We start from the raw sequence: 50,952 nt of genomic DNA, 5'->3' as shown, positions 1-50,952 counted from the left end.
CAGCACCCGGTGGGCCAGGTTGCCCACCGCGACCCGGAGGTGGGAGTGGCCGAAGTCCACGCCCACCACGATCCCGGCGTCGGCGCTGAGCGAGACGCTGCGGGCCCGCCGTCCCCCGGAGGAGGTCGGCGTCACCACGACCGTGCCGACCTCTTTGAGCTCGCGGACGATATTGGACACCGTCGCGGCGGAGAGGCCGGTGGTCCTGGCGATCTCCGCCTGGGTGAGTGACCCTGCCATCCGGACCGCTCTGAGCACGCGCTCCAGATTGGCCCTGTGCAGAGAGGACTGCGATCCTGGCGTGTCCACCGACATGTTCTACCCTCCCGAGCCCTGGCGACCCGACCGTCCACCAGGACTCCGCCGCGTCATTGCGGCCGAGCTCACTACAACTTGTGAAGCCTAAGCTCAGCCAACCGGGTGTTCTCCCGTCAAGACTGAAGACAGATTGTTGCGAAACCTATGCCGCGAACGCGGACGAATCGGATGCTTCGCAGGCGGTCAAAGCCCTGGTCAGCGGACCTGCTCGCCAACGCCGTCCGGAATCCGGCAGAGTGTGCCCCATGCAAACCGCCGTACGCCGCCGTCCGGTCCAGCGCCGCAGCGTCGAACGCTTCGAGCGGATCCTCGACTCCTGCGCGGAGCTCCTGGACGACGTCGGCTACAGCGGGCTCACCACCAAGGAGGTGGCGCGGCGGGCGCGGGTGCCGATCGGCACCCTGTACCAGTTCTTCCCCGGGATGGACGGGCTGCTGCGGGCGCTGGCCCAGCGCAACCTGGACCACTTCACCGGCCGGCTAGCGCTCCGGGTCGAGGCCGAGCCGCCGCAGGACGTCGGGGCGCTGGTCGACCTGGCGGTCGAGGAGTACGTCGCGATGCACCGGAGCACCCCGGGCTTCGGTGTGGTCGACTTCGGCGGCGCGATGGCCGCGGGCGCGGAGCCGGACCGCGGAGCCGGACCGCGGGGCCGGCACCGGCGTCGGCGCACCGGGCCGCGCCGACGCCGCGGCGCTGGACGCCGTGCTGGGCGGCCGCTCGGCCGAGGGCGACCGGCTCTGGAGCGTCGCCACCGGCCTGCTCGCCGCCTCCCCGCGCCCGCACCCCCGGATCGCCCTGCGGATCGCCCTGGAGTGCGCCGGAGCCGTCCTCCGGCTGGCCTTCCAGCACGACCCCGAGGGGGACCCGGCCCTGATCGCCGAGTGCAGGCTGCTGATCCGCGGCTACCTCGCCTGACGGATCTCCGCCTCGGGCAGCCGTCCCGGTTCGAACACCGCCGCCGCGACCCGCAGCCGGGCGTCCAGGCGGTCCCAGAGCTGGTCGAGCAGCTCGCCGGGGCCGGCCGCCGCAGTGCGGAACTCGGCGTAGGGCTCCCCGGTGGCCACCTCGACGCCGTCCGAACGGTACGTGGTCATCAGCACCCCCTCCCCCGCCCGCAGGCCCTCGACCCGAAGCGTCATCCGGTCGGTCGCGGCACGTCCCGCGGCGCTGCGCCGGGCCGCGCCGAACCAGACCGCGCCGTCCCCGACCGCGCCGTTCTCGACCACGGCGGTGAGCCGGGGCGTGAAGATCGGCGGGTCCGGCTCGTAGTCCAGGCCGTCCAGTGCCTCGGCTGGCCGCAGGCCCGCCGCCAGCCGCGCGGCGACGGCGCCGACCTGCTCGCCGTTGCCGAACACCAGGCAGTCGGCGCTCTCCCGCACCGCGGTGTAGTGCCGCAGGCTGTCGTGACCGGTCGGTGCGGTTGGAGCGGTCGGACTGGTCGGAGCGGTCGGAGCCACCGTCAGTTCCCCTGCGGGGCCCCGGCGCAGTTCCCTGGCCCGGGAGGCGCCGCTGCGCCCGGTGAGGAAGTAGCCGCCGCTCAGGACGCCGTCCGCGGTCCGGCAGCAGAGCACGCCGCGCCCGGGGTAGGGGTTTCCGGTCAGCAGTTCGGTCAACTCCGGGATCATGCCGCCATCATGGCGGACGCCCGCCGCGGGGGGCACGGCGGGCGTCGGGAAGGGGTGATGCCGGGTCAGTAGCCGGTGTTCAGGCCCTTGTCCAGGGCGGCGACCTCGTCGCCGGTGCTGGTGTCGTTGTCCAGGGACCAGGCCATCACGCCGCCCAGGCCGAGGTCGCGGACGTAGGCGCCCTTGTCCCTGAGCACCTGGGGGGTGTCGTAGCTGTAGAAGGACTGGCTGGCCGCGTCGTACTTGGTGGTGGCGCCGGTGGTCCGGTTGAAGGTGACCGTGCCGGGGGTGTTCACCAGGACGTTGTACGGGATGCTGCCGAGGGTGCCGGTGGCGGGCTGGTAGAGGCCGTTGTTCTTCGGGCCGACCCCGCTCCAGCCGTAGCCGTAGAGCGGCGTGCCGAGGACGATCTTCTTCGCCGGGACGCCGTGCTTCAGGTAGTCGACCAGGACGCTGTCGATGTTGTAGTTCAGGTCCGCGGCCTTGGCCGGGTCCTTGGGGTCGCCGTGCAGGTTCGCGGCGTTGTTGGTCGGGCCGGTCGGCTCCCAGCTGCCGTGGAAGTCGTAGGCCATCAGGTTGAACCAGTCCACCGACTTCGCGGCCTTGGACAGTTCGAGCTGGGCGACCTTCGGCCGGCCGGCCGAGGTGTCGGCGGTGAGCAGGTAGTGCTTGTGGGTCTGCTTGCCCAGCGCGTCCAGCTGCTTGCGGAACTCCTGGAGCAGCAGCGTGAAGTTGTGGCCGTCCTGCGGGCTGGCCTGGTTGCCGTCGGCGCCGCCGCCGCCCGGGTACTCCCAGTCGATGTCGATGCCGTCGAAGATCCCGGCCGCCGCGCCCTGGCCGCCGTTGACGCCGTCCAGCACCGGCAGGTCGCCCTTGATGAACTGGTCGATGCAGGAGGAGACCAGCTTCGCCCGGGAGGCCGGGGTGGCCGCCGCGCTGGAGAAGTAGGTGGACCAGGACCAGCCGCCCAGGGTGATCATCGGGTGCAGCTGCGGGTACTTCGCCTTGAGCTCGCGGAGCTGGTTGAAGTTGCCCTTCAGCGGCTGGTCAGCGGTGTCGGCAACGCCGTTGACGGCCTCGTCCGCGCCGACCGGGCGCTGGTAGTCGGCCCAGGCGTCGCCCTGGCCGGCCTCGTTGGCCTCGAAGCAGGTGCCGTCCGCGCCGACGTTGCCGAACGCGTAGTTGAGTGTGGTGAGCTTGGCGGCCTGGCCGCTGGTGTCGACCTTCTTGGCGGAGAAGCCGCTGTAGATCGACCACTGGGTGAAGAAGCCGACCCGCTGGCCGACAAGGTGCTTGGCTGAGTGGCTGGGAAAGCCGGGGAAGCCGTGGGCGGAGGCGCTCGGGCCGGCGGCGAGAACCGTGCCGGTGGCGAGCGCGAGGACGGAGATCAGCCCGGTGGCCTTGCGGCCGGAAACGGACGAACGCATGAGCGACCCTCTCAGGGGGTGAGCAGCGCAAAATTGGTCTGGACCAAGTGAAGAACAGGTATAGGCCAATCACGCACTCAGCACAAGAGGCGAACGGGAAACGGCTGTGCCCCCGCTCGTCGCGAGCGGGGGCACAGCCGTCTGACTTTCCGTCAAGCCGCTTGACTACTTGGCGATCAGCGACCGCAGCACGTACTGCAGGATGCCGCCGTTGCGGTAGTAGTCGGCCTCACCGGGGGTGTCGATCCGCACCTTGGCGTCGAACTCGACGTCGCCCGCCTTGACCTTGACGGTCTCCGGGATGCCGCCGTCGTTCAGCGCGGTGACGCCGGTGACCGAGAAGGTCTCCTCGCCGGTCAGGCCCAGCGAGTCGGCCGTGGCGCCCTCCGGGAACTGCAGCGGGAGGACACCCATGCCAATCAGGTTCGAGCGGTGGATCCGCTCGTACGACTCGGCCACGACGGCCTTGACGCCCAGCAGCGCGGTGCCCTTGGCGGCCCAGTCGCGGGAGGAGCCGGAGCCGTACTCCTTGCCCGCCAGGATCACCAGCGGGGTGCCCGCGGCCTGGTAGTTCTGCGCGGCGTCGTAGATGAACGACACCGGCGCGTCGGCCTGGGTGAAGTCGCGGGTGTAGCCGCCCTCGGTGCCCGGCGCGATCTGGTTGCGCAGCCGGATGTTGGCGAAGGTCCCGCGGATCATCACCTCGTGGTTGCCGCGGCGCGAGCCGTACGAGTTGAAGTCGCGCTTCTCCACGCCGTGCTCGGTGAGGTACTGCGCGGCCGGGGTGCCCGGCTTGATGTTGCCGGCCGGGGAGATGTGGTCGGTGGTGACCGAGTCGCCCAGCTTGGCCAGCACCCGGGCGCCGGCGATGTCGGTGACCGGGCTCGGCTCGTGCGCCATGCCCTCGAAGTACGGGGGCTTCCGGACGTAGGTGGACTCGCCGTCCCACTCGAAGGTGTCGCCGGTGGGGATCGGCAGCGACTGCCAGCGCTGGTCGCCCGCGAAGACGTCCGCGTAGTCCTTGCTGAACATGTCCTGGTCGATCGAGGAGGCCACGACGTCGGCGATCTCCTGCTCGGTCGGCCAGATGTCGGCCAGGTAGACCGGCTTGCCCTCGGCGTCGGTGCCCAGCGCGTCCCGGGTGATGTCGACGTTCATGTTGCCCGCGATGGCGTAGGCGACCACCAGCGGCGGCGAGGCCAGGTAGTTCATCTTGACGTCGGGGTTGATCCGGCCCTCGAAGTTGCGGTTGCCGGAGAGCACCGAGACCGCGGCCAGGTCGTGCTCGTTGATCGCGGCCGAGACCTCCTCGATCAGCGGGCCGGAGTTGCCGATGCAGGTGACGCAGCCGTAACCGACCAGGTCGAAGCCCAGCTTCTCCATGTAGGGGACCAGGCCGGCCTTCTCGTAGTAGTCCATGACCACCTTGGACCCGGGGGCCAGCGTGGTCTTGACCCACGGCTTGGCGTGCAGCCCGCGCTCCACCGCCTTCTTGGCGAGCAGGGCCGCGCCCAGCATCACCGAGGGGTTGGAGGTATTGGTGCAGGAGGTGATCGAGGCGATCACCACCGCGCCGTTGTCGATCTCGTAGGTCGAGCCGTCGGCGGCGGTGACCACGGTCGGCTGGTGGAAGCCGTTGGTGACGGCCGGGGAGTCGGAGGCCGGGAAGGACTCCTTGCCGGACTCGTCGTCCACCGCGATGTAGTCGCGCACCGCGTGCCGGAAGCGCTCGGCGGCCTCGGCCAGCACCACCCGGTCCTGCGGGCGCTTCGGCCCGGCGATGGAGGGGACGACGGTGGCCAGGTCCAGCTCGATGTACTCGGAGTAGACCGGCTCGACCGACGGGTCGTGCCACAGGCCCTGGGCCTTGGCGTACGCCTCGACCAGGGCGAGCTGCTGCTCGCTGCGGCCGGTCAGCTTCAGGTAGGAGATGGTCTCCGCGTCGATCGGGAAGATCGCGCAGGTGGAGCCGAACTCCGGCGACATGTTGCCGATGGTGGCGCGGTTGGCGAGCGGGATCGAGCTGACGCCCTCGCCGTAGAACTCCACGAACTTGCCGACCACGCCGTGCTTGCGCAGCATCTCGGTGATGGTCAGCACCAGGTCGGTGGCGGTGGCCCCGGCCGGCAGCGCGCCGTTCAGCTTGAAGCCGACCACCCGCGGGATCAGCATGGAGACCGGCTGGCCCAGCATCGCGGCCTCGGCCTCGATGCCGCCGACGCCCCAGCCCAGCACGCCCAGGCCGTTGACCATGGTGGTGTGCGAGTCGGTGCCGACGCAGGTGTCGGGGTAGGCCTGGCCACCCCGGACCATGACCGTGCGGGCCAGGTGCTCGATGTTGACCTGGTGCACGATGCCGGTGCCCGGCGGGACCACCTTGAACTCGTCGAACGCGGTCTGGCCCCAGCGCAGGAACTGGTAGCGCTCCTTGTTGCGGCCGTACTCGATCTCGACGTTCTGCGAGAAGGAGTCCTTGGTGCCGAACTTGTCGGCGATGACCGAGTGGTCGATGACCAGCTCGGCCGGGGCCAGCGGGTTGATCTTGGCCGGGTCGCCGCCCAGCTCCTTCACGGCCTCGCGCATGGTCGCCAGGTCGACGACGCAGGGGACGCCGGTGAAGTCCTGCATGATCACCCGGGCGGGCGTGAACTGGATCTCCTGGTTGGGCTGGGCGGTGGCGTCCCAGCCGCCGAGCGCGCGGATGTGGTCGGCGGTGATGTTCGCGCCGTCCTCCGTCCGGAGCAGGTTCTCCAGGAGCACCTTCAGGCTGTAGGGAAGGCGCGCGGCGCCCTCGACCTTGTCCAGCTTGAAGATCTCGTACGACTCGTCGCCCACCTGCAGCGAGCTGCGGGCGTCGAAGCTGTTGGCGGACACGACTGTCTCCCTGAGTGTCTTACCGAGGATATCTTGATGTCGAGATAACCATAGTGCATCGTGCCGGGGCATGCGACGCGCCACCCCCCTGGGGACGCGCCCGTCACCGCGTCGACTCCAGGATGCGGTCGAGTGTCCGGCGTCCCGTTCCGCTCATCGTCGGATTGCTCTCGACGTAGTACCAGACCAGGCCCATCGCCTGTTCGAAGGCCCAGGCCTTGCCGCGCTCCCACTCCAGGTCGTCGCAGGCCAGGGCCCGCCGGAGGACGTCCCTCGGGCCCGGCCGCAACAGGTGCCAGGCGCCGACCAGATCCAGCGCGGGGTCGGCCGGGCCGAAGCCCCCGGTGTCAAGTACGCCGCTGAGCCGGTCCCCGCTGACCAGTACGTTGCCGGGGATCAGGTCACCGTGGCTCATCACGTCGGCGGCCGTGCGCGGCAACTCCCGGAGGCGGAGCCAGAGCCGGCGCAGCCGGGGCACGTCGAGCAGCCCCCTGCTCTCCGCGAAGCACTTCGCCATCCAGTCGTCGTGGTCGGCGAGAACGCCGCCGCGGTTCCCGCCGCTGAAACGCCGCCCCCGGGTATCGGCGTTTCGCAGGGCTGCGATGAAGGCCGCGAGGTCCTCGGCGAAGGCGTCCGACCCGCTCGGGTCGGCATCCGCGGCGACCGTGCCCGGCAGCCAGGTCTGGACCGACCAGGGCATGGGGTAACCCGGTCCGGGCCTTCCCAGGGCCACGGGCTCCGGAACCGGGAACCGGGACACCTGCGCCAGCTCCGCGCTCGCTCGGGCCTCCCGTTCCAGAACCGCCAGCGCCTGCGCGGCATCGGTCAGGCGCAGCGGGAAACGCGCGGAGAGGTCGTCCCCGATCCGGAAGACGGCATGGACCGTCCCGGCGGTCGACAGCGGTCGGACCGCCTTGCCGCTCCACTGCGGGAACTGCCCCCGGATCAAGGCCGCGACGATGTCGGCGGTCACGTCCACCTGGTCACTGTGCATGGTCAATCTCGCAGGTCCTTCCCCTGGTGGTCGTCGGCGCGTCGGGTGCCGGCGGCGGCGGAGCGGGGTCACGCTGGGCACATGGATTCTGCCCGGCCCGGGAACCCCGGGCACCGGCTGCACGGACCGTGGCTGTGGCTGGCGGTGCTCGGCGGCTTCGCGGTGATGGTGGCCGGCTACTACACCCTGCCGGTGGAGACGTTCGGCCCCGAGCGGCCGGTGCTCAGCTGGCTGAGCCTGCTCTGCGCACTGGCCCTGCTCGGCGGGCTGCTGGTGCGGCAGATCCAGCTGGTGCTGCTGGACTCCGACCGCGGCCGTCCCGGGGTGGTCATCATCATGCTGATCTTCCTGTCGCTGGTGGTCTTCGCCTCCGCGTACCTGGGGCTCTCCCGGCAGCGCGGACAGTTCAGCGGGCTGAGCACGCACACCGACGCGCTCTACTTCACCGTGGTCACCCTGGCCACGATCGGCTACGGCGACATCCACCCCACCGGGCAGGACGCCCGGCTGGTGGTGATGGTGCAGGTCGGCTACAACCTGGTGTTCCTGGCCACCGGGGCCTCCGCGCTCACCCTCAGGGCGCGCGGCCGGGCCACGACCCGGATCCGGTCCCACACGGCGCCGCCGCACGGGGAGGAGTCGGACCCGCCTGCTACCTTCCCGGCATGATGCGCACCGTGCCGCTCACCGCGGATGAGAAGGAAACCCTGTACGTCGCTCTCGACCGGCATCGCGACGTGGTGCTGTGGAAGCTGGACGGGCTGGACGACGAGCAGCTGCGGCGGCCGATGACCCCCTCCGGCACCACCGCACTGGGCATGCTGAAGCACCTTGCCGCGTGCGAGTACGGCTGGTTCTGCCAGACCTTCGGCCGACCCACCGAGGCCGCGGTCGAGGCGCTGGACGAGTCGGCCGAGACCGACCCGGACGCCGACTGGCGGATCGAGCCGGACGAGAGCACCGCCGACGTCCTGGCCTTCTACGCCCGCTCCCGCGCCGCCGCCGACCTGGCCATCCAGGAGATCGACCTGGAGGCCACCGGTACCTCCTGGAGCGGCCGGACGGTGTCGATGCGCTGGGTGCTGGTGCACATGCTGGAGGAGGTCGCCCGGCACGCCGGCCAGCTCGACATCATCCGCGAGCTGCTCGACGGCGCGACCGGCGACCACCAGCGGACCTGAACGGCCGTCAGCGACCCGAGCCGTCAGCGGGACCTGAACGGCCGTCAGCTGCCGGTGGCGGTCGCGCTGAGCGTGCCCTCGCCGAGGGCATGCGCCGCCAGCCCGTCCACGTCGTAGACCGGCACCGCGCCGAGCTTCGTCGGGGCGTAGCCCTTGGGCAGCGCGTAGACGGTGAACTCGTAGGTGTCGGTGGTGTGCGTGGGCGGGCACGGGGCCTTCCAACCGACGACCGTCCTGCCCTGCGGGGCGCCGCCCTCGGCGACGCCCTTGACCGCGGGCGGGATCTGGACCACGTACCAGTGGTGGTACGTCCCGCCGGGGGCCGAGGGGTCGTCCACGACCAGGGCCAGCCAGCCCGTGTCCGCGGGCACCCCGGACCAGGCCAGGGCGGGGACGGTGCCGTCGCCCGCGCAGGTGAACCGCACCGGGATGACGCCGTCCTGCTGGAAGTCGGCGCTGGTGACCGTGATCGCCGCCGGCGCCGTCGGGTGCACGGCAGCACCGCCCCCTCCCCCGCAGCCGGTGACCGCGCCCAGCATGCACAGCGCGCCCAGCCCCAGCGCCCCGACCCGTACCACCCGACGCACGCTCAGATCCGGCATACCGGCCCCCGATTAGGTCTAGACCAACTCTCCCGGGGGACCCTACCTCAGTCGCCGAGCGTGGCGACCATGATCGCCTTGATGGTGTGCAGCCGGTTCTCGGCCTGGTCGAAGACCACCGAGTGCGCGGACTCGAACAGCTCGTCGGTGACCTCCAGCTCACTCAGCCCGGTGGTCGCGTGCAGTTGCCGGGCCACCTCGGTGCCGAGGTCATGGAAGGCCGGCAGGCAGTGCAGGAACTTCACCGCCGGGTTTCCGGTCGCGCGGACCGTGTCCATCGAGACCTGATACGGCGTCAGCAGCTCGATCCGCTCGGCCCACACCTCCTTGGGCTCGCCCATGGACACCCAGACGTCGGTGTAGAGGAAGTCCGCGCCGACCACGCCCGCCGCGACGTCCTCGGTGACGGTGATCCTGGCGCCGCTGCGCGCGGCCAGCTCCCGGGCCTGCGCCTGGACCTCCTCGGCGGGCCACAGCTTCCTCGGGGCGACGATGCGGATGTCCATCCCCAGCAGCGCGCCGGTGACCAGCAGCGAGTTGCCCATGTTGTTGCGGGCGTCGCCGAGGTAGGCGAGGGCCACCTCGGCCAGCGGCTTGGTGCTGTGCTCCTGGACGGTGAGGACGTCCGCGAGCATCTGGGTCGGGTGCCACTCGTCGGTCAGGCCGTTCCAGACCGGGACGCCCGCGTGCGCGGCCAGTTCCTCGACGATCTCCTGGCCGTGGCCCCGGTACTGGATGCCGTCGAACATCCGCCCGAGCACCCGGGCGGTGTCCTTCACCGACTCCTTGGCCCCCAGGTGCGAGCCGCTGGGGTCGAGGTAGGTGGTGCGCGCGCCCTGGTCGGCGGCGGCCACCTCGAAGGCGCAGCGGGTGCGGGTGGACCCCTTCTCGAAGACCAGCGCGACGTTCTTGCCGCGCAGCCGCGGCTGCTCGGTGCCCGCGTACTTGGCGGCCTTCAGCCGGGCCGACAGGTCGAGCAGGAAGCGGAACTCCTGGGGGGTGAAGTCGACCTCCTTGAGGAAGTGCCGGTGCCGCAGGTTGAAGGCCATGTCGGACTCCTGGATTGACGGTCGTGAGCGCGGATGCGGCAACTATATACGAGCGGAGGCATTATTATGCAGTCAGTCGAGGATCCGTTCCATCTCCAGCTCGTTCGCGGTCGGATCGAGCGGATAGGGGACGGTGTTGCCGGTCCGGGTGAACCCGTGCCGCTCGTAGAAGGCGATGGCACGGGCGTTGGCCTCGTGCACCTCCAGCAGCAGGCGGCCCACCTTCGCCTCGTCCCTGGCCCACCGCAGGACCGCGTCCAGCAGGGCGTCGGTCGCCCCGGCCTTCGCGCCCCGGTGGCCGGGGTGCACCCAGACCCCGACCAGCCAGGCGAGGTCGCCGGCGGCTGCAGGGTCACCGGGGTCCCCGGGGACGTAGGCGTTCATCGCGCCGACCCAGTCGCCGGTGGCCTCGTCCACGGCGACGTACCCGGTGTTGCCGGGCCGGGTGCAGCGGGCGGCCCGGAAGGCCCACTCCTCGGCCGGGTGGGCCAGGGCGTCCTGGTAGGTCTCCAGGTAGGCGAGCGGGGTGTCCTGGAGCATCTGCAGCCGGATGGCGCGGGTGCGCGAGGCGTCCTCGGGCCGGACGCGGTCGATGCGGTAGAGCGGCGGCATACGGGTCGTTCCTTCGGTGCGGGGTGCGGGGTGGAGTACTGGGTGCGGGGTGGAGTACTGGGTGCGGGCTGGAGTGCGGGCGGGTCGGTTCAGCGGCTCAGAGCCGCGGGTCCACCGGCTCGGACTCCAGTGCGAGGACGGCGAACACGGCCTCGTGCACCCGCCACAGCGGCTCCCCCGCCGCCAGCCGGTCCAGCGCCTCCAGGCCGAGGGCGTACTCACGCAGCGCGAGCGAGCGCTTGTGGCCGAGCGTACGTGAGCGCAGCCGGTCGAGGTTGGCGGGCAGGGTGTAGTCCGGGCCGTAGATGATCCGCAGGTACTCCCGGCCGCGGACCTTCACCCCCGGCTGCACCAGCCGTCCGCCCTCCGGCCGGACCAGCGAGGCCAGCGGCTTGACCACCATGCCCTCGCCCCCGGCCGCGGTCAGTTCCTCCCACCAGGCGGTGGCGGCGACGACCGACTGCTCGTCGGCGGTGTCGACGAACACCCGGCCGGTGGCCTTGAGCAGGCCGGAGCCGTCCGCGTCGACCAGCCCGTCGATCCAGGCGAGGTGCTGGTCCTGCGGGCGGACGGCCAGGTCGGCGCCCTCGGCGGCGAGGATCTGGAACGGCGCCAGCCTGATCCCGTCCAGGCCGTCCACCGGCCAGCAGTAACGCCGGTAGGCCTCGGTGAAGGCGGAGGCGTCCGCCTGCCGGGCCGACTGACGCGCGGTCAGCTCGGCGACGTCCACGTCCCGGGCGCGGGCGGCCTCCAGCGCGGCGAGGGCGGCGGGCAGTGCCGCCCCGGCCGCCGTGCCGACCGCGGCGTACTGCCGCTTGAGCAGACCGGTGGCCTTGAGCGACCACGGCAGCAGCTCGGCGTCCAGCAGCAGCCAGTCGCTTTCCAGCTGGTCGAATAGGCCGGAGCCCAGCGCCGCGGTGCGCAGCCGGTCCAGGACCGCGCCGGTCAGCGCCTCGTCGTCGAGGAAGGCGCGGCCGGTCCTGGTCCAGATCGCGCCGCCGGTGGCGACACCGAAGCGCTTCTCCAGCGCGGAGCCGTCGGCGTCGCGGCCGAGCAGCAGCACGGCGCGCGAGCCCATGTGCTTCTCCTCGCAGACCACCTGGCGCACGCCGTCGGCGAGGTACCCGGCGAAGGCCTCGGCCGGGTGCTCCAGGTAGCCGTCCCGACGCGAGGTGGCGACCGGGGCCATGGTCGGCGGCAGGTAGGCGAGCAGTCGCGGGTCCAGCGCGAAGCGGCTCATCACCTCCAGCGCGGCGGCGGCGTTCTCCTCCTTGACGGCGACCCGGCCGTGGTTGACGGTCTCCACGATCCGGCGGCCCTGGACGTCGGACAGCGCCAGCGGGCGGCCCTCGCGTGCCCCCGGGGCGTCCGTGATCAGCGGGCGGACCGGCTCGTACCAGACCTGCTCGGCCTCGACCGAGACCAGTTCGCGCTCGGGGTAGCGCAGCGCGGTCATGGTCCCGCCGAAGACGCAGCCGGTGTCCAGGCAGATGGTGTTGTTGACGAAGCTCGCGGTCGGGGTCGGGGTGTGGCCGTAGACCACCAGGGCGCGGCCCCGGTACTCCTCGGCCCAGGGGTAGCGGACGGGCAGGCCGTACTCGTCGGTCTCGGTGGTGTCGCCGTACAGGGCGTGCGAGCGGACCCGGCCGGAGGTGCGGCCGTGGTACTTCTCCGGCAGCCCGGCGTGGCAGACCACCAGCTTGCCGTCGTCCAGCAGGTAGTGGCTGACCAGCTTGTCGATGAAGGCGCGGACCTCGGCGGTGAAAGCCTCGGGCTCGGCGGCCAGCTGGTCCAGCGACTCCTGGAGGCCGTGACTGACCGTCACCTTGCGCCCGGACAGCGCCCGGCCGAGCTTGTTCTCGTGGTTGCCGGGGACGCACAGCGCGTTCCCGGCCCCGACCATGCCCATCACCAGCCGCAGCACGCCCGGGGTGTCCGGGCCACGGTCGACCAGGTCGCCGACGAAGACGGCGGTCCGGCCGTCCGGGTGCACGGCGTCGACGGCGCGGCCTTCCGGGTCCAGGGTGACCGCGTAGCCGAGCCGGCCGAGCAGGGTGACCAGCTCGGAGCGGCAGCCGTGGATGTCGCCGACGATGTCGAACGGGCCGGTGAGGTGGCGCAGGTCGTTGTAGCGCTTCTCGTAGACGATCTCGGCGGCGTCCACCTCGGCCGTGCCGCGCAGCACATGGACCTTGCGGAAGCCCTCGCGCTCCAGGAACTTCATCGAGCGGCGCAGCTCCCGCTGCTGACGCTTGATCACATGCGGGCTGAACCCGGCCCGGTCCGGGCGCAGCGCGTTGCGCTCGGCGCAGACCTGCTCCGGGACGTCCAGGACGATCGCCACCGGCAGCACGTCGTACTCGCGGGCCAGGTTCACCAGGTGCCGCCGGGACTCGGGCTGGACGTTGGTGGCGTCGATTACGGTGACCCGGCCCGCCGCGAGGCGCTTGCCCGCGATGTAGTGCAGCACGTCGAAGGCGTCCGTGGTGGCCGCCTGGTCGTTGGGGTCGTCGGAGACCAGGCCGCGGCAGGCGTCGGAGGAGACCACCTGGGTGGGCAGGAAGTGCCGCGCGGCGAAGCTGGACTTGCCGGAGCCGGTGGTGCCGACCAGGACCACGAGGGAGAGGTCGGGGACGGGGAGCTTACGGGTCGGGGCGGGGACCGCGGCCGGGGCGGGGACCGCGGCCGGGGCGGCGGCAGTGGCCGGGGTCGGCACGGCCGGGGTCTCGTTCGGGGTCGGGGTCTCGTCGCTCATCGGGCTGCGGCTTCCTGGACGGGCACGGCGGAGGTAGTGGAGCTAGTGGAGGCAGTGGAGATAGTGGCGGTGCTTCGGGTGAAGGTGGCGAGCTGGGTCGGCGGGCCGACCTCGGGGTCGTCCGGGCCGACCGGCCCGAAGCCGACGGTGTAGCCGTAGCTCTCGGCGACCTGCCCGGCCCAGGCCCGGAACTGCGCCCGGTCCCACTCGAAGCGGTGGTCGGCGTGCCGGACGTGCCCGGCCGGGAGGGACTCCCAGCGGACGTTGTACTCGGCGTTGGGCGTGGTCACCACGACCGTGCCGGGACGGGCGGAGCCGAACACGGCGTACTCCAGCGCGGGCAGCCGCGGCGGGTCGACATGCTCGATCACCTCGGACAGGACCGCCGCGTCATAGCCGGTCAGCCGGGCGTCGGTGTACGTCAGCGCGCCCTGGACCAGTCGGACCCGCTGCGCCTGACGCTCGGACATCCGGTCCAGGTGCAGCCGCCGGGCGGCGATGCCCAGCGCCCGCGAGGACACGTCCACGCCGAGCACCTCGGTGATCCGCGACTCCTTCAGCAGCGCGCCGACCAGGCTGCCCTCGCCGCAGCCCAGGTCCACCACCCGGGTCGCCCCGGCCGCGCGCAGCACCTCGACGATCGCGGCACGGCGCTGGACCGCCAGCGGGGTCGCCTTCTCCTCGGCCTCGACCTCCGCCTCGGTCTCCTGCTCCGGGACGGCGTTGTCGATCTCCTCGACCTCCCGGTCGTCGGCCTCGGCGAGCCGGGCCAGCTCCAGCTGCTCCATCGCACTGCGGGCCAGCGACCAGCGCCGGGCCAGGTAGCGCCGAGTGATCAGCGCCAGCTCCGGGTGCTCCCCCAGCCAGCCCCCCGCCCGCAGCAGCTTGTCCACCTCGTCCGGTGAGACCCAGTAGTGCTTGGCGTCGTCCAGCACCGGCAGCAGCACATAGAGCTGGCTCAGCGCATCGGCCAGCCGCAGCGTCCCGGTCAGGGTGAGCCCGACGTAGCGGGAGTCGCCCCACTCCGGGAACCCCGGGTCCAGCGGCACCGCCTCAGCCTCCACCTGCCACCCCAGCGGCTCGAACAGTCGGCGGACCAGCTCGGGGCCGCCGTCCTGACCGGCCCTGGCCGGCAGCGCGGGCACGGTGACGACCAGCGGCAGCGCGGCCTCCGCCAGTTCGGGACGCAGATCGCAACGGCCCTTCATCGCACTCTTGAAGACCGCGCTCAGCGCCACCGCGAGCAGCGAGGACGCCGCGTACGGGCGGTCGTTGACGTACTGCGCCAGCGCGAAGTCCGGCGATCCGCCACGCCCCTTCCCCCGCCCGCGCCGAACCAGCGCGATCGGGTCCACCTCCAGCAGCAGCGCGGCAGTGCAGCGCTGCTCGGTAGCCTCGGGGTAGAACACATGCGCAAGGCCATGGGACGTCGCGAAGGACTGAGCCCGGTCCGGATGCTTGTGCAGCAGGAAGCCCAGGTCGGTCGCAGGGTGGTCGGGGGTGCCGGTGGTGCTGATCGTCAGGAACACACGATCGAGTATCGCCGGACAGGACGGCGAGGCCTACTGACTTTCGTCCTACACGGTCCACTCGCAAGTTGTCCGAATCGTCGGACTCAGGCCGCCGACGAGGTTGGCATAGCCGATCATGCGGCAAACTGGAGGCATGAGCAGGTATGCCGTCGCCAAGCCGTATGCGCTCCCGATCTCACTGGAACTGCTGGTCGGGCCCACGACCGGCACGGTCGTTCTGCCGCGGCATCTCGACTGGGGCCCGCACTACAGCTATGACCTGGCGGATCATGCGGATCTCGTGCTGATGTACGAGCGCGTGATCCGGGAGGCTCAGACCTCCGAGGATCTCCACGCCTACGTGAATCACGGCGAACTGCTGAGAGTCTGGCCCGAAGTGTTCCTGCCCCGAGAGGCCCGCGCAGCCTGGCAGGCGCGCTTCCCCGAGCTCGGGTCGACGGCGGCTGCCGCATAGTGGACGATCTACACCAGCGCCTGATCAGAATCGGACTCGATGCCCTCGCTGAGGACTATGGCTACGCCCTCGCCGGCGGCTACGCCGTACAGGCCCACCGCATTGTCGATCGGCTCAGCGATGACGTCGACCTCTTCGCGCCGATCGATCGTGCCACGAAGGAGATGCCAGCGGCCGTGGCGCGAGCCGTTGCGGCGTACGAGGCCGCCGGCTACTCGGTCGAGGTTGCCCAGCAGGTACCGACCTACGCCCGCATGAACGTCACTGACCCGACCACTGGGCACCAGAGCAAAGTCGAGTTGGTCGCCGAGTTCCTTCACCACCCGCCAGTGTCCTCCGACCTCGGGCCGGTCCTCCACCGCGACGACGTCGCGGCCGGCAAGACCGGCGCGCTGTTCAGCCGGGCGGAGGTCCGCGACGCCATCGACGTCGACGGACTCCTCAAGGCCGGATACAGCCGCCGACACCTGATCGAACTCGCCGCGCAGAATGATGCCGGACTCGACGAGCGGATGTTCGCCGACGCGCTACACCGAGTGGCACGTTACAGCGACAGGCAATTCGCTGCCTACGGGCTCGATGCGGCTGCGGCATCCGCGATCCGCGAGCAATTCGCCGCCTGGCATCGCGAGCTCGGGGGAACCTAGGGCTTTACCGCCGTGATTCGGGTGCCGCTCCCCTGGCACCTGGTCAGTCCAACGCTCCGGCAGTCAGTTCCTGTGCCAGGAAGGCCACCGACGTGTCGATCAGGGCGGGTACGTCGGGGCAGCCGACGAAGCAGTGTCCGGCGTCCGGCACCGGGAGGTAGGTGGAACGCGCTCCCGCCTCCAGCAGCTTGGCGTGCAGCGACTCGCTGTGCCGGGGCGGAAGCTGCTTGTCGGCGGTGCCGTGGAGCAGAAGGAAGGGCGGCGCCGCCTCCGACACCTGGGTGAGCGGGCTGGCCTGGACAGCCGACTCGGGGAGTTGCGCCGAGGCGCCTCCGAGGAGTCGGCCGATGGGCCCGTCGGGGTTCTCCGGCGCCATCGCCGTCAGATCGGTCGCCGGATACCAGAGCACGGCGGCCGAGACCCCCTCGGACGAGAGCGCTGCGAGCGCCGCGAGGGTCGCCCCTGCCGACTCGCCCCAGATGCCGAGGCGCGACAGGTCCAGGCCGAGTGTGTCGGCAAAGGTCCGCAGATATGCCAGCGCGGCCTGGACGTCGTCGAGTTGAGCGGGGAAGCGGGCTTCCCCGGAGAGCCGGTAGTCGATGGTCGCGACCGCGATACCGGCTTCGAGCAGTGCCTCGAAGACCGCCCCCGGAGCCACCGTGTCCGGCAGGTACCGACGGTCCCCGGACCAGAAGGCGCCACCGTGTATCCAGACCACCACCGGCACCGGCCCGGACGTCCCCTCAGGAAGGTGCAGGTCCAGCAGGAGTGGCCGATATCCCTGGGGCAGCGAGAAGCTGATGCCCTCGTAGACCAGGCCTCCGGTCGGCGTGGTGCGCGGCTTGACGGGAGGCAGGAAGGGATCCATGGCCGGTAACGCTAGCTCCGCGTCCCCTGCGGATCAATGGCCTCCGCGACGTTCGGCGCCCGTCCGTGGGAGAGGGGACGGGCGCCGACGCGTCGGTCAGGGGTAGTGGGGGTGTATCGGTCAGGGGTAGTAGGGGGTGTAGGTGACGGCGCTGACCTTCAGGTAGCGGGCGCCGTCCGCGGTGGCCCAGGTGGAGGAGTCGGGGTTGCCGGGCCAGTCGCCGCCGACAGCGGTGTCGATGATGAAGTGCATGCCGACGCCGGAGGCGGTGGAGAACCACTTGGTGCCGGTGAAGACGCCGTCGACCCAGAAGTCGATGTGGTCGGGCCACCAGGTGAACGAGTAGGTGTGGAAGGCGTTGGTCCAGCCGCTGGAGTTGTTCACCGCCCACTGGGTCTGGTTGTTGCTGGGGTCGTGGAAGGTCTGGTAAGCGGTGTTCGGGCGGGAGCCGACGATCTCGGCGGCGTCCATCTCGGGCAGCCACGGGTTGAGGTACGCCCCCCACACGGCGGGCAGCAGACCGTCGCCGTTGGGCATGCTGGCGGTGAAGCTGTAGGTGCCGTAGCCGTACAGGGCCTTGGACTCCACGCGGCCCGAGTCGTACACGCCGCCACCGGCGTTGTACGTCTTGATCATCAAGGTGCCGCCGTCGTACCAGACGCAGTTGGGGGTGTAGGTCTCCAACTCGTTGTTGGCCGTCCACCGGCCGCTGACGACGTTCCAGAAACTGAGGGAGTTCAAGGACTGCGGCGAGCCCCAGGAGCTGGCGTGGGCGGGGACGGCGGTGAGGGTGAGCAGCAGGCACGCCGCCAGGGCTGCTATCAGCAGCCGCGCGGGTTTGCGGAGGGTCAGGGGCATGGGGGTACCTCCCGATACTTCGGGCCGAAGGGGTGGTTCGGACGGTGGAGCGAGCGCGGTGGGCGCGGTGGGGAGCGCAGGCCGGGCCGGGATGAGTGGAAGCGCTTCCGGTTCAAGGCGCCGCAAAGTTGGCGCTTCCCAGCTGGCACATCAAGCGACTTGCCGCAGTCGCAGTGAGGCCAACGGAAAGGCCCGCCCTCCTCTTTTGGAAGCGCTTCCACTTATTCACGATGATTGGCCGGGAGTGACGGGGTGTCAAGAGTGTCAACACGAGATTTCGTGCAGATGAGCACGGTCCAACACTGGAGACCGCATATGGAAGCGCTACCATCGACGCTTCGGCGCTGAGTGGCGACCGGGCGTCCGCAGCAGGGACTGCCGGCTACTCCGGAAAGGCAGGACGGATGCGGACGACTCCCCGGCGGCAGCCCACCTTGGACGAGGTCGCAGCTCGTGCCGGGGTGTCGCGCACCGCGGCGTCACGGGCGATCAACAACAATCCGCACGTCAGCCAGTCCAAACGGGACGCGGTGCAGAAGGCGGTGCAGGAACTGGGCTACGTCCCCAACCCGACGGCGCGGGCCCTCGCCACGCGCCGGGTGGGTGCGGTCGTCCTCGCGGTGTCCAGCGACGAGCCCGCCCTGTTCGCCGACCCCTTCTTCGCCGAAGTCACGGTCGGGGTCAGCTCGTTCCTCGAAGAGACCGACCTGGAACTGATCCTCCTGCTCGCCCACACCCCGCGCGGCACGGACCGGCTCCAGCGCATCCTGGCCTCCCGCCGCGCCGACGGCCTGATGCTCATGGCCGTACGCGGCGACGACCAGCTGGCGCACCTGGCCCAGCGGACGGACCTGCCGGTGGTCTTCGGCGGCCTGCCGCTGCACGGCACACCCCGCTGGTATGTGGATCCCGACAACCGGGGAGGCGGGCGGCTGGCCGCGGAACACCTGCTGCGCGGCGGCCGACGCCGGATCGCGATGATCACCGGGCAGGTCGACCTGCAGGCGTCCGTCGCACGCGAACGGGGCTTCCGCGAGGCCCTGGCCCTGGCCGGGGCCTCCCTGAGCGCGCTGGAGGCCGGGGACTTCACCGTGGACGGGGGCGAAGCGGCGATGGAACGCCTGCTCGCGGCGCACCCGGACCTCGACGCGGTCTTCGCCGCCGGCGACAACATGGCGCTGGGCGCGCTGCGCACGCTGCGGCGCCACGGCCGCACCGTGCCGCGGGACGTCGCCCTGGTCGGCTTCGACGACCTCGCCGGCGCACCTCACGCCGACCCGCCGCTGACGACCGTCCACCAGCCGGCCCGCGCCCTGGGCCGCGAGATGGCACGCATGCTCACCGACGTCATCGACGGCCAGGACCCCAGCCCCCTCATCCTCCCGACCCGCCTCACCGTTCGCGAGAGCGCCCCCGGGGATCAGCCCTAGGCGGACGGGCCACGGGGCCCGCCCGAGCGCCACGCCACGACGCGACGTCACACGACGCGACGCGGACGCCGCGCCGCCCGTACCGTCCCCCCGTAGGGCGGTGCGGGCGGCGCGGGCCGGGCCGGCTACCGCAGTGCGGGCTGGGCCAGCTGCGCCAACTGCAGTGCCTGCTGCGGGAACCAGGCACCGGCCGCCGGGTCCACCTGGCCCCACAGCGGGTCGAACTGCGCCTGCGAGGCCGCGTCGGTGGGCCAGCCCGGCCGGGTGTAGGCCGTGTAGTCCCACGCCCGCACGCCGCCGGCGGCGTCGCACTGGCCGTCGGACTGCCCCGGCGTCTTCACCCACAGTTCCGCGTCCAGCAGCGGCACCCCGGTCCTGGCCGTGGGCCGTACGCCGAGGCCCGCGTCGGTCGGGTTGCACCAGTTGCCCTGCATCAGCGCGGCGACCGCGGTCGCGCTCTGGTCGTACGGCGCGCCGCCGTACGTCGCCATGGTGTTGGGACCCTGTCCGTTGCGGCTGGTGTCGACCACGTAGTGGGTGCTCGCCACCGCGTCGCCCATGTTCTGGGTGTACCAGGCCGTGGTCTGGCTCCAGGTGCTGAAGTCGTCGACGGTGGCCGGGTAGTACTGGCTGGCGCAGTACTCGGGGTGGCCGTAGGCCCAGTGCGAGGGATCGGTGACCATGGCGATGCAGTCGGAGACCCACGAGCCGTAGTCCTGCAACTCGGGGTTCGTGCGGAAGTTGGAGACGTTCAGGAAGAAGCCCTGGGTCTGCTGCACTCCCGCGGCCAGCAGCCGCGAGGTGATGTTGGGGACGGCCTGCCAGTGCGGGTTGGTGCCGTCCAGGTAGACGCTGGTGTTCGGGTCCTTCTCCAGGGCGCCGGCCGCGTAGCCGACCTCCGCGGTCCGCTCGGCATCGGTGAACGGATAGGCGCTGGTGGGGAGGTTGCAGTCGGACGGCTCGTTGCCCAGCGCGTCCGGCTCCACCAGCAGCACGGCGTGGGACTTGCCCACCGCCGACGCCACGGCGTCGACCCAGCTCTGGTAGGCCGCCTGGTCGGCGGCCCCGCCCGCGGAGTACTCGGAGCAGTCGCGGCCGGGGATGTCGTAGACCACGAACACCGGCTCGGCCCCCTCCAGCGCGGCCTCGACCAGCGTCGTCCGCACCTGCTTGGCGACCTGCGCGGGCGTGCCCCCGGTCAGCCACACGGCGGAGGGCACCGCCTCCATCTCGGCCAGCAGCTTGGCGTCCTTCAGATCGCCCGCCTTCAACTCCTTGGTTATCTGCTGCACCGATCCGTCCGCGGGCGGCGGCACGAAGAACCGGGTGCTGGGGCTGATGGTGTGACCGGTGGTCGCCGCGACCGCCGTGCCCGTGCCCGGGGCCAGCACAGCCAGGCCGGCGCCGAGGACCATCGCGGCGAGGGCGGCCGACAGCCGCCGTGGACTACGTGGTTGCACGATGACTCCATGGGTGGGGAAGATGATCTGGAAGCGCTTCCAGTACTGGTAGCCTTCAGAACCTGGACGAGATAGTGCTTCTCCGTCCGTTCCCATGTCAATGACTTGAACACAAAATTGGAAGCGCTTCCACTTCCGCCCAGGCCAGCGGGCACCCGCGACTAGCCGGTCCGCAGGTCGAAGCGGACCCGGCCGGCCAGCACCGCGCTGGCAGTGGTGCCGAGGGCCTGGCGGAAACTGTCGCTCAGGTGGGAGGGCGAGGCGAAGCCGGCGTCGGCGGCGTGCAGCGCGGCAGCCAGGCGGGCGATGCGGGGGTCGGCGGGGGCCGAGTGCCCGGAGGCCACCCGGCCCAGGACGTCGGGGTCGGGCCCGTCGACGGCGGCGCCTGCGGCGATCAGCTCCGACTCGCGGCGGTGGTCGAGTGCACAGCCACCGTGCGGGCGCCGCATGTCCGGCGGGGACGGCGCGGAGTCCAGGAACAGCAGCAGGATGCGGCCCTCCGGGGCGATCACCCGGTGCGGTTGCCGCGCGGGCGCGAACGCGCTGCGCGCGAGCACCGGGCCGCGGTCCGGAGTCTCCAGGGTGAACGGCGCGTCCAGGCCGACGGTGAGCACGGCGACGGCGGGGGCGTGCATCCGCACGCCGAGGTCCGGGCCCACGTAGCCGACCCGGCCCGGCCGCACCCAGGCCACCGGTCGGCGGTCGCCGTTGCCGTCGCCGCCGTTGCCGTCGCCGTCGCAGGATTCCGGAAGCGGGCTGCCGTCCATGCCGACCACGCTAGCCGGTGAGGAAACTGACGGACAGACAGAGGTCTTCGATGGAATCGCACGTGAATGGTCTTCACCTACGCGTGGAGGGCAGCGCCGACGCCCCGGCACTGCTGCTGCTCCACGGCACCGGCGGCTCCAGCGCCTGGTGGGAGCCGGTGGTCCCGGCGCTGGCCCGCGACTACCGGGTGATCCGGCTGGAGTTGGCGGGCCACGGCCGCTCCCCCGCCGCCGCCCACGCCGACGGTTACACGATCCTGGCCCAGGCGGCGGCTGTCGCCGAGGCCCTGGAGCAGCTGGGGGTGACCCGGCTGGCCGGTGCCGTCGGCCATTCGACCGGCGGCAGCGTGGTGACCGCGCTGGCGGAAGCACGGCCCGGCACCGTGGCCGCGCTGGCGCTGATCGACACCTGCCCGTCCGCGGGAGCGGCGCTGCCCGACTCCCTCGTGGCGCGACTGCTGCTGGCGCCCTTCCCCGGGCGGCTGCTGTGGCGGGCCTTCGCGGGAACGCTCCTACCGAAAGCCTTCGCCAGTGCCTTCGCCCGACCGGGTCCGGTGCCGGAGGCACTGGTGGACGGCTCGCGCGAGATGACCCACCGGGCGCTCGCCGCCACCTCCCGGGCCTCGCTGCGCTACCTGGAGCAGGGGGCGCTGCCGGACCGGCTGGCGCGGTCCGGCCTGCCGGTGCTGGTCGTCGTGGGTACCGAGGACCGCCGCTGGCGGACCGAGGCCGCGGCGGACTACCGCGGCGTTCCCGGCCTGCGACTGGAACTCCTGCCCGGTGTCGGGCACACCCCCATGTACGAGGCCACGGAGACCGTGGTGGCACTGCTGCGTGCGTTCCTCGCCGGCGCAGCGGGGTGAGGCCGGCGGCACGCGGCACGCGGCACGGCGGCACGCGGCACGGCGGCACGCGGCACGGCGGCACGCGGCACGGCGGCACGGCGGCAGTGCTTCCGCGCTTACGCCGGTACCTGCGCCGCGGTGGCGAGGAGGGTGCGGAGCAGAGTGGTGTCGGGCGCGTCGGAGACGGCGGCGTCGAGGGCGGCGTCCATGCCTGCCTCCCAGGCGTCGGGGAGGGCGATGCCCGGGACGGCCGACCAGGCGATGTCCGGGGTGGCTTGCCCGGACTCGGCGAGGTGGAGGTGGACCATGCCCGCGAGGCCGTCGAAGACCTTGGGGCGGATGAAGTTGCGGGCCGATTCGCCGGTGAGCCGTGAGGCCTGGTCCGGCTTGGGCATCCGGTCAGCGATCTCCGTCCACAGCAGTCCGCGGTCGATCGCGTCGAGGACCTCGGCGAGGCTCGGCAGTTCGTCGTCCGCCACCGCCCCGCGACCGGCCCGGCCGCCGGCCTCGGCGCGCAACGACCGGGCCACGGCGACGCGCAGCGGCTTGGACCAGCCCGCGGCGTCGGCACGTGCGCGGAGCATGACCAGCTCGTCCCAGCTCAGGCGACGCAGCTCGGCCGCCCCCGGCGGGACCGTCAACGCCTCCAACTCGGCGAACACCCGGTCCGCGTCCTGCAACAGCACGAGGGCGCTCGGCTCGTCGGCCGACTCGTCGGCACGGCCGTCAGCGGGCAGTTCCTCGATCAGGGCGACCCGCTCGGCCATCGGCGGGTGCGAGTCGTAGGCGTGCGGACGCGGCGCCCGCTGCCCGGCGGAGAGAGCAGCGAGCCCGTCCGTGGAACGGGCGGCCAGCAGCCGCCGGAACCCGCCGTGCAGCTCGCCCACCGGCGGAAGCGCGCCGAGCTTCGAGCCCATCCCGGCATACGTCAGCGCATAGTGCTGGTGGGCCGCCTTGAGGACGGGCAGCGCGCGCAGCGCGTTGGCCGTCGCGTCGCGGCCGGCGTGCCGGACGGCCACCTGGTCCGCCGCGAACTCCTGCCGACGGGCCACGGGTTGCGAGGTCCGCAGGAACATCCGGGCGTAGCCGCCGTACAGGGCCCCGATCAGGTGCTGCAGCCGGGTGCTGCCCCGCTGGAACACCTCCACCGTGTGCAGGACCGCCGCCCGGCCGCGCATCGTGACCGCGCCGAGCCGGGTGTCGAGGTTGACGTAGTGCCCGAACTCGTGGGCGAGGACGGCCTGGAGCCGTGGGACGGTCAGCCCGGCCAGCAGCGGCAGGCCCAGGAACATCCGGCGGCGGCCGGGCAGCAGCCCCAGCAGCCGGCTCTCCTCGGCGACGCTCGCGTTGACCTCGTCGGTCAGGTAGAGCTCGTCCGGCGGCCGTTCCCCGGTCGCCGCGGCGGCGGCCCGCACCTGCTCCCACAGCTCGGGCTGATCCTCCGGCGTGACCGGTATCGCGTCGGTCACCGGCCTGAGCCGACCCGCGCTCAGGAAGGCGTACATGCCCCGCAGGATCGTCGTGGCGGCCACCACGGTGGCCATCAGGATCACGGCGATCAGCCAGGCCGCCGCCGCGACGAACAGCTTGGTCACCAGCAGCCAGTCGACGACCCCCATGACCGCCAGCAGCACCACACCCAGCAGGTAGAAGCCGGCCAGCAACACGAGCGCGCGGACAGCGCGCAGTCGCAACGTCATCACAAGATCCCCCACAGGTCCCGGGCGGCCCCGGCGGGCCAAGCGTCGGCGGATCCTATCCCGAGCCCTTCCACGCAGGTCAGCGGCCCCTACTGGCGATGCGTCAGCCAGGCGGCGATCTCGGCCACCACCGCTGGTGCGACGTGTCCCGGACGCGCGTACTCGGCCGGGGTGGGGGCGAGCGCCGAAGCCCCGCGGCCGGAAGCAGCTGAATAGCGGACAGCCGTCGCGGGATCCCAGGAGGTCAGCCCGTCGCCGGGGTCGGCAGGGTCGGCCTGGCCCGGAGGCGGCGCAGCATGCGGGGGTCCTCGAAGCCGACGGTGCGGGCGGCGTGCTCGACCGTGGCACCGTGCGCGATCAGGTGTTCGGCGCGTTCCAGCCGCAGGGTCTGTTGGTAGCGCAGCGGGGTGAGGCCGGTGGCCCGGGTGAACAGGCGGGTGAGTGTGCGCTCACTCACGCCCACCGACGCCGCCAGACCGCCCAGCGGCAACCGGGAGTCGAAGCGGGCATCGATCGCGTCCTGCGCCCGGTGCACCGTGTCGTCCAGGTGCGAGCGGTGCCGTAGCATCGCGCTCTCCTGCCGCTCGTGGCCGTTGCGGCGGGCGTAGACGACCATCTCCCGGGCGATCTGCGCGGCGACGGCCGGGCCGTGCTCCGCGGCGACCAGGTGCAGCGCCAGGTCGATGCCGCTGGCGATCCCGGCCGAGGTGACCACCCGGTCGTCCAGCGTGTAGAGGACGTCGCGGACCACGGTGGCCCGGGGGTAGCGGGCCGCGAGCTCGTCCTGCAGGTCGTGGTGGGTGGTGCAGCGGCGGCCGTCCAGCAGCCCGGCCCGGCCGAGGGCGTCCGCACCGGCGCAGACGCTGGCGACGGTGCCCCCGGCGGCGTGGTGCTCGCTCAGCCGGACCAGCGTGTCGGGAGCGAGCCACTGGTCGGAGCTGCTCAGGCCGGACGAGCGCCAGCCGGGGACCAGCAGCAGGTCGTCCGGGCACAGCTCCGGCCACACGGTGTCGGCCTGGAGCGGGACGCCCTGGGCGGTGGGGACGACCGGCTGCTCGGCCACATAGGTCAGGGTCTGGCCCAGGCCGAGGTCCGCGGCAGTGGAGAAGACCTGCGCGGGCCCGGCGAGGTCGAGCAGGTGCACGCCGGGCACCAGCAGGAACAGGATGCGGCTCATACTCCGTCATCATCCCCGATCGGCGGCCCGCGCCTCCAACTCGGCCACGGTGGCGACGGTCGCGAAGCGGTCGGCCAGGGCGAACTCGGTCCGCTGGACGATCTCGTCGGCGCCGAGGGTGACCCCGTCGCGGGTGATCGGGTGGGTGGCGGTGGCGTCGGAGACGAAGGTGACCTGGTAGCCGAGGTCGCTGCCGACCCGGGTGGTGGTCTCCACGCACTGCTCGGTGCGAATGCCGCAGGTCACCAGCTCGGTGACGCCGTGCTCGGTGAGCTGCTGCTGCAGATTGGTGGTGGTGAACGCGTTGTGCATGCCTATGTCTAAAACACAAAGCCTTCCCGCGGGGCCGGAGTCACGCGCCTCTCCGAACCCGTCGGCCAGATCCGGATCTCGGTCAGCGCCACGGACAACAGGTCCCGCTTGCTGCCGACCTGCAACGTGTCCCATTCGCCCAGGAGGCGCCGCACCACCGAACCTCGGGCCTCCCATGCGGCCGCCGAGTCCCGCGCCTCCACCGCCTGCGACTCGACGAGTTGCGCCTCCAGCCGTCCACGGTCGGCCACTAGCTCGTCGCGGATCCTCAGATAGCTGTCGCGCGGCATGTCGCCCATGGCGCTCGCCATTGACGCCCGGTCAAGGGCCTTCTGTAGGCGGGCTAGCTCGGAGGTGATGCGCTCGCTCTGTGCCTCGTCGATCGCTTTCGGTGCCTTCTTCGCTCGCACGGCCGAGCCGCGGAATCGGCGATCCATCTCGGCCGCGGCCTTCCCCAGCCAGGACAGCACTTCCGTCTCGATCTCCGCAGACGGAACGGAGGAACCTGCGCAACTGTCATGCACCGTCTGGTAGTGCGACGTGCAGCGGTAACCGTATCCCCGCCTACCCATGGCGCTGAAAACCGACGTCCCCCCGCTGCACAGGCCGCACTTGACGAAGCCGGAGAAGGGGTACAGCGCGATCCTCGCCCTCGGTGGCATTCGCTTACGCTGCTCGCGTCGTTCCCGGTAAGCGGCCCACATCTCGTCGCTCAGGATGGCCGGCTGACCCCCGGGGATGAACCCGTAGTGCTCCGTCGGTGCGGGGCACTTGGCGCGTTGCGGGCAGGTGATGTCGGAGCGGTGGACATGCAGCAGTCCGGCCGGGAAGCCGCTGTCCATGTAGTAGATCAGGGACTGCTGGCTCCAGCCGGTACCGGCCCGAGCGGCGGGATTGTGGATCCCCTGCGAGTTCAGCATCTTGGCGAGCGGCATGAAGCCGATCCCGTCTGCGCTGTACGCCCGGTACGCCTCCACGAGTGCCTCCGCAGTTGCCGGGTCGGGTTCGTAGCTTTCTGGCCGCTGAAGGATGCCGTCAACGACGAGACGCCCCTCGTGGATGTAGCCGAAGCGTTCCCCGCCGGTTGCAGGAAGGCCGTGGATGCGCCGGTATTCGTGGGTCTCGCGCCACTGCTCGCCGATGCGGTCGGACTCGAACGCTGCGATTTCGAAGAGCATCCCGCGGGTGAACCGTCCGGTCGCGGTGGTGGCGTCGACGTCCTCTGTTGCCGAGATGAGCTGGCCGCCGGCTTGCTCGACGCGGGCGAGGTTGATGGCGACGCCGTGGCGATTGCGGCCGAAGCGGCTGTACTTCCAGAGCCAGATCTCGCGGGCGCCCTCGGCTGTGGCGCTCTCGACTGCGCTGATGGCTTCCATGATGCGGCGCTTGAAGTTCCGGCCGGTCGCGTCGAGGTCGATGATCCAGCGGACGACAGTGCGGCCCTTGCGTCGGCAGGATTCCTCGATCGCGGCCTTCTGGAGTTCGTCGCTGATCTTCTCCTCGAACCAGGCGGAGACCCGGATGTAGCCGATCACGGGGACAAGAGGCGTCTGCGGGTTGTGGGCGACGATTCCTCGGGCGGCAATGGGTGCCATGTCTCCCCCGGTGCTCCTACTGGTGGCTCGTTCCGGTCCCCATGATGGTCGGGGCGTTGGTGCCAACGGGCAGCACGATCACATCTGCGTTGCGGTGTTCGGTCGCGACGCCGTTTTCGCGCATCTGCCACCCCATCTTGAAAGCGGCCTTCTTGATCTCCGTCTTCTTGGCGTCGAACTCGACCTGCATCTTGTCGCGCTCCTCTGCGAGTTGCTCGCACAGTGCTGCGCGATCGGCAGAGCGCTGCTTCCTCAGGGCGTGCTCCTCGGCGGCCAGGTCGTGGCGGGCGCGATCGATGTCGCGCTCATAAACGCCACGTTCGGCTTCGAAGAGTCGCTCCTGGGTGGTGAGACTCACGCGCCGACGGTTGAGGATGTCGATCTCCCAGGCCATACGGAAGGCGACCACGCCAGCGATGAAGAGGGCGAGGCTGCCGATGGCCCCGTCTGGACGACTGGTGAGGACGCAGTCGGCGGTGGCACCGAGCCCGGCGGTGGTGACGGTCAGGGCCGCCGCGTAGATCGCTCGCCAGGTTCGCTTCATTGGTGTCCCCCGCTATCCCTCGGCCGCTGCACTCTCTTCGTCGACTGGCGCGGCGGTGAGACCGGGGCGCTTGGCGAGGCGGTTGACCATGGCAATGAAGAGTTCACGGTCTGCTGGGTCGTCAATGCCTAGGTCGTGCGCTGCCTGTGAGGGAGTGATGGGACGCGATCGTACTTCTGCGGCCTGCTCCTGTGTAACCGGTTTGGCTGAAATGAAGCCCCAGTCGTTGAGCATTTCGTTCGGATCGACGCGTAGGGCGGCAGCAATTGCTCCAAAGTTGTCCGGGTCTGGCGTGGATTTGCCCTGGAGCCAGCGGGTGACGGTGCCCGGGGCGACGCCGACTGCGTTGGCGAAGGCGAGGCGCCCCCCGCTGCCGCGTTCCGTGTCGAAGTTGGCGCGCTGCATGGCGGGTGCGAGCCATGCGGCGATCTGCTGCGCTGGCGTCATCATCGGCATGTCGACATCGCTTCCCATCTTGGCAGGCTAGCTGGCTGGCTTCCATCTGCGGCAAGTCTTGCATGCATGCAAGGCCGCTGGTCAGTCCAGGGTGCATCTCTTCACCTACGCGACACAAGTCAAGCCATGTTCACGCCATTGCGTTTGCCAAAGCTTTGCACTTGCGCAAGCCGAAATACTTGCACAGCCGCATGCCTCTGAGTACGTTTGCATAAGTGCAAGTCATTGCAGAGATGCAAACGAGGAGGTGAACATGTCCATTCGTCTCAACGTAGACCGCCTTCGAGCTGCCGCCAAGGAGCGGGGCCACACCACTGACATGCAGATCGCAGCTGAGACCGGGGTATCCGGCTCGACGATCTCGCGGCTCGCCCGGCCCGGATCCACCCAGAAGCCACTGGTCGACACCTTCCACGCCCTCGGACGGCCCTATGGCCTCTCCGTCGATGAACTCATCCTCGACGAGGACGAGGACGAGAAGTCCCACACGGTCGCCGCATGAGCGCCATGGACGACCTCGCTCAGGCCTACATCCGCGCAATCGAGAAGCGCGAGTCCCTGCCGGCCCGCGAAGCCGCCGAGGCCGCCTGGTACCCGGGGCACCGCCTCGGCACGGTCGACGACATCGAGGCCGCGATCATCGCGCGTCGCGCGGAGGACGCCGTGCTTCTCGCGCAACCGGGCCATCGCGAAGCCACCGCAGCCTGAGCCACCAAAACGGCCCGGCCGCACACCCCGGGGCGCAATCCCGAGCCGACGGCCAGGCCACGAAGCACCACCCGCAACCTCAACCGAAGGGATGGCACTCCGTGACCATCTTCGCATCTGAGGCGCTGACCTCAACAAGGACCAGAGTCGCGGACGACCGCGACCAGATCATGGCTGCGCTGGCTGTGGCGGAGACGATCGTGTCTCTGCTGCCGGTGATGCCGTTCCACCTCGACACGAACAACCACGCGAGCGGGTTCTGCGGCAAGCACGGTGTCCGGGCGATGCTGCCCTCGAACACCCTGGACTTCGGTGCGGCGCAGGCCGAGTTGGGCGGTGTGCTGTCGCTGGAGATCGAGGACGCGGGCAGCGTTGAGAGCCGCCGGTTGATGCTCGCTGGCTGGCACTTCGGTGTCCCGTTCCAGGTGTCCTCCGTGCTGGACTCCCCGGTCGGCCTCCGGTGAGCGCCGCCCGGCAGGCCCCCGCGCCTGCCGCCTCCCCTGACTTGTTCGCCCCGTTCGAGGCGTTCATCGCCGCGGGCCATGACCCGGAGATCGATCACTGGGCTGCTTGGGAGGTCGCGGAGTACGCGGCCTATGCCCGGGAGCACCAGGTTGAGGGGGTGTCGCGATGACCGTCTTGTCGACCGCGCGCCGGTGGTTCCACGTCCTGCTGGATCCGCCCGAGTTCACCGACTACCTCGCCGGGTTCGTGTTCCTGGCCGCGGCGGACGCTTCCCGGTCGGGCTGTTCCTGCCGGACTGTCGGCCACGCCCTGACCCCGCAGGACCGCGCCGTGGCCGGGGCCCAGCTTGCCGCTGCTGTGGCCGCCGCCGAGTCCGGCGACCTGTTCTCCCGTTTCCGGGCGGACTTCCTGGCTCAGCAGTTGGAGCCCTGTACTACGCGAGGAGTTGACCTGATGGCGGATGCCCCGCTGATGGACGCCCTGTTCGAGATGGGCGCACCGCTGGTGCCGGTCCGGTCCGAGGACTACGAGTCGTGGATGTCGGTGGTCCGCCCGGCGTTCGAGGCCGCTGCTGCGTCGGGTGTGGAGTTCACGACGCACGAGATCGCGACGGCCAACTCGCTGCCGGAGCCGCCGGACCCGGCGCATCACTGGGGTCGGCTGATGACGCTGCTGCACGACGAGGGTGTGGTCCGGCCGTCGGGTTGGGCTCACTCGTCGCGCCGGACGTCGCACTCGTCGGGTGTGCGGACCTGGGTCGGCGTCCCGACCCGGATCGCGAGGGCATCGTGACTGCCACTGACTTCTGGTCCCCCGCCTTGGCCCCGGGCGCCGTGCCGTCGATCCCGCTGTGGGACGAGGACGTGGAGCTGTGCCGCTCCCAGCTGATGCTGCTGGGTGACCGTGCCCCGCTGACGTGCTCGCTGGATGCGGACCACCTGCACGACCAGTTCGATTCCCGTCACTGCAGCGGTCTGGCCCGGTGGACGGACGAGGAGGCCGCAGAGGCCCGGGTCGCGTGGTGGGCGCAGTTCGACGCGGTGTGCGTGGACTGCACCGTCCTGGTCCGGTCAGCGGCTGGTCCGCGGTGCGCGGTGTGCTCGCGGGCCCGGTTCGTCGGCGACGACATCGAGACCACGGAGGAGGCCGCGTGACCGCCCCCTTGAGCGAGGAGCGTCTCGCTGAGATCCAGTCCCTTCACCTGGGTTGCTGGTATTCCGGCGAGTGGATCGTGAAACACCCGCACGGCAGCACGGGGCCTGCCCAGGTCGTCCACGTCGGCGGGTTCGGTGACACGGTCCTGGCCGAGTTGCCCGATTTCGCCGCGGACATTGCGGTGTTCTTCGCCGACGCGCACGAGGCCGTGCCGGAGCTGCTGGCCGAGGTCGCCCGGCTGAAGGCCGTCCTGGCCGCCGCCGGGCCTGCCGATGGCGTGAACGACATCCCACCGGAGCCACCGTCGCGTCTGTCGCGGGTCCGGGTCGTGCCGACCAACTCGGGTGGCTGGCGGGTGCGGCACCGGCTCGACGGGAAGCGGAAGTCGTCGTGCGCGTTCAGCACGGTCGACAAAGCCGACGCCTGGGTCGAGCAGCTCGTGCAGCGCAACGGCGGTGCGCTGTGACCGCGATCCTCGACGCCCCGACGCAGCTCCAGGTCGACGGGTTCGCCCCGGGCGTCCACCAGATGGACGCCGAGACTTACCACGCTCAGCGCGATGTCCTGTCGTCGTCCGGTGCCCGCCTGCTGATCAACCCGTCGTGCCCGGCGAAGTTCCGGTGGGCGATGGACAACCCGCAGCCGCCGAAGAAGACGTTCGACTACGGGACCGCGGCGCACCGGATGGTGCTGGGCGACGGGCCGGAGCTGGTGCTGGTCGACGCGAAGCTGTGGAACACGGACAAGATCCGCGCGGAGGTCGCCGCGATCCGCGCTGAGGGCAACGTGCCGCTGAAGCGGGACGAGATGCAGATGGTCAAGGACATGGCCGCGGCGATCCGCCAGCACCCGGTGGCGTCGAAGCTGTTCGACCCGGACAGCGGCAAGCCCGAGCAGTCCCTGTTCTGGCAGGACAAGGCCACGGGGGTGCAGTGCCGCGCCCGGCTGGACTGGCTGCGGCACGCGGACGGCGGCAGGCTCATCTGCCCGGACTACAAGTCGGCGGCAGACGCCTCGACGAAGGCCTTCAACTGGGCGGTCCAGGACTACCGATACCACCAGCAGGCGGAGTTCTACAAGGACGGCATCCGCGCACTGGGGCTGGCCGAGGACGTCCCGTTCCTGTTCGTCGTGCAGGAGAAGTCGGCCCCATACCTGATCAACATCATCGAACTCGACCCGCTGTGGCTGCTGATGGCCGTGGACCGCAACAAGCGCGCCCGGGAGACCTTCGCCCGCTGCATGGAGACCGGCGAGTGGGCCGGCTACCCGAACGAAATCCAGATGGTCTCGCCCCCAGCGTGGCTGGAGACCGAACACGAGCGCGAGTACTCGTGACCGCCAACCCTCAGACGAAGGACACCCCGATGACCGACCTCGCCATCCCCGAGCAGCAGCAGAACGCCCCCGCCGTACCCGTCCAGCAGTCGCCGCTCGCGCTCCCGCAGACCTCCATGGCGGTCTGGGCCCACGAAGCCGACCTCGCCTACCAGTTGGCGGACCGGCTCTCCACTACCTCGTTCATCCCCTCCACGATGCGCGGCCGTGTCGGCGACATCACCGCCTGCCTGCTGGCGGGCAACGAATTGGGCCTCAAGCCTATGGCGGCCTTGAAGTCCATGGACGTCATCCAGGGCGTCCCGGCGCTGCGGGCCCACGCTATGCGCGGCCTGGTCCAGTCCCACGGGCACAAGCTCAAGCTCGTCGAGTCGACGCCCGAGAAGTGTGTCTACAGCGGCAAGCGCCGCGACGAGGACGACTGGCAGACCGTCACCTGGACGATTCCCCGCGCTGCCCTGCTGGGGCTGACGGGCAAGTCGGAGTGGAAGAAGCAGCCGCAGACGATGCTGGTCGCCCGTGCGACGGGTGAGATCTGCCGTCTGATCGCGTCGGACGTGCTCCATGCCGTGCCGTACACGTCGGAGGAGCTGCGGGACACGGAGCCGAGGTGGTCGGCTGCCCACGTGGGTGCCCCGGCCACGGCTGCCGAGATCCTCGGCTCCCCGGCACCGACTCCGCAGGACGACCCCGAGCAGCCGGCCGAGGCGGAGCTGGGGATCCCGGCGGACAGCGACGCCCAGAGGCCCCCCACCGCCTGGGAGCTCTCCTGGGAGAAGGTCGTTGCCCAGGCCCGCCGGCTTGACTGGGACAAGGATCGGACGCTGGCGGAGTTCGCGGAGCGGAACAACTTCCCGGTCAGCGAGTCCTCTAACGAGCACCTCGACGAGTTCGCCGAGTACCTGCGGGCGCTGGTTGCGGCGGGTGTGGCATGAGCCCCAAGACGGTGACGACCGACCAGTACCTGGCCATGTCTCCGGCCGAGCAGTTCGCTTACCAGTGCAAGCGTTTCGGGGCGATGCGACGTCTCGTCGCCGAGCACATCGCGCAGTCGATGCCTTCTGGGGTGCACTCGCGCCAGCACGCGACGTGGGTGCTGGCCGAGGACTTGGACGACGCGGGCCTCGATCTGGACTACCTGATCCGGAAGTGCATCGAGGCATCCGGGGCGGACTTCGAGCAGGTGTGGGTGCGCCCGCCGCAGCAGCAGGACCCCTGGGGCGCCCAGACGGCCGCTCGAACCTTGGAGACGTCTCTCGACGCACTCGGGATCAACGTCGACCACCGGGTCGACTCCCTCGTCCTGGAGCAGATGCGCATCCCGCCGTCCCGTCGCGGAACCAACGGCCGCGCCGACGACTGCCCGTTCTGACCTGGCGGTGGGCCGCCCGTGCACCAGGGCGGCCCCCTACCCACCTGATCCCCAGGAAGGGGGAGCTGATGTCTACGAAGCAGGACAACGCGCGGCTCCGGGCGGACAACGAGGCCCTGAACGAGCGGCTACGCGAGGCCCAGGAACTGGCTGAGGCCCAGTTGCGGAACGTCGAGCGGCTGGCGACGAAGGCCGCACGGACCGACACAGCCGAGGCGGAACTCGCCGAAACGCACGCCAACCGCAAAACGGCTTGGTCTCGGGTCGCTGAACTAGAGCGTGCGGCCGAGTCCCAACAAGCCATGGCCGCGGTAGTCACCCGGTTCCTGGCCGAGCACCTGACCAGCGCCTCGACCACGCGCCTCGTCGTGGCCAGGGATCTGCGGGACCAGCTCACGAAGGCCGGCTGCGCGGTGGAGGTCGAGGCCGGACTGCCTGCGCAGGCGGGGGGCGGGTCATGACCTGGACCACCCGCCGCGCAGCCTGGGACACGGAGACGACAGGCATCGACGCGGACGAGGACCACATCGTCACCGCAGCCCTGGTCGTCACTGGAGGCGGCCAGCCGGACTTGACGCTCACCTGGCTGATCAATTCAGGGAAGCCGTCGCACCCGAAGGCGATCGAGACGCACGGCATCACCGACGAGCAGCAGGTCGCCGAAGGCCAGGACCCGAAGGTTGCGCTCGACGACCTGGCCACGAAACTCGGCGAGGCCCTGGACTGGGGGATGTCGGTCGCCGGGTTCAACGTGCCTTTCGACTGGACGATTCTCGACCGGGACCTGGCCCGCAACGGCCTGCCGAGCATGGCCGAGCGCTTGTCCCGGCCGTTGACGGGGCTGGTCGACGGGCTGCTGCTGGACCGCACCCTCGACAAGTACCGGCCCGGGTCACGGAAGTTGGAAGCGGTGGCGGCGCACTACGGCGTCGTGCTGAAGAACGCCCACACGGCGGACGCCGACGCACGGGCCGCCCTCGGTGTCGTCGACCGGATCTTCGGGTTGTACCCGCAGGCCGGGGCGACGAGTTCGGCGGACCTGTTCGCCGCGCAGGTCGGCTGGTACGCGATCTGGGCCGAGGGTTTTGAGGCCCACAGGCGCAAATCCGAGCCGGACTTCAGCATCGCGCGCGAGTGGCCGCTGACGCCCGCGGGGAGCGCCCCGTGACCCACCTCCCGCACCTGATCGCCGCGGCTCTGACCGCCTGGTCGCGCCGCCGCCCGCCGGCACCGCTGCCGTACCCGCCGCCTACGGGCCTCCTGCGCGAGCAGTGGCACCACCGGCCGCCGAACAACCCCCGCTGACAACTCCCCCGCCCGCCCCGTAGGTGGGCACGCCCTGAACCGGGTCACACCGGCCGCACCACCCTCAAGGAGCACACCGTGAGCACCATCACCGCACCGCGGCCGGTCGCCGCGATCAAGGACGACATCCGCCGCTACGGCGAGCGGCTGAGGCTGGACACCGTCAGGGCCAGCTCGCACTGGTACGAGGAAACCAAGGCCAAGCTGCACGCCGCCGAGGCCGAACTGGCCTCCGCGGCGCGACGGGATCGGGTCGCAGCCGACCGGGCCAAGGCCGCGGCCGACATGGCGTGGCTCGACGCGGTCCAGGACATCGCACCCCACGTCGCCGGGGCAGGTGCCCGGTGAGCGGCCGACCCCTCCCCTACAAGGACCTTCTCGCCGCGGCCCAGCACGCCACCGGCTACCTGTGGCCTGTGCCCGGCAACGAGTCCGTGACCGTGCTGCTCGTGCCCCTGCGGATGGGCGCCGGGCCGTGGATGATCGAGCGCCGCGGTGACGGCGACGACACCGTGTGGACCGGCACCGGCTGGGTGAACGCGAACCGGCCGGTCGAGGACATCTACCGATGGTCGCTGACTGACGCGCTCCGGCAGATCGACGGGATCGTCTCCGCGGAGGCCGCTCGGCACGAAGGCTGGAAGCGGGCCAGGACCGTCGGCGGGAGCGTGGACGAGTTCCTCGCTGAGTTCGCCGAGGTGACGCCGTGCTGAACATCCACCTCAACCTCCGGTCGCTGGTCGGTCGCGGCCCCGGCCGTCGCCGGCTGCCCGCGGCCTACGCGGTCGCCCAGGCCCGGATCGCCGAGCTGGAGGCCGCGGCCGAGGCCACTGCTACTGAGCACCGGGCCGAGGTCAAGGGCCTCGAAGACGCCCTGCAGGAAGCCGCCCGCTCCTGGAACGTCCTGTACGACACCTGGGAGAACCTGCGCACCGAACATGCCACCCAGGAAAGCGAGTTGGCACACCTGAAGGCCCTCCTCGCCGCCTCCGACAGCACCCCGGTGGTCCGGGTGAGGGCCCCTATCGACCAGGGCTGCCGGATCAACCCCGCGACCGCCGCCGAGACCGTCCGGGACCGGCGTCTGCTCGACCTCGCGGAGTCCGGTGAGCACGGGCTCGTCGAGGACCTGCTCGCCCGGCGCATCACCTGGGACGGCGGGCTATCCATGCGCCCGCCGCTCCGCGACGAAGCCGCAGCCGAGCGGGCAGCCGCGGTCACCACGGTGATGCCGGCCTGGGACCGCACCATCCCCATCCCGGTCGAGCTGTCCAAAACCACGGGCGAACGGGCCCGCGAGTCCGTGCACGCCGCCGTCGCCAACTAACCCTCCTCGAAAGGCAGTACGCCATGTTCGCCACCACCCCCGAAGCCCCTTTCGACGCCGACGTCGCCAACAAGGCCATCGGCGCCGCCCTGGTCAACCTCGTCAAGCTCATGCTCCCGGCCCCCGGCCAGGGCCCCGACCCCGAGCTGGCCGAGACCCTGATGCCCGCGCTGACCGGCGCCCTGACGGCGGGCAGCGCCGCCGTCGCCGAGGTCAGGCGCGTCCGTGAAGCCGTCGCCACCATGCGAGACGGCCACCGCCCACGCCCGCACGCCGACACGACCGCCCCCGGTGCGCTCTGCGAGTCCTGCTCGCTCCACGGGGCGCTGATCCCGTGGCCGTGCGCCGCATGGACGTCCGCCGAGCAGATCCTCGCCCACAGCCGAACCTGACCGCCCGCTTCCCGGCCGCGCGCGGGCCGCCCTCCCGCGCGCGGCCCACCTTGGAGGACCCCATGGACCAGCACCCCTACTTCTCCGTCGCGACCATCACGATCCTCGCCGTCGCCGGCGCCCTGATCGTCGTCCTCTTCTACCTGGCCGCGTACCTGCGCGAGAAGTACCTCACCGCCGCGGTCGACCGCCGTGCCGCCGAACGCGGCGAGCGCCAGAACACCATCCTCGCGGAGCGGTTCGACGCCTTCTTTGCCGAGGGCGCCGACACCGGCCCGGTCGAGGGCGGCGGGCGGTCCCTGCCATGAGCCGCGCCGCCATCCCGCCCCCAGCGCACCCCATCGGGCTGCACCACATCACCCCCGAACAGGAAGCCGCGGCCACCCGGACCGTCCTGCGGCACGCCACCAGCGAAGACGACGCCGACCAACTGCTCTACGAGATCGGCCTGCTGCCCGACCCGCACGCCCTCCCCCGAGACCCCCACCGGCCCAGTGCCGTCGCCCGCACCCACAGGAAGGGCCAGCCGTGATCGTCCTGATCGTCATCGCCGTCTGGGTCGTCCTCGCCTGCATCGCCGGGCCGCTCATCGGCCGCTGGATCAAGAAGGGAAGCAAGTGACGACCACCCGCAAGAACCACGCCCACGGCACCGAGAACCGCTACAAGGGCACCCGCGACATCCCCGGCTGCCGCTGCCAGCCCTGCACCAAGGCAGCCGTCCGCGCCGACGCCCAACGCGAGATCGACCGGCTCGCGGGACGCCACCGCCTCATCCCAGCCGCACCCGTCCAAGCACACATCCGCCACCTCCGCGACACCGGCCTCAGCGACACACAGATCGGAGCGGCCTGCGGAGTCCACCAGACCGTCATCAGCAAGATCTCCAACCAGGCCAAGATCCGCCGGACCACCGCCGACCGCATCCTCGCGGTCCCCCTCACCCACCGTGCCACCAGCGGCATGACCTCCTCCCTCGGGTCCACCCGGCGCCTGCGGGCCCTCTACGTCCTCGGGCACTCCCGCGCAGACATGGCCAGCCGCATCGGGATCTGCCGCGACTACGTTTCCCGCATCGCCCGCGGCGAATTCGCTCAGATCAGCACCGAACACGACCACGCCATCCGGCGCATGTACGCGGAACTTTCCACTGCCCGCGGGAAGAGCACACACACCGGCCCCTACGCCGCACGCCAGCGCTGGCACGGCCCCATGGCCTGGCACGACATCGACGACCCCGCCGCAGTCCCCGAGGTCGGCGAGTTCGAGGACGCGTGGAGCAAGCGCGAGGCCCGCGAAGCCCTCGCCGCGGCACGCGCCGAAGACATCGCCCACCTCGCCTCGTTCGGCCTCTCTGCTGACCACATCGCCACCCGCGTCGGCCTCACCGCCGACTACGTCCGCGACCAGATCAACGGCATCCGCGGCCCTGGCTGGCGCGACCAGGCGGTGAGCGCCTGATGCCCGCGAAGGAGATCAGGGCGCGGAGCGCCGGGCCGTGAGCGACACCGACATGAGCCCGTCGCTCCTCACCCCGCTGGCCTGCCGCTGGAACACCGAGCATGGCCGGTGCGGGACGACCCCGGCCCGCTGGTACCCCCAAGGGCCGGCATGCGACGAACACAGCCCCTGGGGCCGCGCCGGATGGCCCGGACCCACACGAGCCGCACAGCCGCCCGCCAAGGGCTAGCCACCCCGTTGCCCCGAGTTTCTGCCCGCACCCGAACAGCCGAGAGAAGACGCCAGATGTCCTGGTTCAAGGTGGACGACAGCGCCCACAGCCACCCGAAGATGCGCCGTGCCGGTAAGGCAGCGGTCGGCCTGTGGGTGATGTGCGGCTCCTACGCGTCCGCCTACCTGACCGACGGCGTCATCCCGGGCGAGACCGCGAACCGCGAGGGCAGCCCGCAGCAGATCGCCAAGCTCGTCCGGGTCGGCCTGTGGCACGGGGCCGGGCACACCTGCCCGCGGTGCCCGCAGCCGGCCGCCGGGGACTACTTCATCCACGACTACGGCGTCTACAACCCGTCCCGGGCGAAGGTCCTCGCGGAGCGCGAGAAGGCCGCCGAGAAGAAGCGCCAGCAGCGTGCCGGCGCCCCCTCCGGCGGGGGCGGCCCGGCGGGTTCCGGAGAAAAAGTGGGTGAAAAAACAACCTCAAACAAAGTGCAAACAAAGTCGTTTTCGTCTTTTTCTGAAGGCACCTTTTTTGACGAATCCGCAGGTGAAGAGCCTGCGTCCCCAGGGTACTCCCCGGGGTATCGCGCGCGCGCGGCCCGGCCCGCCCCGGAAGTACCTCCTAACGGAGGTACTTCAACAGCCAGCCATGCAACGCGCGCGAGCGCCGTCCCGGACCGCCTGCGCCCCCTCGCCAAAGCGCTGTCCGCGGCCGGGCTCGGAGCAGTCGCCTGGGACATCACCAAGATCACCGACTGGGAGCGGGTCCGCCTCCAAGTCGAACGCCTCGGGACCGACCTCATGGTCGAATCCGCCCTCGCCGCCGCCCAGCGCCGAGGCAAACCCGACAGCGTCACCGCCTGGATCAACCGCTGGGAATCCCTCACCGACCCCCAGCCCCCCAGCACCGACGTCACCGCCGCAGGCCCCAACGTCTACCCGATCACCAGCGCCCGCGGACCCGCCGGCACCGACGCGAACCTCGCCGGCCACGCCGCCCTCATCGCCCAACTCGCCGCCATGGAAGGGCAGCAGTGAACCCCACCGAAGCCAGTCAACTCCTCGGCCGCGCCGCCATGTTCGACAACCGCAAACCCTCCGCCGGGGCAGCAATCGCCTGGGCCGAAGCACTCCACGACGTCCCGCTCGACCAAGACGCGCTCGCCGCCGTCGCCGCGTACTACGGCGCCCCCGGTGAGCCCGGCGAACGCCGCTGGCTCCAGCCCCACCACGTGCGGCACTTCCGCTCGCTGCCTCGCGGGGAGCGCATCACCGCGGCGAACCTGCGCTACGACGGCCACCCCGACGAGACCGCCGAAGAATCCGTGACCAACCTGCGCGCGCTGATCACCGCCGCCGGTGACGGCCGCATCGCACCCCGACCACTGCGCGCGCTGGAGCCCGCCGAGCAGGCCGCGATCACCAGTCGAGCCCGGATCGCGATTGAGGCCGTGAAGGCCATCGGCGAGGAAGCCACCCAAGGGCTGCCCAGCCGACGGGAAGGTGTCGTCAACGTCCTCGGTGTGCCGTGCCCGATCTGCCGCATGCCCGTAGGCAAGAACTGCCGTTCCCGGCGCAGCAAGCACCGGGGCGACGTTCACCCGGGGCGCCTCGAAGACGCCCGCCGGATCGCCGCGGGCCTGCCCCCGGTCGACCCGTCCAACACTGCAATCGAAGAGCGCCAGCGACACGAAGCAGCACGACGGGCACTTGAACTCAGCGGACCCACCGTGTTCATCCCACCGACCAGGGCCGAAGTTGACGAGGCGTCATGACCAGCCCCGTCCGCCGCCCCGTCGGCACCGCCGAGGCCAAGGCCGCGATGGCCGTGAAGTGCCCGCACTGCGGCGCACAGCCCCGCAACCGGTGCACGACCCCGTCCGGACGGCACACGCTGCCCGACCCGCACCCGGCACGCATCGCCGCCGCCCCGGCTGCCGCGACCATCCCGCTCCCGCGACCCGCCGCCTGACTGACCAACCGCTCAGTTTGCCGCCCCATGAGCCCAGCCGCGAAGCACCAAGGAGCCACCCATGATCGACCCGCCAGTTGAGATCGCCGGCCGCCGCGCCCTGCGCGAAGCCGCGGTCAGCGTCGGAGCCCAGCTGGACGACGCGCAGGTGGCCGTGATGACCCGCGCCCTGGTCCTGACCTTGGAGTTGCCACGACCGTCCGGGGTTCGGCCGGTCGTGGTGGCGTCGGGGATTGGCTTGGACGAGACCGAGTTGGCGCTGCTCCGGTTGCTGGCCTACGACCTGAGCGACGCGGAGATCTGCCGTCAGCGGGGGCTGGCTCGGACTGCGCTGCGAGTGCGGTTGCGGGGCTTGTTCGTGAAGCTCGGGGTGGAGTCGCGGCTGCAGGCCGTGGCGGTGGCCTATGAGACCGGGATCCTCGGCGGGGGCCATAGTGGGCCCATGGCGGGGCCTGTGTCGCCGCCTGCGGCGCTCGCAGTCGCAGTTGGGGCAGCGGGGCGACCCGTCACTTTGAACGCCGCAGAGGTGCCTTCTAAGGCTTTCGGCCTGACGGGTGATCAGCTGCAGGTGCTGCGCCTGGTCGCGGACGGCCTGGACAACCTGGAGATAGGCTACCGGCTCGACCTGACGAGAGACCAGGTCAAGCACAGGATGCAGGCCCTGTACCGGGCCAGCGGGGCCCTGTCGCGGACCGCGCTCCCCGCCTGGGGCCGGCGGGTCGGACTGCTCGGCGGTGAGCAGCGGTGACCGGCCAGCTCGCCTCAGTGCGCTCCGACGGGCCACACGCCGCGGTCGCCGACCCAGTAGACCTTCGTATCGTCGTCGAGGCTGATCTCCTGGCCTGCCGCGGCGATCAGTTCTTCGGCTTCGCGGCGGCTGGAGCAGCCTTGAGCGAGCGGGATCCCGCCCGGGGTTCGGACCCGGACTTGGCGGGTGTTCTGCTCGGCGAGCAGCGGGCCGATGTACACGGGCTGGTCGGCGTCGGGTGTGGTCATGGTCCCAGCGTCTCCCGGGGCCGGGCGGGGCGCATCCGGGCGCGCCAAAGCGCCGCCGTGCCCTCGGGGCAGGCGGACGCGGGACGGGGGCGGCTACTCGGCGGCGGCCTCTGGGTCGTTCGCGGCGGCGGCGAGCATGGCGTAGTTCAGCCAGGGTGGTTCGGCCCTGCACAGCTTGCGGTTCGTCTGGAACCACTCGGGTCGGTCGCGTTCCAGTTCGCCTGCTCGTTCCCGGGCTTCGTCGGGGGTGAGGGCAGCGATCTGGGGCCAGTCGGAGAGCCACTCTGGGACGGTGCTGGCCGGTGGCGGGGTGGCTGCCTGGGCTGCTCGTCGGCGGGTTGTTTCGGCGCGCTGCTGGTAGGCGGGGTCGGCCTTGATGCCGTGGTCGCGGGCGAGTTTCCGGGTGTGTCCTGGGGTCCAGGGGGATGCGTCGGTGATCTCGGTCCGTTTGACGGTGGCGTCGGCGTAGGCGTCGAAGATCGCACGCTCGACGGCGATGCGTGCTGCCTCGAACTTCTTGGTGGCCGCCTTGATGGCGGCGATGCGCGGGTGGTCGTCAGCCATGGCTCCAGAGTAGCGGTGGAGTCAAGCGCTGGAAATAAGCGAAGAAAATCACCGCTGATTACTTGCGATCATGGCACTGGGGCACGCACACTAGAGACACAGAGCAGCGCCGAATATCAGCGCTCATGCGTGACCATAGAGGGGACCGCCATGCTCGCCACCACCCGCACCGCCCGCCAGACCCTCCGCCGCCGCGCCGCCACGACCCGCCTCCGCGCCTCCCTGAACCGAGGCCGCGCGATCGCCACCCACGTCATCGCCGCGGGCGTCGAGACCGACGCGGTCGCCGGGATCACGAACGGTCTCCGGTCGGTCGCGAAGCGGCTGCACGTCGAACCCGTCAAGGTCACCCGAACCCACCGCACCGTCCAGGGCCACGGTCGGATGCGCCGCGTTGGCCACTACACGACCGCGCAGCTGGTCCGCCTCGCCGCCGCTTACCGGCCCCGCAAGGCCGAGTTGATCACCGCCCTGACCGTCCTCACCGGCTTCCTCGCCGCCGCCTGAACAGGAGCACCCCGCCATGACGAAGTTCACCGCGTTCTTCCAGACCACCGCCTCAGCCGCCGTCACCGCCGATGTCCCGGACGACGTTGCCGCCCAGGGTGCCGAAGCGATCTCCGAATGGATCTGGGAGCACGGCGAGTTGCCGACTCCCGGTGCACAGGCCTCCGGCTGGGGCCAGCCCTGGTCGCTGGACCTCGGCGAGTGGGAGATCGAGTCCCACGCTGACGGCCAGCACGAGGGCCTGGCCTACGTCATGGACGAGGACGGCAACGAGATCACCGACTGACCTCCTCGCCGCCGAGTCCACCCACCACGAAAGGCCAGACCCGTGAGCACCCGCGGATTCCTCAGCTTCGCCGCCGAGGGCAAGACCAAGACTGGCTACAACCACTTCGACAGCTATCCGGGCGCCCTCGGCATTGACGTGCTGACCTGGCTGCGCGCCGCCGACTATGCCGCCGAGGCCGAGCGGGCCCGTGCCCTGCGCGTCGTGGACGACAGCACCGAGCCGACCGACGAGGACTGCGACCGCCTGGTGCGGTACTACAGGCCGGGCGTCGGCGAGAAGTCCGACCGCCCGACCTGGTACCAGCTGCTGCACGAGACGCAGGGTCGGCCCGGCGCGATCCTCGACGCCGGAGCGATCCTCGACGCGAGCAACTTCCCGGCCGACTCCCTGTTCGCCGAGTGGGGCTACGTCGTCGACTTTGACGCGATGACCTTCGAGGTCTACGAGGGCTTCCAGCGGTCGCGGCACTCCGATGGCCGCTTCGCCGACATGGAGCCGCTGCGGGACAGCGAGTACTACCCGGTCCGGCTTGTGAGGTCCTGGCCGCTGTCGGAGCTGCCGGACAACGACGCTTTCATGGCCGTCGAGGACGACGGCTAGCAGCCCCTCCGGCCGCCTCCGACGAACCGGAGGCGGCCCACCGCCCTGCTTGACCGCCCCTGCCCGCCCGCGCACGAAAGGCACACGCCATGAGCGCCGAGCTCGCGCAGCAGATCCTCGACCGCATCACCGCCGACCCGGACGCCTTCACCCCCGGCCTGACCGGTTTTGCGTCCGTCCTCGGACACGCGGTCTGGCCCGAGGACCACATCACCGGAGACGACATCTCCATGGGCATCGCCGGATGGGCATGCCACCTGTCCAACTGGCGGCTGTCCACCGACGACTTCGGCCGGGCGTGGGCCTTCGAGGAGGGCTGGGACGAACGTCGCTCCGTGCTGGAACTCGCGGTGGAACTCCTGGACCTCGACAGCTTCGCGCTGCTGGAAGAAGACGACCGAGGCACCGCCATCGCAGGGCTCCGAGCCATCGCCAACCACTGACCCGACCAACCCGACCAAGGAGTACCGACGTGCCCACTCTCTCCAACCTCGCCGCCACCGCCTACGCCGAGGACCGTGCTATCCGCACCGTGCAGCAGCGCGAGATGGCCGCCGAACACCTCGCCCAGATCCTCCACTACGCGGACCTCGCCGCCAGGAAGACCCTCGGCAACGAGGCCGCCGAACTCCTGGCCTTCGAGGTCTCCGACGGGGCCGCCGAGCCGGACACCACGCAGGCCGAGGCCGACATCCCCGACCACCCCGGCTACGGCATCCGTTTCGTCGGCAGCGAGGACCACGACCGCCTGTACCTGGTCCGCCCGTGCGCCCACTGCGGGCACGTCGCGGTGGACGAGGTCCGATCTCTTCCGCACCTCGGTGAGCTGCTCAACGCCGACGCCACCGGAGACCCGCGATGACCGAGCCCCTGACCGACCAGCAACTCGCCCAATTGTCCGTCGAGTTGGAGAGGCCGGGCCCGCACCACCCCACCCGCGCCGAGGTCGCCGGACTGCTGGCCGAGGCGACCCGCCTCCGCGCCGAACGGAGCGACCTCCGGGCCGCGGCCGAGCAGCGCTTCGCTGAGATCGGCCGGGCCGTCCGCTACCTCGACGCAGGTGACCCCGGCAGCGCCCGGTCCGTCCTCGTCACCGCGGGCGGCGGCACCGACCGGATCAACGCCACCCCGCTCTGCCACTGCGGCCACGGTGAAGCGCAGCACCAGGGCCCGGACGGCCTCGGCGGTGCGCAGTGCCGGGTCTGCCCCGGCGACAGCGAACGGGCCTGGCATCACCCCTTCGAGGCCGAAGCCCCCGCTGACCCGTGCCGTGCCGAGCCCGTGCACCAAGCCGGAAGCCCCAACAACCGCCCTGCCTGACCCCACCACCACTTGGAGCTCCCGATGCTGCACCTCGTGCCCGTCCGCTCGCGCGACGCCCGCGCGATGGTCGCCATGTGGCACCGGCACCACCAGCCGCCCGTCGGCCAGATCTTCGCTGTCGGAGTCGCCGATGACGACGGCGTCCTACACGGCGTCGCCATCGTCGGCCGACCCGTCGCCCGGATGTACGACACCGGCCAGACCCTCGAAGTGACCCGCGTCGCCGTCGACGGCTCCAAGAACGCCTGCTCAATGCTCTACGCCGCCGCTTGGCGCGCAGCCTCAGCCCTCGGCTACACCCGGCTGATCACCTACACCCAGGTCGGCGAATCCGGCTCCTCCCTGCGCGCAGCCGGATGGCGCGTGATTGCCCAACGGTCCGCCCACCCCGGATGGGACCGCCCGTCACGTCCACGTACCGCGCTCGGCACCGAACACATGCCCCGGACGCTCTGGGAAGCGTCCTGACCCGCCCTGCCTGAGCGGCCCGCACACCGAAACCCAGGAGCCCCCTGTGTCTGTTCTCGCCCCCGACCAGCCCACCCGCGAGACCGCCCGCGCCGCTGCCCGCCAGGTCTTCGCTGAGCTGAACCCAGGGATTGGTGGCCAGCGCTTCGCCGACCGGATCGCCGAGATCATCCTCGACGCGGTCGCCTCCACGATTCGTACCGCCGCGCTCGCGGAGACGGAGGCAATGATCCGCGCCTCGTGCTTCACCCACACGCCCGGCACCGAGTACGGCTGGCCCGACTGCCACTGCGCCGTCGCCGACCACCTCCGTCTCGCTGCCGCTCCGGCCACCACCACGACACCCGAGGAGCACTGACCCATGGCGATCGAACTCGGCCGGATCTACCGGGCCGTCCGCCCCACCCCGTCCATGCCGGGCGAGCAGTTCATCCGGATCCGGGTGACCGCACGAGGACCGAGCTTCCCGGCGTGGGGCTGGTCCAAGGTCCGCGTGGAGACCGTGCTGCCCGACGGGACGGGGATCCGCGAGCGCGCGATCGAGGCCACCCAGCTCCACGACTCCCCGCTCACCCGCGATGGCCAGCCGCGGCGGACGGGCTACGTGCGGGAGACCAGCGTCCTGACCACCACCACGGAGGGCTGACCATGCCGCAGACCCGTGAGCGTCGCATGTACCTGATGTGGCGTGCCGAGAAGCGCCGCCACGACTACCGGCGCGGTGAGCAGCACACACCGTTCATGCGAGTGGCGCAGCGGTTCGGGCTGCCGATCCGCGACGTCAAGGCGATCATCGCGGCCGAGCGACCGGCCGCCGTTCCGGGCGGCGCGGGCGGCGACCGATGACCACGCTACTCGGGTGGCGGGGACGGCTTCGCGGGGGTCGAGGTGTATCGGTGGAGGGCGGCGAGGATGACCTCGGTCAGCGTGACACCCTCTTCGGCGGCCTTGGCCTGGGCGGCGTGCCACAGGCCGTCGGGTACGCGGACGTTGCGTACCGGGGTGATGCCGGTCTTGCGTCCTGCCATGGCCGCCTCCATCGTTTCTGTAAGTACAAACATAGCATCCGGCCTGTAGATACCGCTTGACAAGGGGGCGTCGCGAGAGCATTCTGTAAGTACAAACAACGGCAGCAACCAGCCACGGAGGCCACGATGAACACCACCCGCGAGATCGGAACCGCCGTCACCACCCGGGCCCTCGTCCGCATCACCGAGGGCAACGGCCACCACAAGGGCGTCGCCGGGATCGCGCTCGGCTACAACGCCCAGTACGACAGCATCAAGGTCGGCTTCATCGACGCCAGCGGCAACTACACCGGCGACTACACCACCGTTGCTGTCCAGCACGTCGAGGTTGTCGAGTCGGCACCCGAGGCGACGCATACCGCGACGGAGGCCACACCCGAGCCGACCGCCAGCACCGCCGCCTCGGCGCACCGTCAGAAGAGCACCCGCACCGCGCGACGCAACAAGGCCGCTGCGATCCTCCGCCACCGCGCAGCGACCACCCGTGCCACTGCCCGTATCCGCCGCAACACCGCCACCCGACCCACCTTCGCTCTCGCTGCTTGAAAGGCCGCCCGTGACCGACACCCTCGACCTGCCGCTCACGCCCCCGCCGGGTGGTGAGGTCCTGTACCAGTCCGACCGGTGCACGCTGATCTGGGGCGACTGTACCGACCCGGCCGTGATCGCGTCGGTGCCGAATCACTACGGGCTGCTGTGCACCGATCCGCCTTACGGGGTGAACTTCCGCAGCAACATCGGGCGGAACTTCGACCTGCTCGCGGGGGATGACGGCAGCGTGGACTGGGCTGTCGTGTTGGGGTCATGGGCTCGGCGGCTTGCCACGCACCGGCACGTCTACGTCTTCGGCTACACCCCCGCAGAGCTGACCGAGCCCCTGCAGCTCGGTCCGACCGCGGAGCTTGTCTGGGACAAGCTCATGACCGGCATGGGTGACCTGTCCCAGCCGTGGGGTCCCGGTCACGAGCGCCTTGTGTTCGGCGTCTCGTCAGCGAATCCGGCGCACGGCGGTACGGCTCGGAAGGGAATGCTGGCGGCCCGGATGCGACAGGGGTCCGTTCTGCGGGTGCCGAGGAAGAACGCCACGGCGGTGACCCGGCATCCCACGGAGAAGCCTGTCGCGCTCATGTCCCAGTTGATCGAGTCCAGTTCGGTGCGCGGTGACCTCGTCGTGGACCCCTGCGCGGGTTCGGGCAGCACTCTCGTCGCGGCGATCCTCGAAGGCCGTCGCGCGTTCGGCGTGGAGATCGACCGGAAGTACGCCGAGCTGGCCGTAACCCGTATCAAGGCCGCCGAGAAGATCGCCGCCGCCATTGAGGCCGCCTGACCGCCCCGTCAACGCCACCTGAGGAGAATCAACATGGGTACGTCCCGCACCACTTATCTCGCCTTCGGCATTCAGATCCCCGATGCCGAGCCGGAAGAGTTGCAGGAAAAGCTGCACGGCTCCGGCCTCGGCTATCTGCACGCCGGTGACCACATCAAGAGCATGACGTTCCTCGTCACCGAATGCCACACCGTCGACCTCGGCACCTTCAGGATTATCAGGCCCGAGGTCCACCCCGCCGAACAGGTCTCCGAGTGGATCCGGATGCTCCGCGACGGAGCCACACGCCTCGGCATCACCAACATGCGACCGCCCGGCTGGTTCGTCGTCCCCGACCTCCGGGCGATCAGCGTCACCGACGTCCCGGCTGAGGCTGCCCGGTGAGCGGGCCACAGGAGCGCATGGACGCCGAGGACCTCGCAGTCCGGCTGCTATCCGGGCGCGAGCACCTGGCCGAGGACGACGCACGACGACTCCTTGCCGAGGTCCAGATGAACGCGCTGCACGCTGCCGCGCGCCGGGCCAGCACGGAGATCCCGTGCTCCAGCACAGCGTTCGAGGCCGGGGTGTACGCGGTCGCCGCATGGCTGGAGCAGCAGACCAGCAAGGAGCAACACGATGCCTGAGCGCATCTACCTGAACCGTGTCCCCGGCGAGGAACGCATCCACGTCGAGATCACCGCTACCGAGACCCCGGCCCTGTTGGAGGACCTGGCACTGCTGCAGGGGCCCGTGAGCCCGGCTATGAACGTCCTCGTCTGCCTGCTCGACCACGCCGAGGGTGTCTTCGCCGACGCCATCGCCCGCGGCGAGGAGCGGCAGTCGTGACCACCGTCTGGGTGCCGGAGTGCGGCAACGAGCGGTACATGGCGTGGCTCGGTGTGCAGGTTGACCCGTGGAACCTGGACGAGTGCCGGGAGTGCGAGTTCTGCGGCGGCTGCGCGGTCCACACCTGCTACCGCGACGACAAGAGCACCCTGCTGCACGCCGACTGGTTCATGCCGTTCCCGGCCCACGGCGAGCCCGAGTGTGGAGAGATGGGTGGCCCGGCGCACCTGGTGCCGGCGTCGTACCCGCCCGAACCCTGCAACCTCGCACCCGACCACGGCGGGAAGCACCGGACGCGTGCAGGCTGGTCCTGGCCGCAGACCTCAGCCGCGCCTGTCGTGTCGTCGGTGGCCGGCCCGGACGGCGGTACGGCATGAGCGGGTGGCTGCTCGCCGTTGCCCTGGGTACCGCCGTGAACGTGGGCTACGTGCTCCGCAGGATCCGCCCGGCCCGTCGCCTATTCGAGTGGGCTGAGACCCAGTCCGAGGGCGACGGCTGGGGCCACTGGGTACGCAGGGTCCCGGCCGCCGCGATCATCAGCACCGCGCTAGCCCTGCACCCGCGGGCGACGCGCCGGGCCTACCTCGACAACCGGCAGCGGCGACGCCAGCAGGCAGACCCGGAGTTCACCGGGGCCATGCGACCCGCCTACGACCCCGACTGGCACAGGGAGGCCAACCATGGCGACGGCTGAGATCCCCGTCGACCGCTGCCCGCGTTGCCGGTGCGGGGACTGCGGCGGTCGCCTCGACCAGCACACCGCGACCGGCTGCGGGTGCGCGGACTGCAAGCTCAGTTGGATGCGCCCGTGCCGTCTTGCCGCGTTCACGCCGCCGGAGCGGGTCTACCTGCTCGCCCAGCAGTTGGGGCCGCTGCTGTCGTCGCACCTGGACGAGAAGGCTGCGCGTCGCTGCCTGGCGGTCGCGCACGCCGCACACCACGCACTCAACGACTACGACCACCCCGAGGAGTCCGACGATGCCTGACCTTCCTCCGACCGACGAGCAGGTCCTCAACGCTGCTGCCAGCGGCTACAGTGCGCACACCATCGCCCGGCTCCTCGGCGTCGAGGACACGGCCGTCCGGCGCACGATCGCCCGGATCCGGCGCCGCCTCGGGGCCCACAGCCTTGACCACGCCGTCCAGATCCACCAGACCCGCACGGAGCAGCCCGATGCCTGACCTCACCCCCGCCGCCGAGGTTCGCACCGCAGCCGCCACCCTGCGCGTGTGGTCTGCCGCTGCTCATGCTGACGCGGGGGCACCGTGGGGATCTCACCCCCGACGCGAGAAAGACCCGCTCGGCCCGACGAGTCTTATGTGCACGCCCTGGGCGCCAATCATCCACGGTCCGCCGGCCCGCGTCCCCGCCTTCGTCACCGGTCCAGTCGGCCGCTGGATGGCCCTGATGGACCCCACCGTGGGCGGGCTGCTCGCCGACTGGCTGGACCAGGCGGCGGACGCGTTCGAGGGCGTTGACTGCCCAGCCACCGAGCCCGCGCTGCTGCTCGCCCGGAAGATCAACGCCAAGGAGACCACCGATGCCCACTGACCTGCGTTTCGCCTGGTGCTTCAGCCACGGTGGCATCCACCGCTTCGCCGCCGACCGGGACCCGTGGTGCACGGCGTCGTGGGTCTGGCTCGACGGGGCCAGTGAGGCAGAGGCTCTGGTCGACAAGGCGCAGAGGTTCGGCGACGCCCGGTTCGAGGACCAGCTCACAATGAACCAGCGCCTCGCGATCATCAACGGCGAGATCCCCGGACGCAAGACTGAGGAGTCCGCGTGAGCCAGCCCGAACCCACCCAGCTCCGCGACCACCTCGCCGAGGCCCTGCGCGCCGCAGCGTTCCTGTGCGACGACTGCTGCACGGAGGAGGACGAGGCGGCATGCGACGCCGCACACCCGATCCAAGCCGCCGTCCTGCACTTCGACCAGGTCGCGGACATCACCGGGCCCGTCGACGCCATCGCCGACGTGATGCTCGGGATCGTCCAGCACGACCTGGATTCGCTGGAGCAGCAGGCCGCGAACGCGCGCGCCGTCGCCCGGGACGCCAACCAGCGGGCCGAGACGGCCCAGGCCGAGCGGGACCGGGCCATGGCGTCCGTCCCGCTGGTGTGCTCGGACGACCGGCATCAGGCCAAGGTGCGTGGGCTGGAAGCCGAACTCGCGGCACTCCGCGAGGAGCGCGACGAGGACACCCGGGTGATGCAGGCGCTGCGGCGGCAGCGGGACGAAGCCGAGCAGCAGTTGGACTTCCTCCGTGCCGCCGTCGACCTGATCCGCCGTGCCGACGTCAGCAGCGATGAGATCCTGTTCGGCCTCGACGGCCAGCAGATCCGTATCGCCGTCAACGTCTCCGATGTCTTCGCCTGGGGCTGTGCCGACGCCGAGGACATCACCCCCGAGCGGCTGCCGATCCTGGAGCAGGCGTGGTTGGACTGCCGGGCCGTCGACGCCGACGAGTGGACCGCCGAGCTGTACGCGGCCCGGGTGCGCGGCATGCGGCCCCAGGGTGCGGCCTATCCGAAGGAGGCTGCCGTCGCAGCCCTGTTCGACGCCTGCGGACCAGAGCGCGAGGTCGGGCTCGGGAACCCCCGCAGGCCGCCAGCAACCGCCGGATCCTCCCCGGCCGCCGAGCCCGACGCCTGCCGGGTGGTCGACGTGGACGGCACCCCGGTCGCAGTCCACGGCTCCGGCGACATGACCGCGAAGGACCAGGAGATGTTCGCCGAGGTCGTCCGCGCCGCGAAGCGCCTGTACGCCGCCGAGCATGCAGAGCCGGTCGAGCGGCCCCGCGCCCAGTGCCACCGCTTCCGGGAGCACCCCGGCCACCTCTGGCTGCGGAACCGCGAGTCCGTCCACTGCCCCGGCTTCCCGCTCACCCCTGCGCCTCGGGAGTCCTGATGAGGCCTGAGGTGACCCAGGCCCGCATCATCGTCACCGGTTCCCGCGCTCACACCGACCGCGACCTGATCCGCAGCGCCCTCGCGCTGGCCCGCTGGGACCTCGGCCCGCTCATCGTCGTCCACGGCGCCGCACCCGGGGCGGACAGCATCGCCTCGGAGTGGGCGCGCTCGTACCCGCACCTCGGCGTCACCGAGGAACGGTGTGAACGACGGCGGTTTTCCCCAGGGGTGGTGTCGGCGTAATTCTCCAACCCCTGGGGCCGCCGCAGTCAGGCTGCGGACTGCTGGCTGATCTTCTCGGTGGGGGTCCTCGGTCGCTTGTT

Annotated in this window: 75 protein-coding genes and 2 pseudogenes (1 of these 77 only partly in view); 54 read left to right on the top strand and 23 right to left on the bottom strand. The window is 70.9% G+C overall.

The genetic code is table 11. From position 1 onward, the window contains the following. Positions 1-309, bottom strand: the 5' portion of a protein-coding gene (locus tag ACEZDE_RS29985; RefSeq protein ID WP_380542875.1) for an ROK family transcriptional regulator. It extends 912 nt beyond the left edge of the window; 309 of the gene's 1,221 nt are visible here — the first part of the coding sequence; it begins with the start codon at positions 307-309; its stop codon lies beyond the left edge, outside the window. 254 nt (positions 310-563) lie between these two features. Between ACEZDE_RS29985 and ACEZDE_RS29980 the strand changes: the two are divergent. Further along, positions 564-704 (top strand): annotated as a pseudogene (locus ACEZDE_RS29980) (TetR/AcrR family transcriptional regulator); the annotation flags it as partial. A gap of 196 nt (positions 705-900) precedes the next feature. Further along, positions 901-1,233 (top strand): hypothetical protein, encoded by a 333-nt coding sequence (locus ACEZDE_RS29975; RefSeq protein ID WP_380542872.1) that lies wholly within the window; start codon positions 901-903, stop codon positions 1,231-1,233. Here the strand turns inward: ACEZDE_RS29975 and ACEZDE_RS29970 are convergent. From ACEZDE_RS29970 to ACEZDE_RS29955, 4 genes are all read right to left on the bottom strand, one after another. Further along, positions 1,221-1,943 (bottom strand): IMP cyclohydrolase, encoded by a 723-nt coding sequence (locus ACEZDE_RS29970; RefSeq protein WP_380542869.1) that lies wholly within the window; start codon positions 1,941-1,943, stop codon positions 1,221-1,223. The genes ACEZDE_RS29975 and ACEZDE_RS29970 overlap by 13 nt on opposite strands. Positions 1,944-2,008: 65 nt before the next feature. Beyond that, complete coding sequence (locus tag ACEZDE_RS29965; RefSeq protein ID WP_380542866.1) at positions 2,009-3,370, bottom strand: glycoside hydrolase family 18 protein; 1,362 nt, start codon at positions 3,368-3,370, stop codon at positions 2,009-2,011. A gap of 165 nt (positions 3,371-3,535) precedes the next feature. Beyond that, complete coding sequence (acnA, locus tag ACEZDE_RS29960; RefSeq protein ID WP_380542863.1) at positions 3,536-6,244, bottom strand: aconitate hydratase AcnA; 2,709 nt, start codon at positions 6,242-6,244, stop codon at positions 3,536-3,538. 103 nt (positions 6,245-6,347) lie between these two features. Next, positions 6,348-7,238, bottom strand: coding sequence for an aminoglycoside phosphotransferase family protein (locus tag ACEZDE_RS29955; RefSeq protein WP_380542860.1), 891 nt, complete (start codon positions 7,236-7,238; stop codon positions 6,348-6,350). Positions 7,239-7,319: 81 nt separating this feature from the next. On the opposite strand from ACEZDE_RS29955, the gene ACEZDE_RS29950 reads away from it, so the two are divergent. Together ACEZDE_RS29950 and ACEZDE_RS29945 are read left to right on the top strand one after the other, a co-directional pair. Further along, complete coding sequence (locus ACEZDE_RS29950; protein WP_380542857.1) at positions 7,320-7,907, top strand: potassium channel family protein; 588 nt, start codon at positions 7,320-7,322, stop codon at positions 7,905-7,907. Then, entirely contained in the window at positions 7,907-8,419 is a 513-nt protein-coding gene (locus ACEZDE_RS29945; protein ID WP_380542990.1) for a DinB family protein, read from the top strand. The genes ACEZDE_RS29950 and ACEZDE_RS29945 overlap by 1 nt, the downstream gene beginning before the upstream one ends. Before the next feature lie 44 nt (positions 8,420-8,463). Here the strand turns inward: ACEZDE_RS29945 and ACEZDE_RS29940 are convergent, their stop codons facing one another. The 5 genes from ACEZDE_RS29940 to ACEZDE_RS29920 all read right to left on the bottom strand — a co-directional run bounded on the left by ACEZDE_RS29940 (position 8,464) and on the right by ACEZDE_RS29920 (position 14,966). Next, positions 8,464-9,021: a YbhB/YbcL family Raf kinase inhibitor-like protein gene (locus tag ACEZDE_RS29940; protein WP_380542854.1), complete on the bottom strand. Its 558-nt coding sequence runs from the start codon at positions 9,019-9,021 to the stop codon at positions 8,464-8,466. Between the two features lie 47 nt (positions 9,022-9,068). Beyond that, a complete protein-coding gene (gene argF / locus ACEZDE_RS29935; protein ID WP_380542851.1) occupies positions 9,069-10,070 on the bottom strand; it encodes an ornithine carbamoyltransferase in 1,002 nt (333 codons plus the stop codon). 72 nt (positions 10,071-10,142) lie between these two features. Further along, positions 10,143-10,682 (bottom strand): GNAT family N-acetyltransferase, encoded by a 540-nt coding sequence (locus ACEZDE_RS29930; RefSeq protein ID WP_380542849.1) that lies wholly within the window; start codon positions 10,680-10,682, stop codon positions 10,143-10,145. Positions 10,683-10,779: 97 nt separating this feature from the next. Beyond that, positions 10,780-13,437 (bottom strand): polynucleotide kinase-phosphatase, encoded by a 2,658-nt coding sequence (locus ACEZDE_RS29925; protein WP_380542846.1) that lies wholly within the window; start codon positions 13,435-13,437, stop codon positions 10,780-10,782. After that, positions 13,434-14,966, bottom strand: a complete 1,533-nt coding sequence (locus tag ACEZDE_RS29920; protein ID WP_380542843.1) for a 3' terminal RNA ribose 2'-O-methyltransferase Hen1 — start codon at positions 14,964-14,966, stop codon at positions 13,434-13,436. Before ACEZDE_RS29920 ends, ACEZDE_RS29925 begins: the two co-directional genes overlap by 4 nt. 136 nt (positions 14,967-15,102) lie before the next feature. On the opposite strand from ACEZDE_RS29920, the gene ACEZDE_RS29915 reads away from it, so the two are divergent. Then, positions 15,103-15,423 carry a hypothetical protein gene (locus ACEZDE_RS29915; protein ID WP_380542839.1) on the top strand — a complete coding sequence of 107 codons (321 nt, stop codon included), beginning with the start codon at positions 15,103-15,105 and terminating at the stop codon, positions 15,421-15,423. Further along, on the top strand, positions 15,423-16,070 hold the full coding sequence (locus ACEZDE_RS29910; RefSeq protein ID WP_380542836.1) for a nucleotidyl transferase AbiEii/AbiGii toxin family protein: 648 nt from the start codon (positions 15,423-15,425) through the stop codon (positions 16,068-16,070). The genes ACEZDE_RS29915 and ACEZDE_RS29910 overlap by 1 nt, the downstream gene beginning before the upstream one ends. 43 nt (positions 16,071-16,113) lie before the next feature. Here ACEZDE_RS29910 and ACEZDE_RS29905 read toward each other — a convergent pair whose 3' ends face one another. Continuing rightward, positions 16,114-16,938: an alpha/beta hydrolase fold domain-containing protein gene (locus ACEZDE_RS29905; protein WP_380542833.1), complete on the bottom strand. Its 825-nt coding sequence runs from the start codon at positions 16,936-16,938 to the stop codon at positions 16,114-16,116. A 120-nt stretch (positions 16,939-17,058) separates the two neighbouring features. Continuing rightward, positions 17,059-17,796 carry a glycoside hydrolase family 16 protein gene (locus ACEZDE_RS29900; protein WP_380542830.1) on the bottom strand — a complete coding sequence of 246 codons (738 nt, stop codon included), beginning with the start codon at positions 17,794-17,796 and terminating at the stop codon, positions 17,059-17,061. Positions 17,797-18,200: 404 nt separating this feature from the next. Here ACEZDE_RS29900 and ACEZDE_RS29895 point away from each other — a divergent pair, with 404 nt between their 5' ends. Further along, positions 18,201-19,226: a LacI family DNA-binding transcriptional regulator gene (locus ACEZDE_RS29895; protein WP_380542827.1), complete on the top strand. Its 1,026-nt coding sequence runs from the start codon at positions 18,201-18,203 to the stop codon at positions 19,224-19,226. Between the two features lie 125 nt (positions 19,227-19,351). On the opposite strand, the gene ACEZDE_RS29890 is transcribed toward ACEZDE_RS29895, so the two are convergent. Then, positions 19,352-20,686, bottom strand: coding sequence for a glycoside hydrolase family 6 protein (locus ACEZDE_RS29890; RefSeq protein ID WP_380542824.1), 1,335 nt, complete (start codon positions 20,684-20,686; stop codon positions 19,352-19,354). A gap of 161 nt (positions 20,687-20,847) precedes the next feature. Continuing rightward, entirely contained in the window at positions 20,848-21,453 is a 606-nt protein-coding gene (locus ACEZDE_RS29885) for a hypothetical protein (protein ID WP_380542821.1), read from the bottom strand. A gap of 62 nt (positions 21,454-21,515) precedes the next feature. Here ACEZDE_RS29885 and ACEZDE_RS29880 point away from each other — a divergent pair, with 62 nt between their 5' ends. Continuing rightward, the gene (locus ACEZDE_RS29880; protein ID WP_380542818.1) at positions 21,516-22,316 is read left to right on the top strand and encodes an alpha/beta fold hydrolase; all 801 of its coding nucleotides are present in this window, start codon (positions 21,516-21,518) and stop codon (positions 22,314-22,316) included. Positions 22,317-22,414: 98 nt separating this feature from the next. Here the strand turns inward: ACEZDE_RS29880 and ACEZDE_RS29875 are convergent, their stop codons facing one another. The 6 genes and pseudogenes from ACEZDE_RS29875 to ACEZDE_RS29850 form a co-directional block, all read right to left on the bottom strand. Beyond that, positions 22,415-23,998, bottom strand: coding sequence for a M48 family metallopeptidase (locus ACEZDE_RS29875; protein WP_380542815.1), 1,584 nt, complete (start codon positions 23,996-23,998; stop codon positions 22,415-22,417). 244 nt (positions 23,999-24,242) lie between these two features. Continuing rightward, complete coding sequence (locus ACEZDE_RS29870) at positions 24,243-25,175, bottom strand: GlxA family transcriptional regulator (protein WP_380542812.1); 933 nt, start codon at positions 25,173-25,175, stop codon at positions 24,243-24,245. A 9-nt stretch (positions 25,176-25,184) separates the two neighbouring features. Further along, positions 25,185-25,484 (bottom strand): annotated as a pseudogene (locus ACEZDE_RS29865) (isochorismatase family protein); the annotation flags it as partial. A gap of 11 nt (positions 25,485-25,495) precedes the next feature. Continuing rightward, positions 25,496-27,082: a recombinase family protein gene (locus ACEZDE_RS29860; protein ID WP_380542809.1), complete on the bottom strand. Its 1,587-nt coding sequence runs from the start codon at positions 27,080-27,082 to the stop codon at positions 25,496-25,498. A 16-nt stretch (positions 27,083-27,098) separates the two neighbouring features. Further along, positions 27,099-27,626 (bottom strand): hypothetical protein, encoded by a 528-nt coding sequence (locus ACEZDE_RS29855; protein WP_380542806.1) that lies wholly within the window; start codon positions 27,624-27,626, stop codon positions 27,099-27,101. 12 nt (positions 27,627-27,638) lie between these two features. After that, positions 27,639-28,100: a helix-turn-helix domain-containing protein gene (locus ACEZDE_RS29850; RefSeq protein WP_380542803.1), complete on the bottom strand. Its 462-nt coding sequence runs from the start codon at positions 28,098-28,100 to the stop codon at positions 27,639-27,641. 235 nt (positions 28,101-28,335) lie between these two features. Here ACEZDE_RS29850 and ACEZDE_RS29845 point away from each other — a divergent pair, with 235 nt between their 5' ends. The 23 genes from ACEZDE_RS29845 (at position 28,336) to ACEZDE_RS29735 (ending at position 40,537) form a co-directional block, all read left to right on the top strand. Beyond that, complete coding sequence (locus tag ACEZDE_RS29845; protein ID WP_380542800.1) at positions 28,336-28,584, top strand: helix-turn-helix domain-containing protein; 249 nt, start codon at positions 28,336-28,338, stop codon at positions 28,582-28,584. Continuing rightward, positions 28,581-28,790: a hypothetical protein gene (locus ACEZDE_RS29840; RefSeq protein ID WP_380542797.1), complete on the top strand. Its 210-nt coding sequence runs from the start codon at positions 28,581-28,583 to the stop codon at positions 28,788-28,790. Before ACEZDE_RS29845 ends, ACEZDE_RS29840 begins: the two co-directional genes overlap by 4 nt. Before the next feature lie 101 nt (positions 28,791-28,891). Continuing rightward, positions 28,892-29,254: a hypothetical protein gene (locus ACEZDE_RS29835; protein WP_380542794.1), complete on the top strand. Its 363-nt coding sequence runs from the start codon at positions 28,892-28,894 to the stop codon at positions 29,252-29,254. 166 nt (positions 29,255-29,420) lie between these two features. Then, positions 29,421-30,047 carry a hypothetical protein gene (locus tag ACEZDE_RS29830; RefSeq protein ID WP_380542791.1) on the top strand — a complete coding sequence of 209 codons (627 nt, stop codon included), beginning with the start codon at positions 29,421-29,423 and terminating at the stop codon, positions 30,045-30,047. Beyond that, on the top strand, positions 30,044-30,409 hold the full coding sequence (locus ACEZDE_RS29825) for a hypothetical protein (protein ID WP_380542788.1): 366 nt from the start codon (positions 30,044-30,046) through the stop codon (positions 30,407-30,409). Before ACEZDE_RS29830 ends, ACEZDE_RS29825 begins: the two co-directional genes overlap by 4 nt. Beyond that, complete coding sequence (locus ACEZDE_RS29820) at positions 30,406-30,876, top strand: hypothetical protein (RefSeq protein WP_380542785.1); 471 nt, start codon at positions 30,406-30,408, stop codon at positions 30,874-30,876. Before ACEZDE_RS29825 ends, ACEZDE_RS29820 begins: the two co-directional genes overlap by 4 nt. Further along, positions 30,873-31,748, top strand: a complete 876-nt coding sequence (locus tag ACEZDE_RS29815) for a PD-(D/E)XK nuclease-like domain-containing protein (protein ID WP_380542782.1) — start codon at positions 30,873-30,875, stop codon at positions 31,746-31,748. Before ACEZDE_RS29820 ends, ACEZDE_RS29815 begins: the two co-directional genes overlap by 4 nt. A gap of 29 nt (positions 31,749-31,777) precedes the next feature. Beyond that, a complete protein-coding gene (locus tag ACEZDE_RS29810; protein WP_380542779.1) occupies positions 31,778-32,683 on the top strand; it encodes a hypothetical protein in 906 nt (301 codons plus the stop codon). After that, positions 32,680-33,120 (top strand): hypothetical protein, encoded by a 441-nt coding sequence (locus tag ACEZDE_RS29805; protein ID WP_380542776.1) that lies wholly within the window; start codon positions 32,680-32,682, stop codon positions 33,118-33,120. The genes ACEZDE_RS29810 and ACEZDE_RS29805 overlap by 4 nt, the downstream gene beginning before the upstream one ends. A 68-nt stretch (positions 33,121-33,188) precedes the next feature. Then, the gene (locus ACEZDE_RS29800) at positions 33,189-33,581 is read left to right on the top strand and encodes a hypothetical protein (RefSeq protein ID WP_380542773.1); all 393 of its coding nucleotides are present in this window, start codon (positions 33,189-33,191) and stop codon (positions 33,579-33,581) included. After that, positions 33,578-34,288, top strand: a complete 711-nt coding sequence (locus ACEZDE_RS29795) for an exonuclease domain-containing protein (RefSeq protein ID WP_380542770.1) — start codon at positions 33,578-33,580, stop codon at positions 34,286-34,288. Before ACEZDE_RS29800 ends, ACEZDE_RS29795 begins: the two co-directional genes overlap by 4 nt. Next, a complete protein-coding gene (locus ACEZDE_RS29790) occupies positions 34,285-34,425 on the top strand; it encodes a hypothetical protein (RefSeq protein WP_380542767.1) in 141 nt (46 codons plus the stop codon). Before ACEZDE_RS29795 ends, ACEZDE_RS29790 begins: the two co-directional genes overlap by 4 nt. A 78-nt stretch (positions 34,426-34,503) precedes the next feature. Then, positions 34,504-34,773: a hypothetical protein gene (locus tag ACEZDE_RS29785; protein WP_380542764.1), complete on the top strand. Its 270-nt coding sequence runs from the start codon at positions 34,504-34,506 to the stop codon at positions 34,771-34,773. Continuing rightward, the gene (locus tag ACEZDE_RS29780) at positions 34,770-35,138 is read left to right on the top strand and encodes a hypothetical protein (RefSeq protein WP_380542761.1); all 369 of its coding nucleotides are present in this window, start codon (positions 34,770-34,772) and stop codon (positions 35,136-35,138) included. The genes ACEZDE_RS29785 and ACEZDE_RS29780 overlap by 4 nt, the downstream gene beginning before the upstream one ends. After that, the gene (locus ACEZDE_RS29775) at positions 35,132-35,752 is read left to right on the top strand and encodes a hypothetical protein (RefSeq protein ID WP_380542758.1); all 621 of its coding nucleotides are present in this window, start codon (positions 35,132-35,134) and stop codon (positions 35,750-35,752) included. Before ACEZDE_RS29780 ends, ACEZDE_RS29775 begins: the two co-directional genes overlap by 7 nt. A gap of 23 nt (positions 35,753-35,775) precedes the next feature. Continuing rightward, positions 35,776-36,144 carry a hypothetical protein gene (locus ACEZDE_RS29770; protein WP_380542755.1) on the top strand — a complete coding sequence of 123 codons (369 nt, stop codon included), beginning with the start codon at positions 35,776-35,778 and terminating at the stop codon, positions 36,142-36,144. A 62-nt stretch (positions 36,145-36,206) separates the two neighbouring features. Continuing rightward, the gene (locus ACEZDE_RS29765) at positions 36,207-36,452 is read left to right on the top strand and encodes a hypothetical protein (protein WP_380542752.1); all 246 of its coding nucleotides are present in this window, start codon (positions 36,207-36,209) and stop codon (positions 36,450-36,452) included. After that, on the top strand, positions 36,449-36,676 hold the full coding sequence (locus ACEZDE_RS29760; protein ID WP_380542749.1) for a hypothetical protein: 228 nt from the start codon (positions 36,449-36,451) through the stop codon (positions 36,674-36,676). The genes ACEZDE_RS29765 and ACEZDE_RS29760 overlap by 4 nt, the downstream gene beginning before the upstream one ends. Positions 36,677-36,761: 85 nt before the next feature. Continuing rightward, positions 36,762-37,604, top strand: coding sequence for a hypothetical protein (locus tag ACEZDE_RS29755; RefSeq protein ID WP_380542746.1), 843 nt, complete (start codon positions 36,762-36,764; stop codon positions 37,602-37,604). Positions 37,605-37,889: 285 nt separating this feature from the next. After that, on the top strand, positions 37,890-38,855 hold the full coding sequence (locus ACEZDE_RS29750; protein WP_380542743.1) for a hypothetical protein: 966 nt from the start codon (positions 37,890-37,892) through the stop codon (positions 38,853-38,855). Continuing rightward, positions 38,852-39,592 carry a zinc finger domain-containing protein gene (locus ACEZDE_RS29745; protein ID WP_380542741.1) on the top strand — a complete coding sequence of 247 codons (741 nt, stop codon included), beginning with the start codon at positions 38,852-38,854 and terminating at the stop codon, positions 39,590-39,592. Before ACEZDE_RS29750 ends, ACEZDE_RS29745 begins: the two co-directional genes overlap by 4 nt. After that, a complete protein-coding gene (locus tag ACEZDE_RS29740; RefSeq protein WP_380542738.1) occupies positions 39,589-39,789 on the top strand; it encodes a zinc finger domain-containing protein in 201 nt (66 codons plus the stop codon). The genes ACEZDE_RS29745 and ACEZDE_RS29740 overlap by 4 nt, the downstream gene beginning before the upstream one ends. Before the next feature lie 61 nt (positions 39,790-39,850). Beyond that, complete coding sequence (locus ACEZDE_RS29735; protein WP_380542735.1) at positions 39,851-40,537, top strand: helix-turn-helix transcriptional regulator; 687 nt, start codon at positions 39,851-39,853, stop codon at positions 40,535-40,537. Positions 40,538-40,551: 14 nt separating this feature from the next. Here ACEZDE_RS29735 and ACEZDE_RS29730 read toward each other — a convergent pair whose 3' ends face one another. Together ACEZDE_RS29730 and ACEZDE_RS29725 are read right to left on the bottom strand one after the other, a co-directional pair. Next, complete coding sequence (locus tag ACEZDE_RS29730; RefSeq protein WP_380542732.1) at positions 40,552-40,785, bottom strand: hypothetical protein; 234 nt, start codon at positions 40,783-40,785, stop codon at positions 40,552-40,554. Positions 40,786-40,878: 93 nt separating this feature from the next. Continuing rightward, positions 40,879-41,349 (bottom strand): hypothetical protein, encoded by a 471-nt coding sequence (locus ACEZDE_RS29725; protein ID WP_380542729.1) that lies wholly within the window; start codon positions 41,347-41,349, stop codon positions 40,879-40,881. A gap of 150 nt (positions 41,350-41,499) precedes the next feature. Between ACEZDE_RS29725 and ACEZDE_RS29720 the strand changes: the two genes are divergently transcribed. The 10 genes from ACEZDE_RS29720 (at position 41,500) to ACEZDE_RS29675 (ending at position 45,382) form a co-directional block, all read left to right on the top strand. After that, complete coding sequence (locus tag ACEZDE_RS29720) at positions 41,500-41,856, top strand: hypothetical protein (RefSeq protein WP_380542726.1); 357 nt, start codon at positions 41,500-41,502, stop codon at positions 41,854-41,856. A gap of 16 nt (positions 41,857-41,872) precedes the next feature. Next, a complete protein-coding gene (locus tag ACEZDE_RS29715; protein WP_380542723.1) occupies positions 41,873-42,142 on the top strand; it encodes a hypothetical protein in 270 nt (89 codons plus the stop codon). A 42-nt stretch (positions 42,143-42,184) separates the two neighbouring features. After that, the gene (locus ACEZDE_RS29710) at positions 42,185-42,745 is read left to right on the top strand and encodes a hypothetical protein (protein ID WP_380542720.1); all 561 of its coding nucleotides are present in this window, start codon (positions 42,185-42,187) and stop codon (positions 42,743-42,745) included. An 89-nt stretch (positions 42,746-42,834) separates the two neighbouring features. Continuing rightward, positions 42,835-43,188 (top strand): hypothetical protein, encoded by a 354-nt coding sequence (locus tag ACEZDE_RS29705; RefSeq protein ID WP_380542717.1) that lies wholly within the window; start codon positions 42,835-42,837, stop codon positions 43,186-43,188. A gap of 29 nt (positions 43,189-43,217) precedes the next feature. After that, positions 43,218-43,607, top strand: a complete 390-nt coding sequence (locus ACEZDE_RS29700; RefSeq protein WP_380542714.1) for a hypothetical protein — start codon at positions 43,218-43,220, stop codon at positions 43,605-43,607. Beyond that, a complete protein-coding gene (locus tag ACEZDE_RS29695) occupies positions 43,604-44,065 on the top strand; it encodes a hypothetical protein (protein ID WP_380542711.1) in 462 nt (153 codons plus the stop codon). The genes ACEZDE_RS29700 and ACEZDE_RS29695 overlap by 4 nt, the downstream gene beginning before the upstream one ends. A gap of 24 nt (positions 44,066-44,089) precedes the next feature. Then, complete coding sequence (locus tag ACEZDE_RS29690) at positions 44,090-44,536, top strand: XF1762 family protein (protein WP_380542708.1); 447 nt, start codon at positions 44,090-44,092, stop codon at positions 44,534-44,536. A gap of 46 nt (positions 44,537-44,582) precedes the next feature. Continuing rightward, a complete protein-coding gene (locus ACEZDE_RS29685) occupies positions 44,583-44,894 on the top strand; it encodes a hypothetical protein (protein WP_380542705.1) in 312 nt (103 codons plus the stop codon). 3 nt (positions 44,895-44,897) lie between these two features. Beyond that, a complete protein-coding gene (locus tag ACEZDE_RS29680) occupies positions 44,898-45,182 on the top strand; it encodes a hypothetical protein (protein WP_380542702.1) in 285 nt (94 codons plus the stop codon). 2 nt (positions 45,183-45,184) lie between these two features. Then, a complete protein-coding gene (locus ACEZDE_RS29675) occupies positions 45,185-45,382 on the top strand; it encodes a hypothetical protein (protein WP_380542699.1) in 198 nt (65 codons plus the stop codon). Positions 45,383-45,387: 5 nt separating this feature from the next. Here ACEZDE_RS29675 and ACEZDE_RS29670 read toward each other — a convergent pair whose 3' ends face one another. After that, positions 45,388-45,564: a hypothetical protein gene (locus tag ACEZDE_RS29670; protein ID WP_380542696.1), complete on the bottom strand. Its 177-nt coding sequence runs from the start codon at positions 45,562-45,564 to the stop codon at positions 45,388-45,390. Positions 45,565-45,690: 126 nt separating this feature from the next. Between ACEZDE_RS29670 and ACEZDE_RS29665 the strand changes: the two genes are divergently transcribed. The 13 genes from ACEZDE_RS29665 to ACEZDE_RS29605 all read left to right on the top strand — a co-directional run bounded on the left by ACEZDE_RS29665 (position 45,691) and on the right by ACEZDE_RS29605 (position 50,872). Then, positions 45,691-46,110, top strand: a complete 420-nt coding sequence (locus ACEZDE_RS29665; RefSeq protein ID WP_380542693.1) for a hypothetical protein — start codon at positions 45,691-45,693, stop codon at positions 46,108-46,110. Between the two features lie 10 nt (positions 46,111-46,120). After that, positions 46,121-46,891, top strand: a complete 771-nt coding sequence (locus tag ACEZDE_RS29660; RefSeq protein ID WP_380542690.1) for a DNA-methyltransferase — start codon at positions 46,121-46,123, stop codon at positions 46,889-46,891. A 33-nt stretch (positions 46,892-46,924) separates the two neighbouring features. Further along, entirely contained in the window at positions 46,925-47,275 is a 351-nt protein-coding gene (locus ACEZDE_RS29655) for a hypothetical protein (RefSeq protein ID WP_380542687.1), read from the top strand. 17 nt (positions 47,276-47,292) lie between these two features. Then, complete coding sequence (locus ACEZDE_RS29650; protein ID WP_380542684.1) at positions 47,293-47,517, top strand: hypothetical protein; 225 nt, start codon at positions 47,293-47,295, stop codon at positions 47,515-47,517. Beyond that, on the top strand, positions 47,510-47,719 hold the full coding sequence (locus ACEZDE_RS29645) for a hypothetical protein (protein ID WP_380542681.1): 210 nt from the start codon (positions 47,510-47,512) through the stop codon (positions 47,717-47,719). The genes ACEZDE_RS29650 and ACEZDE_RS29645 overlap by 8 nt, the downstream gene beginning before the upstream one ends. After that, a complete protein-coding gene (locus tag ACEZDE_RS29640; protein ID WP_380542678.1) occupies positions 47,716-48,096 on the top strand; it encodes a hypothetical protein in 381 nt (126 codons plus the stop codon). The genes ACEZDE_RS29645 and ACEZDE_RS29640 overlap by 4 nt, the downstream gene beginning before the upstream one ends. After that, positions 48,093-48,413 (top strand): hypothetical protein, encoded by a 321-nt coding sequence (locus ACEZDE_RS29635; protein WP_380542675.1) that lies wholly within the window; start codon positions 48,093-48,095, stop codon positions 48,411-48,413. Before ACEZDE_RS29640 ends, ACEZDE_RS29635 begins: the two co-directional genes overlap by 4 nt. Then, a complete protein-coding gene (locus tag ACEZDE_RS29630) occupies positions 48,400-48,705 on the top strand; it encodes a hypothetical protein (protein ID WP_380542672.1) in 306 nt (101 codons plus the stop codon). Before ACEZDE_RS29635 ends, ACEZDE_RS29630 begins: the two co-directional genes overlap by 14 nt. Next, on the top strand, positions 48,698-48,901 hold the full coding sequence (locus ACEZDE_RS29625; RefSeq protein ID WP_380542669.1) for a LuxR C-terminal-related transcriptional regulator: 204 nt from the start codon (positions 48,698-48,700) through the stop codon (positions 48,899-48,901). Before ACEZDE_RS29630 ends, ACEZDE_RS29625 begins: the two co-directional genes overlap by 8 nt. Positions 48,902-49,127: 226 nt before the next feature. Further along, positions 49,128-49,271, top strand: a complete 144-nt coding sequence (locus tag ACEZDE_RS29620) for a hypothetical protein (RefSeq protein ID WP_380542666.1) — start codon at positions 49,128-49,130, stop codon at positions 49,269-49,271. Next, the gene (locus ACEZDE_RS29615) at positions 49,261-49,506 is read left to right on the top strand and encodes a hypothetical protein (RefSeq protein ID WP_380542663.1); all 246 of its coding nucleotides are present in this window, start codon (positions 49,261-49,263) and stop codon (positions 49,504-49,506) included. Before ACEZDE_RS29620 ends, ACEZDE_RS29615 begins: the two co-directional genes overlap by 11 nt. Further along, positions 49,503-50,627, top strand: a complete 1,125-nt coding sequence (locus ACEZDE_RS29610; RefSeq protein ID WP_380542660.1) for a hypothetical protein — start codon at positions 49,503-49,505, stop codon at positions 50,625-50,627. Before ACEZDE_RS29615 ends, ACEZDE_RS29610 begins: the two co-directional genes overlap by 4 nt. Continuing rightward, entirely contained in the window at positions 50,627-50,872 is a 246-nt protein-coding gene (locus tag ACEZDE_RS29605) for an SLOG family protein (protein WP_380542657.1), read from the top strand. Before ACEZDE_RS29610 ends, ACEZDE_RS29605 begins: the two co-directional genes overlap by 1 nt. Positions 50,873-50,952 lie beyond the last annotated feature (80 nt).

This window comes from Streptacidiphilus cavernicola, from assembly GCF_042510955.1.
Classification (GTDB): domain Bacteria; phylum Actinomycetota; class Actinomycetes; order Streptomycetales; family Streptomycetaceae; genus Streptacidiphilus; species Streptacidiphilus cavernicola.
The sequence above is the reverse complement of the archived record's forward strand: the minus strand, read 5'-3'. Positions and strand labels throughout refer to the sequence as shown.

Excerpts from the sequence above, each read along its gene's own strand:
- ACEZDE_RS29970 (WP_380542869.1), bottom strand. The coding sequence starts at position 1,943 with ATGATCCCGGAGTTGACCGAACTGCTGACCGGAAACCCCTACCCCGGG.
- ACEZDE_RS29965 (WP_380542866.1), bottom strand. The coding sequence starts at position 3,370 with ATGCGTTCGTCCGTTTCCGGCCGCAAGGCCACCGGGCTGATCTCCGTC.
- ACEZDE_RS29955 (WP_380542860.1), bottom strand. The coding sequence starts at position 7,238 with ATGCACAGTGACCAGGTGGACGTGACCGCCGACATCGTCGCGGCCTTG.
- ACEZDE_RS29950 (WP_380542857.1), top strand. The coding sequence starts at position 7,320 with ATGGATTCTGCCCGGCCCGGGAACCCCGGGCACCGGCTGCACGGACCG.
- ACEZDE_RS29945 (WP_380542990.1), top strand. The coding sequence starts at position 7,907 with ATGCGCACCGTGCCGCTCACCGCGGATGAGAAGGAAACCCTGTACGTC.
- ACEZDE_RS29940 (WP_380542854.1), bottom strand. The coding sequence starts at position 9,021 with ATGCCGGATCTGAGCGTGCGTCGGGTGGTACGGGTCGGGGCGCTGGGG.
- argF (WP_380542851.1), bottom strand. The coding sequence starts at position 10,070 with ATGGCCTTCAACCTGCGGCACCGGCACTTCCTCAAGGAGGTCGACTTC.
- ACEZDE_RS29930 (WP_380542849.1), bottom strand. The coding sequence starts at position 10,682 with ATGCCGCCGCTCTACCGCATCGACCGCGTCCGGCCCGAGGACGCCTCG.
- ACEZDE_RS29925 (WP_380542846.1), bottom strand. The coding sequence starts at position 13,437 with ATGAGCGACGAGACCCCGACCCCGAACGAGACCCCGGCCGTGCCGACC.
- ACEZDE_RS29915 (WP_380542839.1), top strand. The coding sequence starts at position 15,103 with ATGAGCAGGTATGCCGTCGCCAAGCCGTATGCGCTCCCGATCTCACTG.
- ACEZDE_RS29905 (WP_380542833.1), bottom strand. The coding sequence starts at position 16,938 with ATGGATCCCTTCCTGCCTCCCGTCAAGCCGCGCACCACGCCGACCGGA.
- ACEZDE_RS29900 (WP_380542830.1), bottom strand. The coding sequence starts at position 17,796 with ATGCCCCTGACCCTCCGCAAACCCGCGCGGCTGCTGATAGCAGCCCTG.
- ACEZDE_RS29895 (WP_380542827.1), top strand. The coding sequence starts at position 18,201 with ATGCGGACGACTCCCCGGCGGCAGCCCACCTTGGACGAGGTCGCAGCT.
- ACEZDE_RS29885 (WP_380542821.1), bottom strand. The coding sequence starts at position 21,453 with ATGGACGGCAGCCCGCTTCCGGAATCCTGCGACGGCGACGGCAACGGC.
- ACEZDE_RS29875 (WP_380542815.1), bottom strand. The coding sequence starts at position 23,998 with ATGACGTTGCGACTGCGCGCTGTCCGCGCGCTCGTGTTGCTGGCCGGC.
- ACEZDE_RS29870 (WP_380542812.1), bottom strand. The coding sequence starts at position 25,175 with ATGAGCCGCATCCTGTTCCTGCTGGTGCCCGGCGTGCACCTGCTCGAC.
- ACEZDE_RS29860 (WP_380542809.1), bottom strand. The coding sequence starts at position 27,082 with ATGGCACCCATTGCCGCCCGAGGAATCGTCGCCCACAACCCGCAGACG.
- ACEZDE_RS29855 (WP_380542806.1), bottom strand. The coding sequence starts at position 27,626 with ATGAAGCGAACCTGGCGAGCGATCTACGCGGCGGCCCTGACCGTCACC.
- ACEZDE_RS29850 (WP_380542803.1), bottom strand. The coding sequence starts at position 28,100 with ATGGGAAGCGATGTCGACATGCCGATGATGACGCCAGCGCAGCAGATC.
- ACEZDE_RS29845 (WP_380542800.1), top strand. The coding sequence starts at position 28,336 with ATGTCCATTCGTCTCAACGTAGACCGCCTTCGAGCTGCCGCCAAGGAG.
- ACEZDE_RS29840 (WP_380542797.1), top strand. The coding sequence starts at position 28,581 with ATGAGCGCCATGGACGACCTCGCTCAGGCCTACATCCGCGCAATCGAG.
- ACEZDE_RS29830 (WP_380542791.1), top strand. The coding sequence starts at position 29,421 with ATGACCGTCTTGTCGACCGCGCGCCGGTGGTTCCACGTCCTGCTGGAT.
- ACEZDE_RS29810 (WP_380542779.1), top strand. The coding sequence starts at position 31,778 with ATGACCGACCTCGCCATCCCCGAGCAGCAGCAGAACGCCCCCGCCGTA.
- ACEZDE_RS29805 (WP_380542776.1), top strand. The coding sequence starts at position 32,680 with ATGAGCCCCAAGACGGTGACGACCGACCAGTACCTGGCCATGTCTCCG.
- ACEZDE_RS29800 (WP_380542773.1), top strand. The coding sequence starts at position 33,189 with ATGTCTACGAAGCAGGACAACGCGCGGCTCCGGGCGGACAACGAGGCC.
- ACEZDE_RS29795 (WP_380542770.1), top strand. The coding sequence starts at position 33,578 with ATGACCTGGACCACCCGCCGCGCAGCCTGGGACACGGAGACGACAGGC.
- ACEZDE_RS29770 (WP_380542755.1), top strand. The coding sequence starts at position 35,776 with ATGTTCGCCACCACCCCCGAAGCCCCTTTCGACGCCGACGTCGCCAAC.
- ACEZDE_RS29765 (WP_380542752.1), top strand. The coding sequence starts at position 36,207 with ATGGACCAGCACCCCTACTTCTCCGTCGCGACCATCACGATCCTCGCC.
- ACEZDE_RS29760 (WP_380542749.1), top strand. The coding sequence starts at position 36,449 with ATGAGCCGCGCCGCCATCCCGCCCCCAGCGCACCCCATCGGGCTGCAC.
- ACEZDE_RS29750 (WP_380542743.1), top strand. The coding sequence starts at position 37,890 with ATGTCCTGGTTCAAGGTGGACGACAGCGCCCACAGCCACCCGAAGATG.
- ACEZDE_RS29740 (WP_380542738.1), top strand. The coding sequence starts at position 39,589 with ATGACCAGCCCCGTCCGCCGCCCCGTCGGCACCGCCGAGGCCAAGGCC.
- ACEZDE_RS29735 (WP_380542735.1), top strand. The coding sequence starts at position 39,851 with ATGATCGACCCGCCAGTTGAGATCGCCGGCCGCCGCGCCCTGCGCGAA.
- ACEZDE_RS29730 (WP_380542732.1), bottom strand. The coding sequence starts at position 40,785 with ATGACCACACCCGACGCCGACCAGCCCGTGTACATCGGCCCGCTGCTC.
- ACEZDE_RS29725 (WP_380542729.1), bottom strand. The coding sequence starts at position 41,349 with ATGGCTGACGACCACCCGCGCATCGCCGCCATCAAGGCGGCCACCAAG.
- ACEZDE_RS29720 (WP_380542726.1), top strand. The coding sequence starts at position 41,500 with ATGCTCGCCACCACCCGCACCGCCCGCCAGACCCTCCGCCGCCGCGCC.
- ACEZDE_RS29715 (WP_380542723.1), top strand. The coding sequence starts at position 41,873 with ATGACGAAGTTCACCGCGTTCTTCCAGACCACCGCCTCAGCCGCCGTC.
- ACEZDE_RS29705 (WP_380542717.1), top strand. The coding sequence starts at position 42,835 with ATGAGCGCCGAGCTCGCGCAGCAGATCCTCGACCGCATCACCGCCGAC.
- ACEZDE_RS29695 (WP_380542711.1), top strand. The coding sequence starts at position 43,604 with ATGACCGAGCCCCTGACCGACCAGCAACTCGCCCAATTGTCCGTCGAG.
- ACEZDE_RS29690 (WP_380542708.1), top strand. The coding sequence starts at position 44,090 with ATGCTGCACCTCGTGCCCGTCCGCTCGCGCGACGCCCGCGCGATGGTC.
- ACEZDE_RS29680 (WP_380542702.1), top strand. The coding sequence starts at position 44,898 with ATGGCGATCGAACTCGGCCGGATCTACCGGGCCGTCCGCCCCACCCCG.
- ACEZDE_RS29675 (WP_380542699.1), top strand. The coding sequence starts at position 45,185 with ATGCCGCAGACCCGTGAGCGTCGCATGTACCTGATGTGGCGTGCCGAG.
- ACEZDE_RS29670 (WP_380542696.1), bottom strand. The coding sequence starts at position 45,564 with ATGGCAGGACGCAAGACCGGCATCACCCCGGTACGCAACGTCCGCGTA.
- ACEZDE_RS29665 (WP_380542693.1), top strand. The coding sequence starts at position 45,691 with ATGAACACCACCCGCGAGATCGGAACCGCCGTCACCACCCGGGCCCTC.
- ACEZDE_RS29655 (WP_380542687.1), top strand. The coding sequence starts at position 46,925 with ATGGGTACGTCCCGCACCACTTATCTCGCCTTCGGCATTCAGATCCCC.
- ACEZDE_RS29650 (WP_380542684.1), top strand. The coding sequence starts at position 47,293 with ATGGACGCCGAGGACCTCGCAGTCCGGCTGCTATCCGGGCGCGAGCAC.
- ACEZDE_RS29645 (WP_380542681.1), top strand. The coding sequence starts at position 47,510 with ATGCCTGAGCGCATCTACCTGAACCGTGTCCCCGGCGAGGAACGCATC.
- ACEZDE_RS29635 (WP_380542675.1), top strand. The coding sequence starts at position 48,093 with ATGAGCGGGTGGCTGCTCGCCGTTGCCCTGGGTACCGCCGTGAACGTG.
- ACEZDE_RS29630 (WP_380542672.1), top strand. The coding sequence starts at position 48,400 with ATGGCGACGGCTGAGATCCCCGTCGACCGCTGCCCGCGTTGCCGGTGC.
- ACEZDE_RS29625 (WP_380542669.1), top strand. The coding sequence starts at position 48,698 with ATGCCTGACCTTCCTCCGACCGACGAGCAGGTCCTCAACGCTGCTGCC.
- ACEZDE_RS29620 (WP_380542666.1), top strand. The coding sequence starts at position 49,128 with ATGGACCCCACCGTGGGCGGGCTGCTCGCCGACTGGCTGGACCAGGCG.
- ACEZDE_RS29615 (WP_380542663.1), top strand. The coding sequence starts at position 49,261 with ATGCCCACTGACCTGCGTTTCGCCTGGTGCTTCAGCCACGGTGGCATC.
- ACEZDE_RS29605 (WP_380542657.1), top strand. The coding sequence starts at position 50,627 with ATGAGGCCTGAGGTGACCCAGGCCCGCATCATCGTCACCGGTTCCCGC.